Genomic DNA, 56,291 nt, shown 5'->3' with positions numbered 1-56,291 from the left:
CGGGGTCGGAGCAGCCTTTTCACGGCTCCACTCCATCCACAGCAGCACGGCCACCATCAGCCAGGCAAAAATGAGGAATACGCGGGTCTGGTTCATCAGCGGACAGGCTCGGCGGGGCCGGGACGCGATGCCGGCTCGGTCAAAGAAGGAGTTGCGATGCCATCAGGCGGCGGCATTGTGCCGTCCACGCCCGGCGCGGGCAATGCACGCAGGCGACGCAGCAGGCGCAGGAAGGCCTGGCGGATCTCGTCGTTGCTGGCGGAACGCGCAGCACTACGCGCCACGACGACGAAGTCGCCTGGCTGGATTTCGGTACGTGTCTGACGCAGGATGTCGCGCAGGACGCGCTTGATCCGGTTACGCCCCACGGCGTTCGGATCAACCTTGCGGGAAACCGCCAGACCCAGCCTGGCCGGCCGGTCAGCCGGCAGCCAGTGCAGGGTCATCAGCGGATCGGACACACGGCGGGCGCCGTTGAAGACCGTTGAATATTCGGCACGCGTGCGAACCCGCGCAGAGCGAGGGAATCGCTTGCGCGGGTCTGCAGTATTCACTGTCGAAGGGATTGCGTCTGCCGCGGGGTGCGGCATGGCAATCAGGCGCTCAGGACTTTGCGGCCCTTGGCGCGGCGACGCGACAGGATCTTGCGGCCGTCAGCGGTCTTCATACGGGCACGGAAGCCGTGGTCGCGCTTACGCTTGAGGTTGCTGGGCTGGTAGGTGCGCTTCGTGGCCATTGGGGGCCTCTCGTATGAATGGGACGGAAAGAACCGGAAATTCTAGAGAGGTACCCTACCCCGCGTCAACCCCTGGCAGCTACGCGAATTCACCGGGCTGTGCAATAGCTGTGGATGTTTTTGTGAATAAGTAGGGGACAAGCATTCCGAAGGCGGGCGCTCGGTGGTAGTCTGAGCCATCCATTTCCCCCCTTTCCGGCCTGTGTTTGGGCGCCTTGTCGCGTCCATGCCCCGGCCACCGGACGATTATTGCTGATGGATGCCTGGTCCCGTAGTCTCGAGCGCCTCGAAGCGGAGTTCCCGCCGGAAGACGTTCATACCTGGTTGAAGCCGCTGCAGGCCGATCTGCGCGTGGACAGCCTGGTGCTGTATGCACCGAATGCCTTCATCGTCGACCAGGTCCGCGAGCTGTACCTGGCCCGGATCCGCGAGCTGCTGGCGCATTTCGCCGGTTTCAGCGACGTTTTTCTTGAAATCGGCTCGCGCCCGCGCCCTGTGGAGGCGCAGAACGCGCCGGTTTCCACGCCGTCGGCGCATGTGTCCAGCGAACCGCAGGTGCCCTTCGCCGGCAATCTGGACAGCCACTACACGTTCGCCAACTTCGTCGAAGGCCGCAGCAACCAGCTGGGCCTGGCCGCCGCCTTCCAGGCAGCGCAGAAACCGGGCGACCGGGCGCACAACCCGCTGCTGCTGTACGGAGGCACGGGCCTGGGCAAGACCCACCTGATGTTCGCCGCCGGCAACGCCATGCGCCAGGCCAATCCAGGTGCAAAGGTGTTGTACCTGCGTTCGGAACAGTTCTTCAGCGCGATGATCCGGGCCCTGCAGGAAAAGACCATGGATCAGTTCAAGCGCCAGTTTCAGCAGGTGGATGCGCTGCTGATCGATGACATCCAGTTCTTCGCCGGCAAGGACCGCACCCAGGAAGAGTTCTTCCACACCTTCAACGCGTTGTTCGATGGCAAGCAGCAGATCATCCTGACCTGCGACCGCTATCCGCGCGAAGTCGAGGGCCTGGAAGCGCGCCTGAAGTCGCGGCTTGCCTGGGGCCTGTCGGTCGCGATCGAACCGCCGGACTTCGAGACCCGCGCCGCGATCGTGCTGGCCAAGGCGCGCGAACGCGGTGCCGAGATTCCCGATGATGTTGCGTTCCTGATCGCCAAGAAGATGCGCTCCAACGTGCGCGACCTCGAGGGCGCGCTGAATACCCTGACCGCCCGCGCCAACTTCACCGGCCGCGCGATCACCACCGAATTCGCCCAGGAAACCCTGCGCGACCTGCTGCGCGCCCAGCAGCAGGCGATCAGCATTCCCAACATCCAGAAAACCGTTGCCGACTACTACGGCCTGCAGATCAAGGATCTGCTGTCGAAGCGTCGGACCCGCTCGCTGGCCCGTCCCCGCCAGGTCGCCATGGCCCTGACCAAGGAACTGACCGAGCACAGCCTGCCCGAGATCGGCGACGCCTTTGCCGGTCGCGATCACACCACGGTGCTGCATGCCTGCCGCCAGATCCGGACCCTGATGGAGACCGACGGCAAGCTCCGCGAAGACTGGGACAAGCTGATCCGGAAGCTGAGCGAATGATGCACGGATGCCGATGAGGCGTCATCGCACAAAACGGTGCAGAATCCGGTAGCAAGCGCGGGACACGTTGTGGATAAAAATGCCGTTTGAAATCGCGCCAGATTTATCCACAGCTTTCCCCACCCCTTGGGGGTCGGTAATACAGAGGGTTTCGAGGTCTAAAATACCTTTAATTACAAAGACTTAGCATTGTTTTCCAGCGATTCTGTCTCTACCAGCACCACCAAGCTTTTGATTTATTCCACATTTTTTAAAGCATAGGGGCACGGAACCACATGCGTTTCACACTGCAGCGCGAAGCCTTTCTCAAGCCGTTGGCACAGGTCGTCAACGTGGTCGAACGCCGCCAGACCCTTCCGGTTCTGGCCAATTTCCTGGTCCAGGTGCAGAACGGCCAGCTGTCGCTGACCGGTACCGACCTGGAAGTGGAGATGGTGTCGCGGATCGCGGTTGAAGATGCCCAGGACGGCGAAACCACCATTCCCGCCCGCAAGCTGTTCGAGATCATCCGCGCCCTGCCCGACGGCAGCCGGATCACCGTCTCGCAGACCGGAGACAAGATCACCGTGCAGGCCGGTCGCAGCCGTTTCACCCTGGCCACGCTGCCTTCGAACGACTTCCCGTCGGTGGATGAAGTCGAAGCCACCGAGCGCGTGGCCATCGGTGAGGCGACCCTGAAGGAGCTGATCGAGCGCACCGCGTTCGCGATGGCCCAGCAGGACGTGCGCTACTACCTCAACGGCCTGCTGTTCGACCTGCGCGGCGATGCCCTGCGTACCGTTGCCACCGACGGCCACCGCCTGGCGCTGTGTGAAACCGATCTGGCCAAGCCCAGCGGGTCCAAGCGCCAGATCATCGTGCCGCGCAAGGGTGTGACCGAACTGCAGCGACTGCTGGAAAGCGGCGATCGCGAGATCGAGCTGGAAGTCGGCCGCAGCCACGTGCGCGTCAAGCGCGACGATGTCACCTTTACCTCCAAGCTGATCGACGGCCGCTTCCCGGACTACGAAGCGGTGATTCCGATCGGTGCCGACCGTGAAGTGAAGGTTGATCGCGAAGCGCTGCGCGCCTCGCTTCAGCGCGCCGCGATCCTGTCCAACGAGAAGTACCGCGGCATCCGCGTGGAAGTCTCGCCGGGCAACCTGAAGATCAGCGCGCACAACCCGGAACAGGAAGAAGCCCAGGAAGAGATCGAAGCCGATACCACGGTCAGCGATCTGGCCATTGGCTTCAACGTGAACTACCTGCTGGATGCCCTCTCCGCCCTGCGCGATGAGGAAGTCATCATCCAGCTGCGCGATTCCAACTCCTCGGCACTGGTGCGTGAATCCAGCAGCGAGAAGTCGCGCCACGTGGTGATGCCGCTGCGTCTCTGACAGCTGCTGTTCCACGTGGAACCGAACGACGCCCGGGATCTTCCCGGGCGTTTTTTTTGCAGGTTCCACGTGGAGCATCGAGAAGACGCAGTTCTCCGGACGACGTCACTTCCGTCGATGGGCTCGGTTGAAATCCGTTGCCTTTCCGGGATGTTCGTCTCGATCGTTGAAAACAGGATCGCTGGATCGTAGCAATGACGAGTCGCGATTGATCGAAAGTCCAGGTGCAGGATCCGATACTCGTCGCCTGTCCCCAGATCCGGCCAGACAGGGACCGATGATCCTGCATCGCGGCGCGATGGACTTCCCTCTGCAAACGCCGCTGTCCACAGGGAAGATTCGATGCAGATTGGGGCAAGCCTAGCTTCTAAATCTGGGTATAAATCTAAAGCATGGTGGTGATGGTAGAGCCAGATCTCGTGGAAAAACACCTTATCTGACTGATTTAAAAGAAATTTATGCACCTGAAACCCCCTGTATATCGGCCTCCCAGCCTGGGGGGGAACCTGTGGATAGTTTCGAAGGCATGGCAAAAGGGCTTTTTTATCCACAGATTGCCCATACCTTGTGTATAAGTCATACAGGGCAGCTGTGGACAGCGTGGAACGATCGGTCTGATTTCTTTGAAATCTGTGGAACCGCCCAGGGCATGGGACCGTAGATTTCAAGGAATCTGCAGGTTCATCCGCTGGTACTCGTCGGCGACGAGGCAAGCGCTGTCCACGGCATCGCCTGAAATCGGCGAAATCCAAGGCTCACACCCCCGCTACCCTTCGCAGAATCGAAGGATTTCCGGGCTTGCCGAGACCCGCATCTGCTGGGATGAGGAAACAGCGCCACGTGGAACCAGCGGTCAGGGCGCAGGCAGACCTGCGGTAACTGCTCCATAGCTGGCCGGATAGCTGGCCGGGCACGTCCGGCTTGACCGATGCAGTAAGCTGATGGATTCCCTGCCCCTCTGCCGCCCCGTGCGGATGGTCTTTCGCGCCCCATGCTTATCCGCCGCCTCGCCCTGCACCAACTGCGTCGCTTCAATGCGGTGGAGCTGTCGCCCCAGCCGGGATTGAACCTGCTGACCGGCGACAACGGTGCCGGCAAGACCAGCGTGCTCGAGGCCCTGCACCTGATGGCCTATGGGCGCAGCTTCCGTGGTCGTGTCCGCGATGGATTGGTGCGCCAGGGCCAGGAAGCGCTGGAAATCTTCGTGGAATGGGACGAACAACGTGCCAATCACCCGCCGCACCGCCGAAAGGCCGGCCTGCGGCACAGTGGCCAGGATTGGAAGGGGCGCCTGGACGGCGAAGACGTGGCCCAGCTCGGCAATCTGTGCGCAGCGCTTGCGGTAGTCACATTCGAGCCAGGCAGCCATGCGTTGGTCAGCGGTGGTGGTGAACCCCGCCGCCGATTCCTCGATTGGGGCTTGTTCCACGTGGAACCTGATTTCCTGTCCCTGTGGCGCCGGTATTCGCGGGCACTGAAACAGCGCAATGCCCTGCTCAAGCAAGGTGGCCCGTCGCGGATGCTGGATACCTGGGATCACGAACTGGCTGAAGCCGGCGAACCGTTGACCAGCCGTCGGCAGCACTACCTGGAGCGTCTGCAGCAGCGCACCGTGGCGCTGGCTTCCAGCCTGGCCCCGCAGCTCGGCATCCAGGCACTGGAACTCAGCCCGGGCTGGCGTCGGCACGAGCTCCCTCTGGCCGATGCGCTGCTTCTGGCCCGGGAACGTGACCGCCAGGCCGGATACACCTCGGTCGGTCCGCACCGGGCAGACTGGAGCGTGGATTTCCACAGCATTCCGGGTCGCGATGCGCTGTCCCGCGGCCAGGCCAAGCTGACGGCATTGGCCTGCCTGCTGGCGCAGGCCGAGGACTACGCGGAACAGCGCGGCGAATGGCCGGTGATCGCATTGGACGATCTGGCCTCGGAGCTGGATCGCACCCACCAGGCGCGGGTTCTGCAGCGTCTGCTCGGTGGGCCGGCGCAGATCTTCATCACCGCCACCGAAACGCCGGCGGCGCTGCAGGAACTGACCCACATCGCCCGGTTCCACGTGGAACATGCACAGATCGTGGCTGTGCCATAGTGGGCACACCAGGGCCGCTCGACCCCGGCTGGTATAATTCGGGTTGGAATCCTTTCATTCTCGGCACATCGCTCCAAGCGGTGGCCGACCTGCGGAGCCTACGGCAAGCGCAATGAGCGACGAACAGAACACCCCGGCAAACAACGGCAATTACGACGCCAACAGCATTACCGCCCTGGAAGGCCTGGAGGCTGTCCGCAAGCGTCCCGGCATGTACATCGGCGACGTGCATGACGGCACCGGTCTGCACCACATGGTGTTCGAGGTCGTCGACAACTCGATCGACGAAGCGCTGGCCGGCCACGCCGACCATGTCGCGGTGACGATCCACGCCGACGGCTCCGTCTCGGTGTCCGACAACGGTCGCGGCATTCCGACCGGCAAGCACGAGCAGATGAGCGCCAAGCTCGGTCGCGAAGTGTCGGCCGCCGAAGTGGTGATGACCGTCCTGCACGCAGGCGGCAAGTTCGACGACAACAGCTACAAGGTGTCCGGCGGCCTGCACGGCGTCGGCGTCAGCGTGGTCAACGCGCTGTCGCAGAAGCTGCTGGTGGACGTGTTCCAGAACGGCTTCCACTACCAGCAGGAATTCAGCAACGGCGCCGCCGTGACCGCGCTGGCCAAGCTGGAAACCACCACCAAGCGCGGCACCACCGTGCGCTTCTGGCCGTCGACGGTCGCCTTCCACGACAACGTGGAATTCCACTACGACATCCTGGCTCGCCGCCTGCGCGAGCTGTCGTTCCTGAACTCCGGCGTCAAGATCGTCCTTGCCGACGAACGTGGCGATGGCCGCCGTGATGACTTCCACTACGAAGGCGGCATCCGCAGCTTCGTGGAGCATCTGGCCCAGCTGAAGACCCCGCTGCACCCGAACGTCATCTCGGTCACCGGCGAGCACAACGGCATCGTCGTGGATGTGGCGTTGCAGTGGACCGACTCCTACCAGGAGACGATGTACTGCTTCACCAACAACATTCCGCAGAAGGACGGCGGCACCCACCTTGCCGGCTTCCGCGGTGCGCTGACCCGCGTGCTCAACAACTACATCGAGCAGAACGGCATCGCCAAGCAGGCCAAGATCAACCTGACCGGCGATGACATGCGCGAAGGCATGATCGCGGTGCTGTCGGTGAAGGTGCCGGACCCGAGCTTCTCCAGCCAGACCAAGGAAAAACTGGTCAGCTCCGACGTGCGCCCGGCGGTGGAAAACGCCTTCGGCGCGCGCCTGGAAGAGTTCCTGCAGGAAAACCCGAACGAAGCCAAGGCGATCGCCGGCAAGATCGTCGACGCTGCGCGTGCACGCGAAGCGGCGCGCAAGGCCCGCGACCTGACGCGCCGCAAGGGCGCGCTGGATATCGCCGGCCTGCCGGGCAAGCTGGCCGACTGCCAGGAAAAGGACCCGGCGCTGTCCGAACTGTTCATCGTCGAGGGTGACTCGGCAGGTGGCTCGGCCAAGCAGGGCCGCAACCGCAAGAACCAGGCGGTGCTGCCGCTGCGCGGCAAGATCCTCAACGTGGAACGCGCACGCTTCGACCGCATGCTGTCCTCCGACCAGGTGGGTACGCTGATCACGGCCTTGGGCACCGGCATCGGCCGTGACGAGTACAACCCGGACAAGCTGCGGTACCACAAGATCATCATCATGACCGACGCCGACGTCGACGGCGCCCACATCCGCACCCTGCTGCTGACCTTCTTCTACCGTCAGATGCCGGAGCTGATCGAGCGCGGTTACGTCTACATCGGCCTGCCGCCGCTGTACAAGATCAAGCAGGGCAAGCAGGAGCTGTACCTGAAGGACGACCCGGCGCTGGACAGTTACCTGGCCAGCAGTGCGGTGGAAAACGCCGCGCTGGTGCCGGCCACCGGCGAACCGGGCATCGAAGGCCTGGCGCTGGAAAAGCTGCTGCTGGCCTATGCCGCCGCGCTCGATTCCATCGAACGCAATGCCCACCGCTATGACCGCAACCTGCTCGAAGCGCTGGTCGATTTCGTGCCGATGGACATGGACAGCCTGCGCAATGCGGGCGAAGGCGAAGGCCTGGATGCGCTGGCCAAGCGCCTCAACCAGGGCAGCCTGGGCAGCCCGCGTTTCAGCCTGGAACTGCAGGAGGCCAACGAGGAGCGCCCCGCCGCCGTGCTGGTGACCCGTCGCCACATGGGCGAGGAGCACATCCAGGTGCTGCCGCTGTCGGCGTTCGAAAGTGGCGAACTGCGCGCGATCCACCAGGCCTCCAAGCTGCTGCACGGGCTGGTGCGCGAAGGTGCAACGATTTCCCGCGGCGCCAAGTCGATCGAAGTCGACAGCTTCGCGAAGGCGCAGAACTGGCTGCTCGAGGAGGCCAAGCGCGGCCGCCAGATCCAGCGATTCAAGGGTCTGGGTGAAATGAATCCGGAGCAGTTGTGGGATACCACGGTGAACCCGGAGACCCGTCGCCTGCTGCAGGTGCGCATCGAGGATGCGGTCGCTGCCGACCAGATCTTCAGCACCCTGATGGGCGATGTGGTCGAACCGCGTCGTGACTTCATCGAAGACAATGCGCTGAAGGTCGCCAACCTGGATATCTGACACAATCGGGACCTGGCCGGTGCGCGGGGAGCTGCACCGGCCTTCGTCCCTTGAACGCAGGTACCTGATGTCCGCATCCGCCCCGGTCTCCGCCGCTCCGCCTCCGGTTCCGCCGCCGTCTACCCCGCCGCGCGCCGTGGCACCGTTGGCAGGTTTCTTCATCGACCTGGGCATCGCCGCCGTCACCCTGGTCGGCCTGAGCATGGTCACCGGACTGTTCTGGGGCTTCTACCGTGCGATCGTGGTCAGCCGCGCCAACGTCGCGGCCAATGGCGGTGCACTCACACCTGACAGCGCCGGCGCGGCAGTGGGCCAGCCCGGGGCCCTGGCCCAGATCCTGATGGCCCTGATCGCCACCGGTGGTGCCGCGCTGCTGCTGTACTTCTGGCGGCGCCCGGCGAACGCCGGCGAACGCCTGGCCTCGCGACAGGCGCTGCAGCGTCCTTCCACCTGGGGCTGGACCCTGCTGGTGGCCACGCTGATCGTGGTTGGCAGCAACGGCGTCGCCTTCCTTTCCAAGCAGTTCGGCATCGAGCCGGTGCCGACCAACGTGGAACTGATGCAGAGCGCGATCGCGCGCTTCCCGTTGTTCCTGGTGCTGTTTGCGGTCGTCCTCGCCCCCGCCTACGAAGAGCTGCTGTTCCGTCGTGTCCTGTTCGGGCGCCTGTGGCAGGCCGGCCGCCCCTGGCTGGGCCTCATCCTCAGCAGCCTGGCGTTCGCCCTGGTCCATGAAGTGCCCGGTGTCAGCAAGAACTCGCTGCTGGGCATGGCGCAGCTGTGGCTGGTCTACGGCGGCATGGGTGCCGCCTTCTGCTGGCTGTACCGCCGCACCGGCACCCTGTGGGCGGCGATCACGGCGCATGCGCTGAACAACGCGGTGGCGCTCGCCGCAATGGTGTTCCTGGGGTCAACGTAACGCCGTGCCCGCTTGACGAAAGATTAAGCAGGTACGCTACACACTGCGCACATGAACACGGGGGCGGACCCATGAAACAACTGCTGCTGGCTCTAGTCATCACCACCGTGGTCAGTGCCTGTGCGACCACCACCTCGCCAACCGGAAGACGGCAGATGGTGGGCGGCGTATCGCAGGCACAGCTTGACCAGCTCGGCGCGCAGGCGTTTGCCGAGACCAAGCAGAAAGAGAAGATCAGCACCGATGGCCGCCAGAACGGCTACGTGCAGTGCGTGGTCAACGCGTTGGTCGCGCAGTTGCCGCCTCAGTACCGTGGCGTACGGTGGGAGACCGCCGTGTTCGTCGACAAGGAACCGAACGCCTTTGCCCTGCCCGGCGGAAAAGTGGGCGTGAACACCGGCATTTTCACCGTCGCCAAGAACCAGGACCAGTTGGCTGCCGTGATCGGCCATGAGATCGGCCATGTCATCGCGCGTCACCACGAAGAACGCATCACCCGGCAGATGGGCGCGCAGACCGGCCTGGCCGTGCTGGGCGCGCTGGCCGGTGCCGCCTATGGCGATGGCGCCGCCAGCACGGTCAACCAGCTGGGTGGGATGGGCGCGCAGGCGGCCTTCCTGCTGCCGGGTTCGCGCACGCAGGAAAGCGAGGCAGACGTGATTGGCCAGCGGCTGATGGCGCAGGCTGGATTCAACCCGGCCCAGGCCGTGGACCTGTGGCAGAACATGATGGCCGCCAGCGGCGGTCGCAGCCCGCAATGGCTGTCCACCCACCCCGATCCGGCCAACCGGATCCAGGAGCTGCGACGTGATGCACCGGGCCTGACGCCGGTCTACCAGCAGGCGCAGGCGGCCGGGCTGCGGCCAAAGTGCGGATGAGTGCGCAGTTCTATGCTGTATTGCAGCACATAAAACGATTTCTCACGCCATCTGTTTCTGATACGTTTGGCGGCTCAGATTTTTCTGACAGTCCGACTTTGCCGCTATCCGGCGGTTCGATCGAGGTGAACGATGATTTTCCGTAACCACAAAGCTGTGCTTTCCGTCCTCGTCGCGACCGCCCTGACCGGCGCCGTGGTCACCGATGCCTTTGCGCAGTCCTCGCGTTCCTCCGACCGTGGCAGCCGCGGCGGTAGCAGCAAGCAGGCCAAGGCCGAACCGCTGTACCCGAATGCGACCCGCCAGGAGCCGACCGCCAAGGCCTCGGCCAAGATGGGCAGCAAGCTGCAGAAAATGATCGACAGCTACAACAAGGAAAAGTTCCCGGAGACGCGCGAACAGGCTGACGCGATCCTGGCCGACAGCGCTTCCAACGAGTACGACAAGTCGCTGGCCGCGCAGCTGGCCTCGCAGGCCGCCTACCAGACCGACGACGTGCCGGGCGCCATCGCGTACCTGAAGCAGGTGATCCAGTTCAACGGCCTGGACAACAACGGCCACTTCCAGTCGATGCTGATGCTGGGCCAGCTGCAGCTGCAGGAAGACAAGACCGCCGAAGGCCTGGCCACCCTGGACAAGTACTTCGCAGAGAGCAAGTCGACCAAGCCGGAAGAGCTGATCGCCAAGGGCCAGGCGCTGTACCAGCTGGAGCGCTACCAGGAAGCGATCCCGGTGCTGAAGCAGGCCATCGCCGGCGCCGCCGAACCGAAGGACAACTGGAACCAGCTGCTGATGGCGGCCCTGTCCGAAGCCGGCCAGACCGGTGAGGCCGTGCAGGCCGCAGAAGCGCTGGCGGCCAAGAACCCGACGGACAAGAAGGCCCAGCTGAATCTGGCCAACATGTACATGCAGGCTGACCAGATGCCGAAGGCCGCCGCGGTGATGGACAAGCTGCGCAGCAGCGGCCAGCTCACCGAAGAGCGCGAGTACAAGCAGCTGTACTCGATCTATGCCAACACCGAGAACAAGGAAAAGGACGTCATCGCGGTCATCAACGAAGGGTTGCAGAAGGGCATCCTGAAGCCGGACTACCAGGTCTACCTGGCGCTGGCCCAGTCCTACTACTACTCCGACCAGGTGCCGCAGGCGATCGATGCGTGGCAGAAGGCTGCCCCGCTCTCCAAGGACGGTGAGACCTACCTGAACCTGGCACGCGTCCTGCATGCCGAAGGTCGCGTCCCCGAGGCCAAGCAGGCCGCCCAGCAGGCGCTGGCGAAGGGCGTGAAGAACCAGGCGGATGCCAAAAAAATCATCAACCTGAAGTAAGTAGGAATAACGCCTGAATGCCTGCTCAGTTGATGCGCAGGCGCTCAGGATTGGTATAAGCTTGGAGGTTCCTGCGGTGTCATGCACCGCTGATCAGGGATCCCGCCCCCGGGATTCCGGCCCCACTATTGAGCTCTTGGCGCATGACGGAACAACTAGTCGTTCACCGGTACGAACAACCCGATGACAAGGGGCTGAGCTGGCCTCGCATCGTCGGCATCGCGTTTGTAATTGCCCTGCATCTGGCCGCCTTCATGATGCTCCTCATTCCCGCCGTGGCTCCCAAGGCCGTCGCGGAGAAGGAGCGCAACGTCATGGTGACCATCGTCGACGCGCCGCCGCCGCCCCCACCGCCGCCGCCGCCGCCGCCGCCGCAGGATACTCCGCCACCGCCGGTGAAGAATCTGTCGCCGCCGAAGCCGTCGCCCGTACCGCCGCCGCCGCAGGCGCCGGTCGTGGACGTGCCGGAGCCGCGCCCGAACGATATCGTCACCCCGCCGTCGCCCCCGTCGCCGCCGGCTCCGCCGACCTCGATCGAGGCCAGCGTGGACATCTCGTCGAAGGCCATGAATCCGCCGCGCTATCCGCCGGCCGCCTTCCGCGCGGGTATCCAGGGCGAAGTGATCCTGATCATTGATGTCGATGCCAACGGCAACGTCACCAATGTCACGGTGGAAAAGTCCAGCCGTAACCGCGACCTGGACCGTGCTGCGATGGAAGCAGCTCGCAAGTGGCGCTTCAACGCCGCTGAATCTGTCGGTAAGAAGGCGGCAGGTCGCGTTCGCGTCCCGGTCAACTTTGCGCTGAACTGATGCGACCGGGTGGCCCTCCGGCCACCCCCGCTCCCGGTTCGATTGTTTAGCTTAGCTACACCCTTTATCACCACACACAACAAAGGTAAGCGTCATGCTGCAGGAAATTTTCATCGCCGCTGCTGCCGGGGGCAATCCGTCCAACGCCCTGTCGCAGATGGGCTTCGAGCACCTGATCCACGAAATGACCACCAAGCCGGGTGATTTCGCGGTTTCCTGGGTCGTGCTGCTGACCCTGATCGCCATGTCGGCCATGTCCTGGTACTGGACCGTCATCAACATCTTCCGTGCCACCCGCCTGAAGAGCGCCGCTGACCGCGTCGTCAGCCTGTTCTGGGACACCCCGAACGCGCAGGACGCCATCCGTGCGATGGAAGAGCAGCCGGCTTCGGAGCCGTTCTCGAAGATCGCCCTGGACGCTGCCCAGGCCGCTGCTCACCACCAGCGCGCTGAAGGCGGTGCTACCGGCGGCGTCGGTGAGAACCTGAGCCGTTCGGAGTTCGTCGACCGCGCTCTGCGCCAGGCCGTCACCCGCGAAAGCAACAAGCTGCAGTCGGGCATGACGCTGCTGGCCACCGTCGGCGCGACCGCTCCGTTCGTCGGTCTGCTGGGTACCGTGTGGGGCATCTACGGCGCGCTGATCAAGATCGGTGCCACCGGCTCCGCTTCGATCGACGCCGTTGCCGGCCCGGTGGGTGAAGCGCTGATCATGACCGCGATCGGTCTGTTCGTCGCAATCCCGGCCGTGTTCGCCTTCAACTTCTTCAGCAAGATCAACAGCGCGACCATCAGCAAGTTCGATACCTTCGCGCACGACCTGCACGACTTCTTCGCCACCGGTTCGCGCGTCCGCTAATTGCGGCGCGCGTCACCCAGCGACGAAGTAAGTAGTCACCAAGATCTAGACGGAGCCCGTTATGGCTTTCAGTAGTGGTAACAGCGGCGGCCCCATGGCCGACATCAACGTTACGCCCCTCGTGGACGTGATGCTGGTGCTGCTGATCATCTTCATCATCACGGCGCCCCTGATGTCCCACAAGGTCAAGGTGGATCTGCCGGAAGCCAACCTGATCCAGAAGCCGGAAGATGCTGAAAAGCGTCCGAACCCGATCACGCTGGCAGTCAAGGAAGACGGCTCGATCTACTGGAACGACGAAGAAATCAACAAGCAGACTCTCGAGTCCCGCTTGGCGACCGCCGCACAGCAGACCCCGCAGCCGCCGCTGAACCTGCGTGGTGACCGCACCACCAAGATGCGCGTCATCAACGACCTGACCAAGGTCGCGCAGGAACAGGGCATGCTGGACGTCGGCTTCGTTGCGACCAAAGAAAAGGGGCAATAAGCCATGGCATTCAGTAGTGGTGGTGGCAAGGGCCCCATGGCAGACATCAACGTCACGCCCCTCGTGGACGTGATGCTGGTTCTGCTGATCATCTTCATCGTGACCGCGCCGATCATGACGTACCCGATCGCCGTGGACCTGCCGCAGCGCGTGCTCAACCCACCGCCGCAGCTGGTCGAACCGCCGCCGCCGATCGAACTGAAGATCGACGCCAGCAACCAGGTCTCGTGGAACAACAGCCCGATCAATACCAGCGAGCTGCAGCAGCGGATGGAGCAGGAGGTCCAGCGTGACCCGACCAACCAGCCGGAACTGCGCATCGACGCCAGCCCGGATTCCGAGTACGACGTGATGGCCAAGGTTCTGGCCGCCGCGAAGAATGCTCAGATGAAGAAGATCGGATTTGTGCAGCAGTAAACGCTACACCGCAATACAACAGTCATGACGCGACTGCAGACGCCCCTGGAAACAGGGGCGTTTTTTTGTGTTCTCGTCGTGGCGCACGGGTTGGGGTCAGATCCCTTTTCCTGAGGAAAGGGATCTGAGCCCATCCGACCCCATCCGGCAGCAGGCGCCGCTATGATCGGCGGATGCTCGCCCTCTTCGACTCCCTGCGCCATTGGCTCGACGGCATCGCCCACCTCGGCACGATCCTGGCGGTGGCCTACCTGCTCTACCTGTTCGCGCTGGCGGGCTGGATCATGCTGCAGAAGCGCGAGCCGGTGGCCACGCTGAGCTGGATCCTTTCGCTGGCACTGCTGCCCTACCTCGGGCTCTTCATCTACTACCTGCTGGGGCCGCAGAAGGTGAAGCGGCAACGGCTGCGTCGTGGCCGTGCACGCTCGGGCATGGAGCACTACAGCGATGTCTGCCCGCCCGATTCGGACTGCACCGAGCTGGCCAAGGTTGCCCAGGCCACCACCGGACTGGCGCCCAGCAGTGCCACCGAGGTGACCTGGCTGGTCGACGGCGCAGCCACCTATGCCGCGCTGCACGACGCGATCGCGCAGGCGCGCGACCACGTGCACCTGGAGTACTACATCTTCAACCCCGACCATGCCGGCACCGCACTGCGCGATGCCCTGGTCGAACGTGCGCAGGCCGGTGTGCAGGTGCGCCTGCTGCTGGATGCGGTGGGCTCTTCCGCCCTGCCCCGGCGCTTCCTGCAGCCACTGCTGGACGCCGGCGGCGAAGCGATCTGGTTCCATCCGCGACAGCTGCTGAAGCCGTTCAAGCGCCCGTGGCTGAACCTGCGCACCCACCGCAAGCTGGTGATCGTCGACGGTCGCCTCGCCTTCACCGGCGGCATCAACATCACTGACGAGGAAGACGAGAGCCGCAGGCCCGACGCTTACCGCGACCTGCACATGCGTATCCGCGGCCACGTGGTGCGCAGCCTGCAGCTGGTGTTCGCCGAGGACTGGCTCTATGCCAGTGGCCAGGACCACTCGCGTTTCGACATCGCCCGCCTGTGGCCGGCCGACATGCCGCTGCGTGCGGATGGATCGATCAGCGCCCAAGTGCTGGTGTCCGGGCCCGACTCGGGCTGGGAGACCATCCACCGCCTGCACGTGGCGGCGATCCAGGAAGCACACGAGCGCGTGTGGCTGGTGACGCCCTACTTCGTGCCCGGTGAAGCAGCGAGGATGGCGCTGACCTCGGCCGCGCTGGGCGGCCTGGACGTGCGCCTGCTGGTGCCGAAGATGAGCGACTCCTGGTTCGTCACCCAGGCCGCACGGTCCTACTTCGACGAACTGCTGCACGCGGGCGTGAAGATCTACGAGTACGGCCCGCGCATGCTGCATACCAAGGCGTTCATCGCCGACGACGATGTCTGCATCGTCGGCAGCGCCAACTTCGACCACCGCAGCTTCCGGCTGAACTTCGAACTGTCGATGATGATCAGCGACCGTGACCGCGTCGCTGCACTGGCCGAACTGCTGCAGGGCGAATTCGACCGTTCCACGCGGGTGCACGACCAGGCCGGCCGCTCGCTGTGGCTGCACCGCCTGCCCGAGGCCTTCGCCCGGCTGGCCTCGCCGCTGCTCTGACGCAGCGCTACACTGCGGCGATCATCCGGGGAGCCCGACTATGTACTGGTTGTACCTGCTGCTGGCGCTGAGCTGCTTTGCCTTCGCCCTGAAGACCCCGAGCGCGGGGTTGATGACCCTGTGCCTGCTGGCGGCGCTCGGCTTCCTGCTGGCCTGGGTGCGCGGCCGCTACGTGGCCCGCTTCGGTGACCTGCAGCGCGACCCGGCCACGCTGATCGATGCCGAGGAGCTGCGCCGCCTGCGCGAACAGGCCCAGGTCCGCCGCACTGACGACCACAACGACCACGACCCGTCCCCTCTTTCCAAGTAGTCCCGTTCCATGACCCAGCTCAGCGTCAACGTCAACAAGATCGCCGTCCTGCGCAATTCGCGCGGCGGCGCCGAACCGGACGTGGTGCGCGCCGCCCAGGCCTGCCTGGATGCCGGCGCGCATGGCATCACCGTGCATCCGCGGCCGGACCGCCGGCATATCACCGCCGAGGACGTGCTGGCCCTGTCCACGCTGACCCGCGCGCGTGGCGTTGAATTCAACATCGAAGGCAATCCGTTCGCGCCGCCGCGCGAGGGCTACCCGGGGCTGCTGCCGCTGTGCGAACAGACCCGTCCGGCGCAGGCCACCCTGGTCCCCGATGATGATGGCCAGATCACCTCCGACCACGGTTTCGACTTCGAACGCGATGCCGAGCGCCTGCGTCCGCTGGTGGCTGCGCTGAAGGCCATGGGGTGTCGGGTCAGCCTGTTTGTTGACGCGGGCAACCCATTGCTGGAGCAGGCAGCCGAGGTGGGGGCGGACCGCATCGAGCTGTATACCGGGCCCTATGCAGAGGCGCATGCGGCGGGCGATGCCGATGCGATGCTGGCGCTGTTCGCCACTGCTGCCCGACGAGCGCAGGCCGTCGGCCTGGGTGTCAATGCTGGCCACGACCTGTCGCAGGACAACCTGCGCGACTTCCTGGCCCACGTGCCGGAGGTGCTGGAGGTGTCGATCGGTCATGCGCTGATCGGCGAGGCACTGTATGACGGGCTGGATGCCACCGTGCGCGGGTACCTGGCGCTGCTCTGATGCATTGCAGCCGAGCGTAGGCTCGGCTCCACAAGGTCTCTGCATCAACTGTAGAGCCGAGTCCATGCTCGGCTCAGCCTCGCCCTGAACCCTTCAGGCGGCCGTCGCAGCCATTGAGACGGCCACGACGTACCCTGCCGCAATGGGTATTGCGATCAAGGGCCGAGGTTCCACGTCCCACCTTGCCGGGCGCTTTGAAAGCACCGTCAGCGAGACGGTGGACGACGGCTGGGCGGTCGACGAAAGCGAAGAGTTCCTCGCCCCGCGCCTGCGCACCGAAGTACGCGCCGAAACCGCGCGCAGCATCATCACCCGCAACAACTCGCCCGACGTCGGCTTCAGTCAATCGGTGAATCCCTACCGCGGTTGCGAGCACGGCTGCTCGTACTGCTTCGCCCGCCCTTCGCATGCCTATCTGAACCTGTCGCCGGGGCTGGACTTCGAGACCAAGCTGTTCGCCAAGACCAATGCGCCGCAGCTGCTGCGCAAGGAACTGTCGAAACCGGGCTATGTGCCGCAGCCGATCGCACTGGGCATCAACACCGATGCGTACCAGCCGATCGAACGCAAGTTCAAGCTGACCCGCCAGCTGATTGAAGTGATGCTGGAGACCCGGCATCCGTTCTCGCTGATCACCAAGAACGCACTGGTCGAGCGCGACATCGATCTGCTCGCGCCGCTGGCCGCGGAGAACCTGGTCAGCGTGCACTTCTCGGTGACCTCGCTGGACCCGCATCTTTCCGCGAAGCTGGAACCGCGTGCATCAGCGCCACATGCACGGCTGCGCGCGATGAAGCGCCTGCATGACGCCGGCATTCCGGTCGGTGTGATGGTGGCGCCGGTGATTCCCTGGATCAACGACAGCGAGCTGGAAGCCGTGCTGGAGGCTGCGCACGGCGCAGGTGCGAGCACCGCCGGTTACGTGCTGCTGCGCCTGCCGCTGGAAGTGGCACCGCTGTTCCGCGACTGGCTGGATACGCACCATCCCGATCGCGCTGCGCACGTGATGAGCACCATCCAGCAGCTGCGCGGTGGCAAGGACTACGACAGCCAGTTCGGCACGCGTATGCGTGGCCAGGGCGTGTATGCCGATCTGTTGAACAACCGCTTCAAGCTGGCACGCAAGCGTCTGGGCTTCAATGCACAGAACAGCCATTGGCCGAAGCTGGATTGCAGCCGTTTCCAGAAGCCGCTGCCGCCGAAGAAGGAGTCGCCGCAGGGCTCGTTGTTCTGAGTCCATCAGTCGAGCATGGCTCGACTCTACATACGCGGCCGACGAGCAGCTCGGCATTACCCCCCAAACAACTTCTGCGCACTCTGGAACAGGATCCAACTCGTCGCGATGAACTTGTCGCCACCCTGCGGCCGGTTGCCACGATGGGTGTGGGTGAACGCCGTCGGGGCGATCAGCAGGCTGCCGGTACGCGGCGCGATCTTGCGGCCCTGGAACAGGAACTCGGTTTCACCTTCGTCAAAGTCGTCGTTGAGGTACAGCGTCCACAGCACATGCCGGTGCAGTGTCTCGGCCTGCGCATCCTTCGGGTACAGCTCGCAGTGCCAGTACGGGTAGCCGCCCTCGCCCGCCGCATACCACTGCAGGTTGATCGCACCCGGGCGCAGGCAGGTGCGGGCCAGGTCGGCCAGCTGCTGCTGCGGCATGTCGGGGAAGTCCTCGGCAGACAGGCGTCGCAGTTGGCCGTTGCTGTCCTGGATCTGCAACATCAGTGGGGCGATCAACGCCTGTGGATAACGGCGTAGATAAGTCAGCAGGCCGTTGAACACCGCAATCTGCAGCTGCTGATCAACATCCTGCCAGCCGTCCAGGCCGCTGATGCGCAGATCCTTGCTGTGCTTGAGTTCCGGGAACACGCCACTGCCCACCGCACCGGGCAGCAGGCCACGCGTGGCACGCATGCGCTCGACGATCGCCGCGCAGACCTCGCTGGGGACGGCGTTGTGGATGACTTCGATGAAATCGACCGGGCCCTGCTCGTGCATGCGTGCGTTCCTTAGGCGGCAACGGCTTGATGGTGCCGTTTGCCGCCCTCGGTGTCACCCCACGGTCATGTCATCGATCTGCCATGACCGCTGTCAGGCGATCGGTTGTCAGCCCTGTGCGTCGTCGTGTGCGTGGTGGTAGCGCACGGCCTCGGCCACTTCCTCGCGCGAACCGAGGAACACCGGCACGCGCTGGTGCAGCTGGTCGGGCTGGATGTCGAGGATGCGCTCGCGGCCGGTCCAGGCGGCACCGCCGGCCTGCTCGACCAGCAGGCCCATCGGGTTGGCTTCGTACATCAGGCGCAGCTTGCCGGCCTTGGACGGGTCCTTCTTGTCCCACGGGTAGATGAAGATGCCGCCGCGGGTAAGGATGCGATGCACGTCGGCCACCATGCTGGCGATCCAGCGCATGTTGAAGTTCTTGCCGCGTACGCCTTCCTTGCCCGCCAGCAGGTCGCCGACGTAGGCCTGCATCGGCGCTTCCCAGTGGCGCTGGTTGGACATGTTGATCGCGAATTCCTGGGTGGCCGCCGGGATCTGCATGTTCTCGGTGGTCAGCACGAACTCGCCCTTCTCGCGGTCCAGGGTGAAGGCGTGGGTGCCATGGCCGACGGTCAGCACCAGCTGGGTGCTGGGCCCGTAGATGCAGTAGCCGGCGGCGATCTGCTTGCTGCCCGGCTGCAGGAAGGCGTCGTCGCCCGGCAGCTCGACATTGGTCGGGCAGCGCAGCACGGAGAAGATGGTGCCGACGGAGACGTTGACGTCGATGTTGGAGCTGCCATCGAGGGGATCGAACAGCAGCAGGAAATCACCGCGGGGATAGATGTCCGGCACCGGCTGGCTGTGGTCCATTTCCTCCGAGGCGCAGGCGGCGAGGTGGCCACCCCAGGCGTTGGCTTCGAGCAGGATCTCGTTGCTGATGACGTCGAGCTTCTTCTGCGCTTCACCCTGCACGTTGCCGGTACCGGCGTCGCCGAGCACGCCACCGAGGGCGCCCTTGCTGACGGCGATGGAGATGCTGGTGCAGGCGCGGGCGACGACCGCGATCAGCTGGCGCAGGTCGGCATTGATGCGGCCGGCGTGCTGTTCCTGGATCAGGAAGCGGGTCAACGAAGTACGGGACATGAGCGGGCAGGTCTCGGCAGCGGGAAAACACCTATTGTCGCCCGTCTGGCGGGGGCGTGCGTGAGCGCGGGAAGCCGTAATCGTTTCCAGATGCGTTGCGCTTGTGGCGCCTTCCTTTTGTCGAGGCGCGTGGAAGGGGGAGGCGATGCAGGACACGCTGCAAGTACGTCCATGTAAGCTCGATGGCGCCATCCATGGCGCCAACGGTCCTGCATCACCTCCCCCTCCCACGCGCTTCAGGGTTCGCCGCGAGCGCGGTGGGGATGGCAAAGGCAAGAGCAAAAGCAAAAAACAAAGGCGCCTTTCGGCGCCTTTGTCCTCAAGCTACTGGAGCGTTGCTTCAGCCCTTGGCGACGGTGGCCACGGCCTTGGCGACGTATTCCAGGTTGTTCTGGTTCAGCGCGGCCACGCAGATACGGCCGGTGCCGACGGCGTAGATGCCGAACTCGTCGCGCAGGCGCTCGACCTGCTCACGGCTCAGGCCGGAGTAGGAGAACATGCCGGCCTGCTCGTTGATGAAACCGAACTGCGGTGCACCGGCAGCGGCCAGCTTCTCGACCAGGCCGTGGCGCAGGGCGTGGATGCGCTCGCGCATCTCGGTCAGCTCCTGCTCCCACATCGCACGCAGTTCCGGGTTGGTCAGCACGCCGGCCACCAGTGCAGCGCCGTGGGTGGATGGGCTGGAGTAGATGGTGCGGATCACGCGCTTGACCTGCGATTGCACGGCCTTGGCGTCAGCGGCGGTCGGCGCCACCATCGACAGCGCACCCACGCGCTCGCCATACAGCGAGAACGACTTGGAGTACGAGTTGGCGACGATGAAGCTGTCGATGCCGGCTTCGGCGATGATGCGCACCGCTGCGCCGTCCTGCTCGATGCCCTTGTCGAAGCCCTGGTAGGCCATGTCGATGAAGGGGAACAGCTGCTTGTCCTTCAGCAGTTGCGCGACCTGCTTCCACTGGGTGACCGTGAGGTCAGCGCCGGTGGGGTTGTGGCAGCAGGCGTGCAGCAGCACCACGGTGCCGGCTTCCAGCTTGCCCAGGTCGGCCAGCATGCCGTCGAAATCGACGCCATGGGTGCCCGGGTCGAAGTAGGTGTAATCCAGCACCTCGAAACCGGCGGCGCTGAACACCGCACGGTGGTTTTCCCAGCTCGGGTTGCTCAGCGCAACGGTGGCGTGCGGCAGCAGCTTCTTCAGCACGTCGGCGCCGACGCGCAGCGCACCGCTGCCACCAACGGTCTGCGCGGTGGTCACGCGGCCGGCGGCCAGCAGCGGCGAATCCTTGCCGAACACCAGCTCACGCGTCGCCTGCGTGTACGCCGGCAGGCCATCGATCGGCAGGTAGCCGCGCGGTTTGGCTTCAGCGGCGAGCTGCTGCTCGATCTGCTTGACGGCGCGCAGCAGCGGAATGCGGCCGCTCTCGTCGTAGTAGATGCCCACACCCAGGTTGACCTTGGTCGGGCGGCTGTCGGCGTTGTACGCCTCGGTCAGGCCCAGGATCGGGTCGACTGGGACCAGTTCCACGTTTGCAAAGAAGGACACGGCGGTACTCGTTCGGTAGACGGAAAGGGGGAGGAAGTGCGCTACGCGGTCCGCGGCTTTTCGGCCGGAAACATCCCATCGTAACAAAGCCTGCCGGGGCTGGCCGCCGCCATCGTCATCCGCGGCCCCGTACCATGGCGTGCGTTGCCGCCCGATCCATCAACCTGAATCATGAATCCCGCCGCACGACGCCGTTGCCTGCCGCTGTCCGCCCTGCTGCTGTCGCCTTGGACGGCGGTGGCCGAGCCTGCGCCCACCGCCCTGCCTGCGGTGCAGGTACAGGCCGCCCGGGTGCCGGGCATCGATCCGTTCGCGCTGCCGGCCAGCCAGGACACGGTCTGGATCGACGCCAGCCGCGCGGGCACCGGTGCGCAGCTGTCTGAGGCCTTGGCCGGGGTCCCCGGACTGCTGGCACGTGACCGGCAGAACTTCGCCCAGGACACGCAGCTGTCGATTCGTGGCTTCGGCGCACGCTCGACCTTCGGCGTGCGCGGGGTGCGGGTGCTGATCGACGGCGTGCCGGCCACCATGCCTGACGGCCAGGGCCAGCTGTCGCATGCCAGCCTGTTGGGCGCCGAGCGCATCGAGGTGCTGCGCGGGCCGTTCTCGGCGCTGTACGGCAATTCCTCCGGCGGCGTGCTGCAGGTCTGGAGCGCGCAGGGCCAGGCCGGTGACCCGTGGCGGTTGCGCGTGAATGCCGGCGCCGACAACACGCTCAGTGTCGGCGCACAGCTCAAGGGTGCCGGCCCAGCGCTGGACTACAACATCGCGGCCAACCACTTCCGCACCGATGGCTGGCGGGACCACAGCCGTGCGCGCCGCGAATCGCTCAACGCACGCATTGGTGGTGATCTAAGCGGTGGGCGGCTGGAGCTGCTGCTCAATGCGCTGGATGCCCCCGATGCGCAGGATCCGCTGGGCCTGAGCCGTGCCCAGGTGGCGGCTGATCCGCGCCAGGCCACGGCAGTCGCGCACCAGTACAACACCCGCAAATCGGTGCGCCAGCAGCAGGCTGGCCTGCGCTGGACCCGGGAGACCGGGGCAGAGCGCTGGCAATTGATGGGCTATGCCGGCCAACGCACGGTGACCCAATACCTGCCGATTCCGCCGGCACCCCAGACCAACAGCCCGCTGCATGCCGGCGGCGTGATCGATCTGCAGGGCGGGTATGGCGGGCTGGACGCGCGCTGGGGCTGGCACGGCGACCTCGCCGGCCGGCCGCTGGACCTGGTGGCCGGGCTCAGCGCCGACCGCCAGCGCCAGCACCGCACCGGCTACGAGAACTTCGTGGGCAGCGCCCTCGGGGTGCGCGGGCGCCTGCGCCGTGACCAGATCGATACCGTGCAGAACGTGGACCAGTTCGCCCAGGCCTGGTGGCAATGGAGTCCGCGCTGGTCGCTGCTGGCCGGGGTGCGCCACAGCGCGGTGCGTTTCGACTCGGACGATCGCTACTTCACCCCCCGCAACCCGGATGACAGTGGCCACCGGCGCTACCAGGCGACCACGCCGGTGGCAGGCGTCAGCTTCGAGGCCAGCCCGCAGTGGCGCCTGCATGCCGCCGTGGGGCGTGGATTCGAGACCCCCACCGTCAACGAGCTGGGGTATCGCGCCGATGGTCAGGCGGGTCTGGCGCTGGATCTGGCGGCCGCCCGCAGCCGCAGCCTGGAGCTAGGCAGCAAGTGGCACGCACAGGATGGAACTCGGCTCGATGTCAGCCTGTTCCGTGCAGATACCGACGATGAGCTGGCAGTTGCAAGCAACATCGGCGGTCGCAGCACGTATCGCAACATCGGCCGCACCCGCCGCCAGGGTGTGGAACTGCAGTATCGCCAGCCGCTGGCCGAGCAGCTGGAGCTGCAGCTGGCGTGGACCTGGCTGCAGGCGCAGGCGCGTTCGCCGTACCTCACCTCCAACACCCTGGTTGCCGCCGGCAGCCGCCTGCCCGGGGTACCGCGCCAGCAGGCCTTTGCCCGGCTGCAATGGTCGCCCGGCCAGTGGCAGTGGGCGCTGGAGGCCTCCGCCGGCAGTGATACCGTAGTCAACGACGTGGCGACCGAACGCGCGCCCGGCTTCGCCCTGCTGCATCTGGAAGGCGGCCGTCGCTGGGCCCTGCCGGGTGGCGAGCTGCGCGCCTTCGCCCGGATGGAGAACGTGCTGGACCAGGCCTACATAGGCTCGGTGATCGTCAACGATGGCAACGGGCGCTTCTACGAACCGGGACCGGGACGGCGGGCCAACGTCGGCCTGCAATGGTCGTGGCGTTGAAGGGGTAGTGCCGGCCGCTGGCCGGCATCGCGCCGTGCAGGAGGTCAGGAGGTTGCCGGCCAGCGGCCGGCACTACCCGTCAGTCGGGGGCCTTGGCTGGCACGAACGGCGATGTCGGGTCGCTGGCCGGGAAGGTCTCCTCCAGCGCTTCGTCCTGGTTGTCGCTGGCGCGCTGCTTGCGTTCGCGGCGCTTGAGCGGGCTTTCCTGGCCACCGCGATGGCGGTCACCGCCATCCTTGCGGTCCTGCGCTGCCTGTTCAGCCTCGTGCTTCACCGGCAGATGGTCGCTCCCGTGCTCGGCATCGAAGAACGGTGCGCCGGTGCCACGGTAGTCGGCGTTGTCGGCATCGCGTTTGCCGCGCTGCTCGCCCGGAATGGGCGGGTGGTTTGCGCGCAGCGGGTCGCGGGAGGTCTCTCGGCTCATGGTCTGGCTACCTGCGCTTGGGGTTCCCACTACACCGCGACGCAGGTAAAGCCGCCGCGAACCTGGCGTCATGAACATCTCGCTCACCCGCTGGTAACGGCACCGCGCGTATTCCTGCCCACCCGCCCCCGCTGCAGGAGCCGGCCATGCCCCGTCTTGAACGACCCGCACCGTCCGTGTTCAACGCCCTGCTCGATCCGCTCGGCCAACGTACCGCGCAGCGCCGCACGCGCCGCCATGAGGATCCGCAGGCGGTGGCCCAGGACTATCTGCAGTACATGCTCAGTGACTACGAGGAACGTCGCGGGCAAAGTCATCGCAACTGGCGTGACCTGTGCCCGGTCTATGCCTTCGCGTTGACAACCCATGCTGCCGACTGGCCGCGCGGCGACGCTGCCGATACCTGCGAGGAATTGGCCGAGCACTGGGAACAGATGCGCGGGCAGTCGCGGCTGGGCTGGTCGCAGGCGCGGCCGGTGGTGGAGGACGCCTGGCGCGCGCTGGACCATATTCCGGCGGCGGCGGTGAGGCCGTTGCTGCAGTAGTGCCGGCCGCTGGCCGGCAACCCCAGGACACTTCAGGCCGCGAGCTCTGCTGGCCGGCCGACACTACCGCACCTGCGTGGAACCCACGTGCACGGTATCGACACGGGTGGTTTACACCGCCCATCCGAAGCTGGGTGCCCTGCCCCATCAAAGGTGCGTCCATGGCCCGCCCGATCTGGACCGGTACGCTGTCCTTCGGACTGCTCAATGTGCCGGTGTCGCTGATGTCCGGCGAACGCAAGGTTGACCTGCAGTTCCGCATGCTCGACTCGCGCGATCGCAAGCCGATCCGTTTCGAAAGGGTCAACGCCGACACCGGCGAGGAAGTGCCCTGGAAGGACATCGTGAAAGCCTATGAGTACGACAAGGGCAGTTATGTCGTGCTGGAGGAAGGCGACATCCGCTCGGCGGCGCCGGAAAGCCACGAAGCGGTGGAGGTGGAATCCTTCGTGGACGCAGCGCAGATCGACCCGCGCTACTACGAGAAGCCGTACCTGCTGGTGCCCGGCAAGAAGGCCGAAAAGGGCTACGTGCTCCTGCGCGAAACGCTGCGCAGTACCGGCAAGGTAGGCATTGCCCGGGTGGTGGTGCGCACGCGCGAGTACCTGTGTGCGGTGATGCCGCATGCGGACGCGCTGGTGCTGATGATCCTGCGCTATCCGCAGGAACTGGTGGATCCCGAGGACTACAAGCTGCCTGCCGGCAAGCTGTCCGACTACCGCATCACCAGCAAGGAAACGGCGATGGCCGAGCAGTTGATCGAGTCGATGTCCGGCGATTGGGACCCATCGCACTACCACGATGAATTCCGCGAGCGCCTGCAGCAGGTGCTGAACAAGCGCATCAAGTCCAAGGGCGGTACCACGCGGGTGGAAGATGAGCCCGCACCACACGAGGATGCGACAACGAACGTTGTCGACTTCATGGCGTTGCTGCAGAAGAGCCTGGATGCGAACAAACGCACGCCGGCGAAGAAGGCCGCAACGCGCAAGGCAGCTACAAAGTCGACGGTGAAGAAGGCCGCAAAGAAGACAACGAAGAAGGCTGCAAAGAAGGCCGCACCACGGCGCAAGGCAGGTTGAACCATGTCGCTGCACCAGTACCGGCGCAAGCGCCGGCTTGGCGGAGGCACAGGGCAGACGCCGGAGCCTGACGACACACCCGCACGCGGTGATCCGCAGCGGCGGCCAACCTTCGTCATCCAGCTGCACCATGCCAGTTCGCGCCACTATGACTTCCGCCTTGAGATGGACGGCGTGCTGAAGAGCTGGGCAGTGCCGAAAGGTCCTTCGCTTCGCGTCGGCGAGAAGCGGCTGGCCGTGGAAGTGGAAGATCACCCGTTGTCCTACGCTGGCTTCGAGGGCGACATTCCCGAAGGCCACTACGGCGCGGGGCACGTGGAGGTGTTCGATCAGGGCACCTGGGCCTGCGAAGGCGATCCACTGCAGGCGCTGGCAGCTGGAAAGATCGACTTCGTACTGCATGGACAACGCCTGGCCGGTGGCTGGAAGCTGGTGCGCACGGCAATGAAGGGACGCCAGGTGCAGTGGCTGCTGATCAAGCGCGACGACGAGCAGGCGCGCGATGCCGAAGCAGACGATCTGCTGGATGCGCACGTGCCCAAGCGCGCATCCACCGTGATGAAGCGCACTGAGGGGAAGGCAGGGCGTGTTGTGCCCGCCGCACGCACGGCTACCCGCAAGGCCGATGCACGCTGGCATGCGCGCGCGCTGAAACTGGACGGTGCACGTGACGCGCCCTACCCGCATGGGTTCAAGCCGCAATTGACCGATCATCGCGACAGCGCGCCGGACGGCGCGCGTTGGCTGCACGAGATCAAGTGGGACGGCTATCGCCTGCTGGCCGATCTGCACGACGGCGAGGTGAAGCTCCGCTCCCGCAATGGCCTGGATTGGACCGATGACTTCCCCGAGGTCGTGCAGGCTGTGCAGGCGCTGCCGGTGCGCGATGCGCGCCTGGACGGTGAGCTGGTGGTGCTGGACAAGGAAGGGCGCAGCGATTTCGCAGCGTTGCAGCGCGTGATCGATGGAAGCTCGAAGCAACCGCTGCGCTACATCGTGTTCGATCTTCCGGGTGTGGCCAACGCGGACATCAGTCGTGCGCCATTGCTGGAACGCAAAGCGCTGCTGAAGGATCTCATCGGACCCGTGCCCGGCATCCTGGCCTTCAGCGAACACGTGATCGACCAGGGTCCACAGGTGTTCGATGCCAGTGGCCAGGCGGGATTCGAAGGCATCGTCAGCAAGCAGGTGGACGCGCCGTACGTGAACGCCCGCGCACGCAGCTGGGTGAAGGTGAAGCACGAAGACACCGACGAGTTCGTGATTGTCGGCTACACGGCCCCCAGGGGCTCGCGGGTGGGTTTCGGATCATTGTTGCTGGCAACGCCGGACAAGGAGGGTCTGCGCTATGTGGGCCGCGTCGGTACCGGCTTCGACGACGAGAACCTGCGCGCGCTGCTCAAGGCATTGCAGCCACTGGCAGTAAAGACGCCCGTGCTGCAGCTTCCGGCGCATGTGCCGTTCCGCGCCGCCAGCGTGCGCTGGGTGAAGCCGGTGACGGTGGCGGAAGTGGCGTTCCGTGGCTGGGGCAAGGAAGGCCTGCTGCGCCAGGCCAGTTTCAAGCGGCTGCGCAGCGACAAGCAGAAGGAGGACCTGGGAATGAGCAACGCAACAGCAGTTGCTGAAGCCGGGGGTGAGGTCCAGATCACGCATCCGGAGCGGGTGGTGTTTCCCAGGCAGGGACTGGGCAAAGGCGACGTGGCCGACTATTACCGGCGCATGGCGCGCTGGATCCTGCCCGAAATTGCCGGACGGCCGCTGTCATTGCTGCGCTGCCCCGATGGGGTGGGCAAGGCCTGTTTCTTCCAGAAGCATCATGGCCCCGGCCTGGGCGACGCGGTGCACGCGGTGCCCCTGCAGCAGAAGAGCGGCCGCGAGGACTATGTCTATATCGACGACGCACGGGGCCTGCTGCAGCTGGTGCAGATGAACACGCTGGAGCTGCATCCGTGGGGTGCGACCGTAGCAGACACCGAGCATCCGGATCGACTGGTATTCGATCTCGATCCTGGCAACGGCGTCAGCTGGGCACAGGTGAAATCGGGTGCACGTGATGTGCGTGATCGTCTGCAGCAGGTGGGCCTGGAGAGCTTCGTGCGGCTGTCTGGCGGCAAGGGGCTGCATGTGGTGGTACCACTGCAGCCCAAGGCTGGCTGGGACGAGGCGAAGGCGTTCTGCGAGGCCTTTGCGCAGGCAATGGCAAAGGAGCAACCTGATCGCTATGTGGCGACGATGAGCAAGGCCAAGCGCAGTGGCGTCATCTTCATCGACTGGTTGCGCAACACCCGAGGAGCCACCAGCGTGTGCTCGTGGTCGCTGCGCGCGCGCGATTCCGCCGGTGTGGCAGTGCCGCTGCGCTGGGAGGAACTGGCGCGTATCAGTGCTGCCGACGCCTTTCCCATGGGCAAGGCGCTGGCGAGGGCGCAACGCCTGAAGAGTGACCCATGGCAGGGCATCACGCAGTTGAAGCAGACGCTGCCGTCGCTGAAGCGGTAGTGCCGGCCGTCCACATCGCGTAGCCACAGCCCAGCGCGATCAGCGACCAGATCGAGAAGCCATGCGAACGCGGCCAGCAGGGGGCGTAATAGGTGGCAAAGGAAACGCCCGCGATGCCACCAAGAACGCTGAAGGTGAGGTCCCAGCCCAGCTGCACGCTGTTGTTGTCCGGCGACAGGCCCAGCAACGGGGGCAGCCAGCTGGCGACGCTGCTGACCAGCGCAAGCGACAGGACGCCGCCGATCAGGGCGACGATGGACAGGAACAGGGTCTTGAGCAGGCCGGGCATGCGCGCATTGTACGGCGGCCACAGAGTGCCCGCGTTGCCGGCCAGCGGCCGGCACTACCGAACCGCCTGGGGTTTGTCGGCCAGCGGCCGGCACTACCGATGAATCGGCATGGCCGCCGCGTCCGTGGGAGAGGGGGACGGAGCGACGGCGGCCATGCACGGGCGGTCAGGCAGCGAAGTCGAGTACCACGCGGCCCTCAATGGTGCCCGCGTGCATGCGCGCGAACACGTCGTTGATGTTCTCCAGGCGGTCGGTGCTGACCGTGGCCGCGACCTTGCCTTCGGCGGCGAACTGCAGCGACTCCTGCAGGTCCAGCCGGGTGCCGACGATCGAGCCGCGCACGGTGATGCCGTTGAGCACCATGCCGAAGATGTCCAGCGGGAAATTACCGGGCGGCAGGCCGTTGAGCGAGACGGTGCCGCCACGGCGGACCATGCCCAGCGCCTGCTCGAACGCCTTCGGTGAGACCGCCGTGACCAGGGCGCCGTGCGCGCCGCCGATCTCCTTCCTGAGGAAGGCGGCCGGATCGGTGGTACGCGCGTTCACGGTGATCTGCGCGCCGAGCTGCCGGGCCAATGCCAGCTTGTTGTCGTCCACGTCCACCGCAGCCACGTTCAGGCCCATCGCACGGGCGTACTGCACCGCCATGTGGCCCAGGCCACCGATGCCGGAAATCGCCACCCAGTCGCCGGGCTTGGTGTCGGTGACCTTCAGGCCCTTGTAGACGGTCACGCCGGCGCACAGCACCGGTGCGATCTCGACGAAGCCCACGTCCTTCGGAAGCAGGCCGACATAGTTGGCATCGGCCAGTGCGTACTCGGCGAAGCCGCCGTTGACCGAGTAACCGGTATTGCGCTGTGTCTCGCACAGCGTTTCCCAGCCACCCAGGCAGTGTTCGCAATGGCCACACGCCGAGTACAACCAGGGGATGCCGACCCTGTCGCCTTCCTTGACGTGCCCTACCCCGCCTCCCACGGCCACGACGTGCCCCACGCCCTCGTGGCCGGGGATGAACGGCGGGTTCGGTTTCACCGGCCAGTCGCCCTCGGCGGCGTGCAGGTCGGTGTGGCAGACGCCACAGGCCTCGATCCTGACCAGTACCTCGCCCGCCCCCGGGCGTGGTACCGAGACTTCCTCGATCACCAGTGGCTTGCCGAACTCACGCACGACAGCGGCCTTCATGGTCGAATTCATGTTCGGATCTCCGTAGTGCGCTTGCCCACAGAATGACGCCGGCACGAGGCCGGCGCTTTGATCACGATCAAACCTTTGAAGATTCGCCGAGCAGGTTCAGCTGGCCAGCACGGACGCCTCGCGGGCCAGGCGTTCGATCGCCTCCCAGTCGCGGGTCTGCAGCAGTGCCGGGGTGGTCAGCCACGAACCGCCCACGCACAGCACGTTGGGCAGGTGCAGGAACTGCGGTGCGGTCTGCGCACTGATGCCGCCGGTCGGGCAGAAGCGCACATCGGCGAACGGACCGTGCCAGGCGGCCAGTAGCGCGGCGCCGCCGGTCTGTACCGCCGGGAAGAACTTGAAGGTGTCCTGGCCATGCTCCAGGCCCAGGATCAGGTCCGAGGCGGTGGCGGCACCGGGCAGGTACGGCAGGTCGGCATCACGCGCGGCCGCATACAACGCCGGCGTGGCACCGGGGGACACCGCGAAGCGCGCGCCGGCCTGCTTTGCTGCCTGCATCTGCGCGGCGTCGAGTACGGTGCCGGCACCGATCACCGCGTCCGGCACGGCCTCCACCATCGCCTTGATCGCATCCAGCGCTTGCGGCGTGCGCAGCGTCACCTCGATTACCGGCAGGCCGCCGCGGAACAGTGCCTGGGCGACGTCGACCGCTTCATTCACATCTTCGGGGGTGTACACCGGGATCACCGGTGCCAGCTTCAACAGCGCGCGCAGGCGCGGATCAGCGCTGGACATGGTCTTGCTCCTTGCCCGACGGGGCATCGCGGATCGCCGCCGGGTACGGCAGCGCAGCGGCGCATGATGCCACGTGGCTCACGAAGGTGCTGGCAGCGTCGCCCCGCCCTGCCCCGGTCAGGCCGGGTCGGCCTGCAGCGCCTGGATGCGGCGCTGGTACCAGTCGCCACCGAGCGGGTCGAACACCGCCGAGCGCTCCATCTGCGACTCGTACACGTGCACAGAAATCGCCAATGCGTCGTCGCTGGCGTTGCGCAGGGTGTGGTACTCGTGCGGCGGGATCAGGCTGCCGGCACTGCCGCAGCCTCCGCGCAGCGTGGCGTGGCGGTGGAAACGCCAGCGCTCGCCGGCGCGCTCCAGCAGCTCGTAACGGGTGATCTCCAGTTCGCCCAACCACACTCCCTCCACACACCACATGGCATCGTGGTCGTGCAGCGGCGTGCCCTGCCCTGGGCCCCAGCTCATGGCGATCACGCTGTAGCCGTGTTCGCGGCTGTGGTACAGCGGACGTCGCGCGTAATGATCACTGACCGGCCGATGCACGCATTCGGGCAATTCGATGCGGCTGTCGGTTATGGCTTCCTGCAGCGCCAGCTGCAGGTCGGCGGTGATGCGCCCGGCATCACCGGCGGTCACCGCCGCGTCGACTGCAGCGATCAACCGGTCGCGGCCACGGAACGGCGGAAACGGAGAGGTCTGCAGGTCCATGCACCTGACTGTAGCGGAGCATGGTTAAGGGAATGTTGGCGTTCGCGCGCGTCGCGTCCGCATTCAGGGTGAACACGCGCAGAAGAACGGTTCAGATGCAGAGGCACTAGAGCGATCACAAGGGAACCTCGCGAAGCAAAACGTGTCGAACACGACGCGATTCAGATCCGCTGCGACGTTCCGCAACTTCGCATCCGACGGGTGCAAGGCTAGAATTCTCCGACTTACCTGGTTCTATACATGTCAGTGCGAAATATGAGCGATGCCGCGTTGCCGGCATCGAAAGGCAAGGCTGCCACGATCAACGACATCGCACGACTGTCGGGAGTTTCCAAGAAAACGGTTTCAAGAATCATCAACAACTCGCCGCTGGTGCGCAAAGACACCCGCGACAAGGTCGAGGCGTTGATGCGCGAGGTCGGTTACGTGCCCGACCCGCTGGCGCGCGGACTCGCGTTCCGCCGCTCCTTCCTGATCGGCCTGGTGTATGACGACCCCGGCGCCCAATGCATTGTCGACCTGCAGCACGGCGCGCTGGAAGCGCTGCGCGGCACCGGCTATGAGCTGGTGGTGCACCCGTGCAACAGCCAGGATCCGGACTGTGCGGACGGCGTGCGCCGTTTCGTGCAGCAGCAGAAACTGCATGGCGTGATCCTCGGCCCGCGCGCCTCCGAATCGATGGCGCTGGCGCAGATGCTCGACGCGATCGACTGCCGCTACATCCGCATCAACGCGCATGCGTCGGAAGAAGACGTGCAGGCGGTGGTCACCCACGATCGCGATGGTGCGGCGGCGGCTGCGGGCTACCTGCTCTCGCTCGGCCACCGCGACATCGCGGTGATTGCCGGTCCCGGTGACCGGCGCGCTGCCCGCGAGCGGACCCACGGCTTCCTTGATCGGCTGGCCCAGGTCGGCGTGACCCTGCCGGGCGAGCGCGTGCTGGAAGCGGGCGACACCTTCGAGTCCGGCGTGCATGCCGCCGAACGCCTGCTGATGGGCGGACAACGCCCCAGTGCGATCTTCACCGGCAACGACGAAATCGCCGCGGGCGTCTACCAGGTGGCATTGCGTGCGGGCATCGCGGTGCCGCAGCAGTTGTCGATCGTCAGCTACGACGACAGCCCGCTGGCGTCGCGGCTGTGGCCGCCGCTGACGTCGGTACGCCGCCACGTCTCCGACATCGGCCGCATGGCTGCCGCGATGCTGGTGCAGACCGACGTACCGGAGGCGCCGGCTGCGGCCAGCGTGCATCCGCAACTGATGGTGCGCGGTTCCTGCCGGGCCGTGGACGGCTGAGTGTCCTGCCCTCGCCTGCGCCGTCGCGACAGAACGGTGCAGGCAACAACGAAAACGGCGCACCAGGGTGCGCCGTTTCCACTGCGAAGCGGTGTGCGTTACGCGCTTACACGTCGCCGCCGTCGGCCCAGCCTTCACCCGTGCCCTTCTGGAACACGCGGTCATCGCCCTGCACCTCGCCGGCCGGCAGATGCGCCTGGTCGGCCAGTGCCGCGTAGATCGGGGTGAAATCCGGCGACGTCGCCTGCATCAGCTGTTCGAAGCTGTCGATGACGAAGTAGGTCTTCTGGAAGGTGTCGATGCGGTACTTGGTGCGCATGATCCGCTGCAGGTCGAAACCGATGCGGTTGGGCGCGGGCGACTCCAGCGAGTACAGCGACTCGCCCTTCGACGACACGATGCCGGCGCCGTAGATGCGCAGGCCGTCGGGCGTATCGATCAGGCCGAATTCCACCGTGTACCAGTACAGGCGGGTCAGGTTCTGCAGTGCATCCGGGCCGATCGCGTGGGCCTTGACGCCGCCACGGCCGTACGCCTCCATGTAGTCGGCGAACACCGGGTTCATCAGCAGCGGCACGTGGCCAAACAGGTCGTGGAACAGGTCCGGTTCGGCGATGTAGTCGATCTGGTCCGGGCGACGGATCCACCAGGTCACCGGGAAACGGCGGTTGGCCAGGTGGTCGAAGAAATCCAGTTCCGGCAGCAGGCCTTCAACGCCGACCAGGGCCCAGCCGGTGGCGGCGCCCAGTACTTCGTTGAGCTGGTCGAAGCGCGGAATCATGTGTGCGCTCATGCCCATCTCGTCCTGCGCGTCCAGGAACTCCTGGCAGGCGCGGCCGACCAGCAGTTCGCGCTGGCGCTGGTACAGCGTGCTCCAGGTGGCGTGGTCATCGGCGCTGTAGGTGTCCCACGGCTGCTCGACGAGCGCGGTGGTATACACCGGCACGTAGCCCTTGTCGGTCTGCTGGTGTTCGACGCGGCGGGGCTGGGCGAGGTCCATGGGGCACTCCTTGACGGGATACCCACGATGCTAGGGCAGGGCGCGCGCAACAGGGTTGCAAAAGTTGCGTCGATTGGCCTTGTTGGCGCAATATCCTTGCGTACTCACCATGTTGCGGGGCAACAATGGCCGGAGAAGTCCAGTTCGATCGCACGGATATACGTCTACTGGCTGAAATCCAGCGGGATGGGCGCGCCACCAACGCCGAGCTGGCGACACGGGTGAACCTCTCGCCCTCGGCCTGCCTGCGCCGCCTGCAGCGGCTGGAAAGCGAGGGCGTGATCGTCGGCTATGGCGCGCGGCTGGAACCACGCCAGCTGCGCCTGGGCCTGCAGGCCTTCGTGCGCGTGCAGCTGGAAAAGCATGACCAGGCCGCCATCGGCCACTTCGTGGACAGCGTGCAAGCGTGGGACGAGGTGGTGGCCTGCCATGCGCTGACCGGCGACATGGACTACCTGCTGCACGTCTACGTGCGCGACCTGGAGCACTTCTCGCACTTCCTGCTGGACCGGCTGCTCAACGCCGGCGGCGTGGCCGATGCCAATTCCAGCTTCGTGCTGCGAACGGTGAAGGGTTTCCAGGCGTTGCCGTTGTCGCAGCTGGAGCCCTGAGCAGCCACCAGGCGTGCCCGGTGGCCTGGCATCAATGGATCAGCACTTGTCCTTGCGGCCCATCAGCTTGCCCAGGCGCGAGGCTTCCTCGCACTTTGGTGCGGCCACCGGCGCGGGTGCCGCTGCGGCGGCGCGCGCGCGCTGCAACTGCTGGATCTTCGCGCGGATCTGCGGCATGGCCGCCATTGCGGCCTTCTCGCCTTCCAGGATCGCGGTGCCGCGCTGGCTGAAATCGGCGGCGCCGATGTCCAGTACCTTCGGACGGATGACGATGTCGGCGCGCGCCAGCTCCTGCTCGCCCAGGCGCTGGCCCATGATCGAGATGGACTGGTTGACGATGCCCAGCATGTCCGTCGGTGCCTTGCCGCTGGCCTTGCTGGAGATGTCCACGGCGATCACGAAGTCGGCGCCGAGCTGGCGCGCGGCATCCACCGGCACCGGGCTGACCACGCCGCCGTCGATGTAATTGCGGCCGCCGATCTTCACCGGCTCGAACACACCGGGGATGCTGCTCGACGCGCGCACCGCCTGGCCGACGTTGCCGCGCACGAAGATCGCGCGCTCGCCCGTTTCCAGCTGGGTGGCAACGGCGGCGAACGGTTTCTTCAGGCGCTCGGCGGGACGGTTGGCGACCTGCTCGTTGACGTAGTCCTGCAGCTTCTGGCCCTGCACCAGGCCACCGGAGAACAGGCGTACGTCGCGGATGCTGGCTTCGTCCAGCGCGACTGCCTTGCTCTGCATCTGGAAGGCGTCCATGCCGCTGGCATACAGCGCACCGACCACGCTGCCGGCGCTGGTGCCGGAGACCACGGCCGGCTCGAAGCCGTTGGCTTCCAGCATCTTGATCACGCCGATGTGCGCGAAGCCCTTGGCCGCGCCGCCACCGAGGGCGATGCCGATCCTGATCGGCTTGGCCTGCGGCACCACGGTCGGCGCCGGCGGCGGCGTGGGGCGGACCGGGTCGCCACCGCAGCCGGCCAGCAGGCCGATCAGGGCGACGGACAGCAGCATGCGGGGGCGGAACAGGCTCATCGGCAGTGCGCTCGCGGCGCTGGATTCAGGAAAGGGCGCCAGCATACCGAAGCCGTGGCGGGGCGGGCAGGGTGGGGGGAACTCCCTATTCAGCAAAAAAACGTGAATCGCTTCTGGTGGGTGCGGACCTTGGTCCGCACAAATGCCTGGTCGCGCGCTGAAGGAATGTGCCAACCAAGGTTGGCACCTAGCAAATGAGTGGGTCAGAACCGGTTGTCACCATCCAGCATCCGGCCCAGGCCGCCCAGCACCGAGCCTTCGCCGCGGCTCTGGCCGCCGCCCTGCGGTGCGGCCATCCACATGCGGCCGGCCAGGCGCGAGAACGGCAGCGACTGCAGCCAGACCTTGCCGGGGCCGGTCAGCGTGGCCAGGAACACGCCTTCGCCGCCGAACAGCATGCTCTTGATGCCGGCCACCCGGCGCACGTCCATGTCCACGCTGGAGTGATAGGCCACCACGCAGCCGGTATCCACGTCCAGGCGCTCGCCGGCGGCCAGCTCGCGCTCGATCACGCAGCCGCCGGCGTGGATGAACACCCAGCCGTCGCCTTCCAGCTTCTGCATGATGAAGCCCTCGCCGCCGAACAGGCCGGTCATGATCCTGCGCTGGAACTGCACGCCGATCTGCACGCCGCGCGCGCCGGCCAGGAAGCTGTCCTTCTGGCAGATCAGGCGGCCGCCGTGCTGGTCCAGTTTCATCGCCAGCACCGTGCCGGGGTAGGGCGCGGCGAAGGCGACCTCGCCCTTGCCATGCCCGCTCTGGGTGTAGACGGTGGCGAACAGGCTCTCGCCGGTCAGCACACGGCGGCCGGCGGCCATCACCTTGCCCATGAAGCCGCCCTGGTCACCGTTGGCAGCGCCAAACACCGTGTCCATCTGCACCGTGGCGTCCTTGAACATCAAGGCGCCGGCCTCGGCGATGGCGCTCTCGCCGGGGTCGAGCTCGATCTCCACGAACTGCATTTCATGGCCGACGATGCGGAACTCGATGTCGTCGGCGCGGCCGCCGGCGCCGGCGGGGACCGGGACCGGCGGCGGTGTGTTGGGCATGCCCGGGGCTGGAGCCTGCAGCTCGGCCACCTCGGCGATCGGCGTCCACCCACTCATGCCCTGGCACCATGCCAGGGCGCGTGGATTGGCCTGCGCGTAGCGGCGTGCGGCCCCGTCATCAAGCGGGCCGATGCGCTCGGCCTGGGCGGAGGCATGGAAGTACCACTGGGTCATGGCGGCGGGTCCGTCGCGTGGAAACCCCGAGTCTAGCGAGCGCCCGGGGGTGCCGGCGACGGGGCCATGAACGGCGGGCATTTGCGGCGTAGGTGCTGTATTGCAACAATTATCTGGTAGCGCCGTTTTACCACCCCTCCAAACACAGCCTACCGCCATGTCCCCGACCCGCACTTCCCGTGGCCGATTTCCGGTCGCGCGCCCCCTCGTTGCCGCTCTTTCCGCCCTGCTGCCGCTGGTAGCAGCCGCCCAGGAAACCCCCGCTGCCAAGGATCCGGTTGCCCTCGACGCCCTGCAGGTGACCGCGCAGCGCCGTGTCGAGAACGCCAAGGACGTGCCGGTCGCGCTCTCCGCGATCCAGGGCGAGAAGCTGGATGTGCTCGGTTCGGCCGGCGATGACATCCGTTTCCTGGCCGCACGCGTGCCCAGCCTCAACATCGAGTCGTCCTACGGTCGTGCCTTCCCGCGCTTCTACATCCGCGGCCTGGGCAACACCGACTTCGACCTCAATGCGTCGCAGCCGGTTTCGCTGGTGTACGACGACGTGGTGCAGGAAAGCCCGCTGCTGAAGGGCTTCCCGCTGTTCGACCTGGCCAACGTGGAAGTGCTGCGTGGTCCGCAGGGCACGCTGTTCGGCCGCAACACCCCGGCCGGCGTGGTCAAGTTCGATTCGGCGCGTCCGTCGCAGGATGCCGATGGCTACATCCGCGTCGGCTACGGCAGCTACAACAGCTGGAACGTACAGGGCGCCTACGGCGGCCCGCTGACCGATCGCTGGTCGGCACGCGTCTCGGCGATCTACCAGCGCCGCGATGACTGGGTCGACAACACCCGCGTCGGCGCTCCCAACAGTGGCTTCGAAGGCTATGACGAAGCCGCCGGCCGCGTGCAGTTCCTGTACGAAGGCGATGACTTCGAAGCGCTGTTCAACCTGCACAAGCGCAAGCTCAATGGCACCGCCCGCCTGTTCCGCGCCAACATCATCGAGAAGGGTGGCAACTCGCTGGTCGAGAACTTCGACCGCGACAAGGTGGCCAACGACGGCGTCAACTTCTCCGACCTGAAGACCTGGGGTGGCAGCGCGCGCCTGCAGTGGAACCTCGGCTCGGTGACGCTGCACTCGATCACCGGCTACGAAACCGCCGAATCGCTCAACCGGGGTGACATCGACGGTGGCTACGGCGCGGCGTTCCTTGGCGCCGGCAACTACGGCCCCGGCCTGATTCCGTTCTCGTCGGAGTCGGCTGACGGCCTGCCGCATCACCGCCAGTGGACGCAGGAAGTCCGCATCGAGTCCAACGAGTGGGGCCGCTTCGACTGGCAGGCCGGCGTCTTCTACTTCGATGAAGACGTGACCATCAACAACTTCAACTACGACTCGCTGGCCCCGGGCAATCCGCAGACCGGCCACGTGGTGCAGAACCAGCGCAACAAGGCCTGGGCGGTGTTCGCCTCGGGTGACTTCGATGTCACCGACCGCTTCAAGCTGCGTGCCGGCGTGCGCTACACCCAGGACAAGAAGGACTTCAGCGCCAGCGTGCTGCAGGCCGTTCCGTTCGGCACCCCGGTCAGTGGCCCGTACCTGGCCAACACCGACGTCAACGACGTCAGCTGGGACCTCAGCGGCGTCTACAAGCTGACCGACGACATCAACGCCTATGCCCGCGTGGCCAAGGGCTTCCGCGCGCCGTCGATCCAGGGCCGCCTGGCCTTCGCGCCAGGCCTGTCGCAGGCCGATTCGGAGAAGGTGATCTCGTACGAGGCCGGCATCAAGGCCGACCTGTTCGAGCGCCGCGCGCGCCTGGGCCTGAGCGTGTTCCGCTACAACGTCGATGGCCAGCAGCTGATCGCGGTGGGCGGCAGCAACAACACCGCCACCCTGCTCAACGCCGACAAGACCATCGGCCAGGGCGTCGAGCTGGACCTGGAGGCCTACCTGGCCGACAACGTCCTGCTGACCTTCGGCAGCAGCTACAATGACACCGAGATCAAGGACAAGAACCTGGCGGTGGCGATCTGCGGCGGTGGCTGCACCATCACCGACCCGACCACGGTGATCAACGGCCAGACCTATGCGCTGGTGAACGGCAACCCGCTGCCGCAGGCGCCGAAGTGGATCCACAACGCGACCCTGCGCGTGGGCTTCCCGCTCAGCGATGGCAGCGAGCTGTACGCCTACACCGACTGGGCCTACCGCAGTGCGGTGAACTTCTTCATCTACGAGTCGCCGGAATTCCGCGGCCGCAGTTCGCTGGAAGGCGGCCTGCGCCTGGGCTACAACTGGGATTACGGCCAGTACGACGTGGCGGTGTTCGGTCGCAACCTGACCAACCAGACCCGCGTGGTCGGCGCGATCGACTTCAACAACCTGACCGGCTTCCTCAACGAGCCGCGTACCTGGGGCGTGGAGTTCACCGCGAAGTTCTGATGCGGTGGTTGCGTTGATGCAATGCAGAAGGGCCGGCGCAATGCCGGCCCTTCTGCTGTGCGGGGTCAGAGCCCTTCCCTGCGGAAAGGGATCCGACCCCGATGGGGTCGGCATTCCGCGCCGGGGTCAGATCCCTTTCCGCAGGGAAGGGCTCTGACCCCGGACCATCACTTACAGCGCGCTCTGCGGGCGGATCTTCAACACCGCATTCTCGGTGGCGCAGTCGCGGCTGGAGTGCCGACCGGCCTTGCGCGCCGCCTCGATCTCCTTGCGTGCGGCCAGCAGGTCCTTGTTGAAGGCAGCGTTGTCATGCAGGCGGGCCACGGCGGCCGCGCCCATGAAGCGGCCTTCGAGGATGTCGCTCTGCCAGTGCACGTTGCACACCAGGCGGCTCTCGCCGTAGTTGCGGCCGCGGGCCTGGATGGCATCGGCGCGGTCCGGCGCGATCTCCGACAGGATCAGGGCCCAGGCCCAGCCGATCGAGGTGTGGCCGGACGGATAGGAACCGTTCTTGCGCAGGCCGTCCTCGTCCTTCGGCGAGCAGGTCGGCTCACCGTTGACCATGAACGGGCGCGGGCGCTGGTAGTGGTTCTTGGCCGCCTTGGTGGCGGCGCTGGCGTCGATCCGGCTGCGCTCCAGCAGTCGGTACAGCGCCGGGGTCTTCACTGCATCGACGTCGATGTCGGCGGCGCAGGAGAAGTGGTTGGCGCCTTCGGGGAAGCCGAGTTCCGCATCGACGCCGGCCTGGGCGAAGCGCGGGCTGCCACGCAGCGCGCGGGCTTCACGGCTGACCTGTTCGTCCAGGGCGAGGGCGGCCGAACCGGCCGCCGGTGGTGCCGGCACCAGGTCCAGGCTGGCCGGAACCGCGCTCGTGTCCAGATAGCCCACCGCCTTGGTGGTGATGTTGGCTTCGACGGCGGTCGGCTTGCTGGCGGTGGCTGCGCAGCCAGCCAGGACCGCGACAACGGTGAGACCGAGCAGTGGGCGGGCGGTGTGGGAAATCAGCGACATGGACGGCTCCAGAGGAAAAACATCGCGTCATGATCGCAGCCCGTATGCGACACCGCAGTGGCCATCGGTCATACGGCCAGACCCGGCATGGTCATCGGGACAGTATGAAAAACGTCATCGAGTGTCGTCAGTCTCCTGAATCCGGGCGCAGCGCACGGACTTTCACGCGCCTGCGCCGCGAGCATCGACACAACGGTGGTCGAGAGGCCGTCCAGTTCCAGCCGGGTCGGGGGGATCCACTGACAGAGGGAGAGAAGCGATGCGCAGCACCGCAACAGGAAGTACCGTCCTGGCCCTGCTCCTCGGGCTGGCAACCGCCCCGGCGCAGGCCGCCGACGTGGTCGGCGTGGCCTTCGTGCATGGCACCGGCGCGCAGACCAATGCCACCCAGGACTACTGGCAGCCGGCGATCATCGACACCGTGCGCCAGGGCCTGCCGAACAGCAGCAACTACGTCGTCATCAACTGTGACTTCACCCAGTACATGTGGAAACCGGAAGCGGCCGGTTGCCTGGCCAACCAGCTGACCGGCTTCATCGACAGCCGTGGCATCACCCAGCTGGTGGTGATCACCCACTCCAACGGCGGCAATGTGATGCGCTGGATCCTGTCCAACCCGACCTACGACAGCCGCTATCCGAAGATCATCCGCACGGTGCGCAAGGTCAATGCGCTGGCTCCGTCCTCGGCCGGTACACCGCTGGCCGATGCAGTGCTCAACGGCAATACCTTCGAAACGTCGCTGGGCTGGCTGCTGGGCTACAAGAACGACGCGGTACGCCAGCAGCAGGTGGCAAGCATGGCCACCTACAACGCGCAGAACCTGTACGGCACGGCCGGTCGCCCGGCGCTGCCCAAACCGTTCCGTGCGGTGGTCGGCAGCGATGTGGAATCGGCGGTGTGGGACAGCAACAGTTACTGCGGTGGCTACGCCGCCAATGTCGGCCTGGAGTTCACCCAGAACTGGCTGTCGTCCTGCTCCGATGGCTTCCTGGAGTGCAGCAGCCAGAAGGCTGCCGGCACCACCTGGTTCACCGACAAGGCACGCACCCAGGGCGCCGAACCACTCAGCCACAACCAGAGCCGGCGCGAGTGCTTCGGCCTCGGCACCCTGCTGCGCAACGACCTGAACCAGTGAGGGAGATGACCATGACGAACCATTCCACCCTGCTGGCCAGTGCTTTGCTGGCCGTGCTGTCCCTTTCCGCAGCGCAGGCCGCGCAGCCGCTGCAGGCCGCCCGCGCGGGCGATCAGGTGCCTGCCGCACTGGTGGCCGCGCCGCTGCCCGCCGATGAAAGCGAGCACGCGCCGCTGTCCTTTGCCTGGGCGCTGGACCCGGCACAACCGCTGCAGGCGGCCACGCCGTATGCCTCGGTCAGCCGCAGCTACTGGCAGCAGGTCGATGGCACGCAGCTGCAACGCGGCCTGGACCTGCCGCTGACGGCGCCCGATGCGGTGATCCAGCTGAGCCCGGCCGCAGGTGCCCGCGCGCTGCCTGCCAACACCCTGCAGGTGCGCGACCCGGCCGGCCGCAGCAGCGTGGCCCGCAGTGTCGATGCGCGCGCGCTGCAGGATGCCGGCATGCCGGTGAGTGATGGCAGCAGCATGCTGCGCACCGGCGCGACCAGTTCGGCCGGTGCGTACACGCTGCAGAGCACGCAGGCGCAGGGCCGCTATGTGGTGCAGGTGCTTGAGCCGAACAGCCCGCTGCGGCTGGAAGTGCAGGCCAACCAGGCGCAGGTGCTGGCTGGTGGCAACGTGCAGCTGCAGGCACGCCTGCTGGAAGACGGCGCCACCACCGCGCAGCTGGCATCGCGCCGTGGCGGCCTGGGCGGTGAAGCCCTGCTGGTCGCACCGGATGGCCGCAGCTGGCCGCAGCGCCTGCTGCGCACCACCGACGGCAGCCTGCGCGCGCAGGTGCGCATCCCCGCCGATCTCGGCAGCGTGCAGGGGCTGTGGGAACTGCAGGTGTTCGCCCAGGCCGATGGCGTGCTGCGCGACGGCAAGGTGGCTTTCGCGGTGGCACGGCCGACCGCGCGCTTCAGTGGCCAGGCGGCACCGGACCCGTCCAGCCGCCAGGTGGCACTGCCGCTGCAGGTGGCCGCCGCTGGCCGCTACGAAGCACGCGGCACGCTGTACGCCACGGCCCGCGATGGCCAGTTGAAGCCGGTCGCGCAGGCACATGCGGCGGCGTGGTTCGATGGCCCCGGTGCAGGCCAGCTGGTGCTGCCGTTCGACCAGGCCGCATTGCCGGCCGGTTTCGGTGCGCCGTACGAACTGCGCGACCTGCAGCTGCAGGACCAGAGCCGGATGGCACCGATCGAGTCGCGCGCGCTGGCGTTGCGGTTCTGAGCACGGCGGTGGCGGGCCGGGATATCCGGCCCGCTGCATTGCATCCTGTAGAGCCGAGCCGATGCCCGGCTGCTGTTTGCCGTGATCAGGAGCAGCCGAGCATCGGCTCGGCTCTGCAGTGGCATGTCGATCACCCCGCGTACGCGGTCAGCCGGCCTTCCTGCTCGCATACGGTGATCGCGCCGCCGAACACCGACGACAGCGGTTCGTTGCGCAGCAGCTCGGCGCGGGTGCCGTCGGCCAGTACGCGACCATCGCGCAGCAGCACCACGCGCTCGATCTCCGGAATGATCTCTTCGATGTGGTGGGTCACCAGCACCAGGGTGATGCCCTGCTGCGCCAGCACCCGCATGGTCGCCACCAGCTGCTCGCGGGCGACCAGGTCCAGCCCGGTGGAGGGTTCGTCCAGCAGCAGTGCCTGCGGTCGATTGACCAGCGCGCGGGCGATCAGCACGCGGCGGGTCTCGCCGGCCGACAGCTCGGCATAGGCGCGCTCGCGCAGCGTCAGGGCGCCGGTCATCGCCAGCGTTTCACCGACGCGTGCACGCATGTCGGCGGTCACTTCGCGGAAGGCCGGCACCACGTAGCTGGCGAAGAAGCCGGACAGCACCGCCTGTTCCACGGTCAGGCCGGGCATGTCGGCCAAGTTGCTGCTGAGGTCGCCGGTGACGATGCCCAGCTGCGAGCGCAGCCGGTCCACCTGCCAGCGGTTCTGGCCCAGCACCTTCACCGCCACCGTGCCGTCGCCCTGCGCCAGTGGATACAGTTCGCGGGTGATCAGCTTGATGAAGGTGGATTTGCCGCAGCCGTTGGGGCCGAGCAGGGCGGTGTGCTGGCCCTGCGCGATGCGCAGGCTGAGCCCGTGCAGCACCTTCACCTGGCCGCGCACCACGGTGGCGCGGTCCAGTTCGATCAAGGGGGGCAGCTCCGCGACGGGCGGGGCGGCGGTCATGGCGCTGGCGCGTGGATCAAGGCTCGACAACTCAGGTCCCCAACTGTGAACGGTGCCACGGATGGCGATGCGATACATCGCCGCAGGGATGCAGTTTGCAACGCAAGCGGCCATCATGTCTGCCATCCCCGCGTCGATCCGGAGAGCCGTCATGCCTGATGCCCTGATGTCCCTGTTGACCGGTGGTGTGCTCGGCCTGGGGTGGTGGGCCATGCTGGCAGTGCTCCTGGTCTTCACCCAGATCACCATCTTCTCGGTGACCCTGTACCTGCACCGCAGCCAGGCCCATCGCGGGGTCGATTTCCACCCGGCGCTGGCTCACGTGTTCCGTTTCTGGCTGTGGCTGACCACCTCGATGATCACCCGCGAGTGGGTGGCCATCCATCGCAAGCACCACGCCAAGGTGGAGACCGAGGACGACCCGCACAGCCCGGTCACCCGCGGCATCGGCAGGGTGTTCTGGCACGGCGTGGAGCTGTACCGGGAGGCACGCGGCATGCGCGCGGACATCGAACAGTACGGGCGCGGTACCCCGGACGATGCGATCGAGCGCCACCTGTATACCCCGCACGCCACGCTGGGCCCGGTGCTGCTGCTGGTGATCAACAGCGTGCTGTTCGGCCTGCCCGGCGTGGCCCTGTGGGCGATCCAGATGGCATGGATCCCGTTCTGGGCGGCCGGCGTGGTCAACGGCCTGGGCCACTGGTGGGGCTACCGCAACTACGAGTCTGCCGATACCTCCACCAATCTCACGCCGTGGGGGTTCTGGATCGGTGGCGAGGAGCTGCACAACAATCATCATGCCTTCCCCAGCTCGGCGCGCTTCGCGATGCGGCGCTGGGAATTCGACATCGGCTGGAGTGCGATCCGCCTGCTGCAGGCGCTGCGCCTGGCCAAGGTGCTGCGGGTGGCACCGGCCATGGACGTACGCCCGAACATCGCCGTGCCCGATGCCGAGACCCTTAAGGCGCTGCTGTCGCACCGCTTCCAGGCGATGACCGACTACCAGCGCAATGTGTTCATGCCGGCCCTGCGCGAGGAAGCCGCCCAGGCCGGAGCCAAGCTGCGCCGCCTGCTGCCGCGCCGGCTGCGCCGTGGACTGGTCAACGATGGTCGCTGGCTGAAGCCGGACAGCCGTGCCCAGCTCAGCGCATGGGTGGCACAGCGCCCGCGCATCCGCACCCTGGTCGAGTACCGCGCGCGGCTGGCGGCGTTGCTGGAAGCCCGAGGCCACGACGCCGCCGAGCGCCTGCACCAGTTGCAGGCGTGGTGCCGCGAGGCCGAGGAAAGCGGTATCGCGGCGTTGCAGGCCTACGCCGCACGCTTGAAGGGCTACAGCCTGGTGGGCGCGTGAGGGCAGGGTACGGGCTTCTGCTGGTGGCGCTGCTGCCGGGCGCGGCGCTGGCCCAGGTCACCGACACCGCCAGCTATCTGCAGCGGATGGACAGCGATGGCGACGGCAGGGTCAGCGAGGCCGAGTACGTGCAGTGGATGCTGTATGCCTTCGACCGCATGGACCGCAACGGTGATGGTGTGCTGACGGCCGAGGAGCTGCCCGGTGGCAAGGGCAGGGCGATCAGCCGCGAGCAGCAGCGGCAGGTGATCGTGCAGCGCTTCCACAAGCAGGATGCCAACGGTGATGGTTTCCTGGATGCGCGCGAACTGGCGGCGCCTCCGCGCTAAAGATTCCCGGCGTGCTGCCGATGGTGGGTTCGACGCGATCCCGGGTACCGGTCGATCCGCACGGGTAAGGCGATCTGGCATGTCGACCGCGATGGATCGCGGTAGGGGGAAGGACATGGAAGGGAGTGCGGTGCCATTGCGATGATCGATGCCGAACGGAATCGCCTGCACTGGCCCGACACGACCCAAGGATCCCCCATGAAATCGAACCCACCCCTGCTGGCAGCCGCGCTGCTCGGCAGCCTCGTCATCGCCTCGCCTGTGCTGGCCAATGAGCCACCCCCGACCGCCCCGTCCGACACGGCGACGGCTGCAGACGTTCCCGCCGCTGATGCCGGCGTTGCCGCCGCCGTGGCGGAGCTGCCTGCCTGGGAAAGCCGGGTGCCGGTGAGCGTAAAGCTGCAGATGGGCGCGGATGGCCAGCCAGTCGGCGACAAGACGCTGCGCCTGGTGCAGCGTTCCACCACCGGCAAGCTGGTGGCCGCGCAGGTTGCCGTGTCATTGTTTTCCGGCACGCTCGGCGGCAGCTCGTTCAAGAAGGACCAGCTGAAGGGAACCCGGGTGGAGACCGTTCCGAACCCGGCCTTCGGTTACCTGCAGGACCAGGTGCGCATGCGCCTGGCCGAGTACTTCACCGCGCATCCGGGCGCTGTGCCGGCAGAGGTACGGCCGGTGCAGATCACCGCCGATGGCTTCACCCTGATCTACAAGGAACTGGGCGATGCCGATACCCAGTACGAGCTGCGCCAGACCCAGCACGTCGGCTTCCCGTATACCCGCAAGCTGTTGCGCCTGGTCGGTGGCGAAGGCGTGCAGTGCCAGGTCGACGCACCGGTGGCCGCACCCCTGGAAGCCTGGCAGGCCGACGACTATGCGTTGGTCAAGCAGACGGCCGAGCGCTACAGCGACCAGTGCCTGGCCCGGTTCGTGGAAACGCTGCCGTCGCTGTTCCCGGACCGTCCCGCCGCTGCGGCACCGGTTCCGGCGGAGCCTGTGCGCGCCGGCCAGGGCGCCTGACACCGGTCGATGCCGGGCATCATTCCCCGGCATCGACGGCCAGGCGCCGGCCGCAGAGCGGGGATAGAATCCCTGCATGCCTGAACTGCCCGAAGTCGAAACCACCCGCCGCGGCCTGGCGCCGCACCTGCAGGGCCGCCGCGTGCATGGCGTGATCCTGCGCCGCGCCGACCTGCGCTGGCCGATTCCACCGGAAGTGGCCGAGCTGCTGCCGGGGCAGCGCATCGAGGACATCCGCCGCCGCGCCAAGTACCTGCTGCTGGATACCGCCATCGGCAGCGCGGTGCTGCACCTGGGCATGTCCGGCAGCCTGCGCGTGCTGCCCGGTGACACACCGCTGCGCGCCCACGACCATGTGGATATCAGTCTGGACAACGGCCGCCTGCTGCGCTTCAACGACCCGCGCCGATTCGGCAGCCTGCTCTGGCAGCCCGCCGGTGAGATCCACCCGCTGCTGCAGGGGCTGGGCCCGGAGCCACTGGACGAGGGATTCGACGGCGACTACCTGTTTGCGCGCAGCCGTGGCCGTAGTGCGCCGGTGAAGACCTTCCTGATGGACCAGGCGGTGGTGGTGGGCGTGGGCAACATCTACGCCGCCGAGAGCCTGTTCAAGGCCGGCATCAGTCCGCTGCGCGAGGCTGGGAAGATCTCGCGCGAACGCTACCAGCGGCTGGCCGACGCGGTGAAGGAGATCCTGGGCTATGCCATCACCCGTGGCGGCACCACCCTGCGCGATTTCATCAGCCCCGATGGCGCGCCGGGCTACTTCGAACAGGAACTGCTGGTGTACGGCCGTGACGGGCTGCCCTGCCCGAACTGTGGCCGCGCGCTGAAGCACGCCACCATCGGCCAGCGCGCCAGCGTCTGGTGCAGCCACTGCCAGCGCTGAGCCGGCAGCCAGCGGCAGCTGAACGGGCAGGGCGCGTCTCCGCTGCCCGTTAACGTTTGTCTGCCTATGATGGCCGACCTTCCTCCCTGTGCCTGACGCGCCTGCATGCAACGACGCGACTTCATCCGCAATGCCTCCCTCGCCCTGGCTGCATTCGGCCTGCCGTCCCTGCCCGCGTGCGCGGCCAGCAGGAGCGGCCAGATGGGCCTGCGCCGCCTCGGCCAGCCGCAACCGTTCGACTTCGCTACCCTGAAGGGCCAGGCGCGCGCGCTGGCGCAGGCGCCCTACAAGAGCCACAAGCGGGTGCTGCCGGGCCGTCTGGAAGGACTGGACTGGGACCAGTACCAGTCGATCGGCTACCGCCAGGACCATGCGCTGTGGGCCGACCAGCCCGGCAAGTTCCAGGCCAAGTTCTTCCACCTGGGCCTGTACTTCCATTCGCCGGTGCGCATGTTCGACGTGGTCGACGGCAAGGCGCAGGAGCTGGCCTATGACGGCGCGGCGTTCAACTACGGCAAGAGCGGCATCAAGGATGGCGAGCTGCCGGCCGACCTCGGCTTCGCCGGCTTCCGCCTGAACACCCGCAAGGACACTGACCGCGACTTCGCCGCCTTCCTCGGCGCCAGCTACTTCCGCGCGGTCGGCAAGGAAGGCCAGTACGGCCAGTCCGCGCGCGGCCTGGCGATCGACACCGGGATGGGCAAGCCGGAGGAATTCCCGGATTTCATCGCCTACTACCTGGAACAGCCATCGGCTGATTCGGACACGATCGTGGTCTACGGCCTGCTGGATTCACCCAGCGTGGCTGGCGCCTATCGCTTCGCGATCACCAATGGCGACGTGCTGCTGATGGACATCGACAGCGCGCTGTACCCGCGCAAGCCGATCGAGCGGCTCGGCATCGCACCGTGCACCAGCATGTACCAGGTGGGCGAGAACGACCGCCGCATGGCATGGGACTGGCGCCCGGAGATCCACGATACCGATGGCCTGTCGCTGTGGACCGGCGCTGGCGAATGGATCTGGCGGCCGCTGCTGAACCCGCGCAACCTGCGCTTCAACATGTTCGTGGACCGCAACCCGCGCGGCTTCGGCCTGCTGCAGCGCGACCGCAACTTCGACCATTACCAGGACGACGGCGTGTTCTACGAGAAGCGCCCGTGCCTGTGGGTGGAGCCGAAGGGCGAATGGGGCGAGGGCTCGGTGCAGCTGGTGGAGATTCCCACCGTGGACGAGACGTTCGACAACATCGTGGCGTTCTGGAACCCGAAGGATAAGCCGCAGCCGGGCCAGGAGCTGCTGGTCGGCTACCGCCTGTACTGGGGCGCCGAACCGCCGGCGCGCCCGCCGCTGGCGCACTGCGTGGCCAGCCGCACCGGCCTGGGCGGTGTGGTCGGCAAGAAGCGCGAGTACTTCAGCTGGCGCTTCGCGGTGGACTTCGAAGGGGGCGAGCTGGCCAGCCTGATCGACAAGGGTGAGGTCGAGGCGGTGGTGGAAGCCAGCCGTGGCCGGGTCGAGATCGTGTCGGCGCGCCCGCTGCGCGAGATCAACGGCTATCGCGCGATGTTCGACCTGGTGCCGCCGGAAGGCAGTACCGAGCAGATCGACATCCGCCTGTTCCTGCGCAGTGGCGGCAAGACGCTTACGGAAACCTGGCTGTACCAGTACACCCCGCCGCCGGCGGGTGCGCCGGAGCGCACGCTGTACTAAGAGGGGGTTGGGTTTGCAGGGCTTGCAGCCCTGCACCTGCAGAGGCCAGAGCAACAGCAACAGCCGAAGCAGAAGCTGGTTTCCTGAGGGTAGGCGGGGTGGGTCCGGTGGCGGGAGACGCCGTAAACCCGTCCATGGGGGCTTGGCCGCGGCATCCTTGCCGCGGACACTCCCGCCACCGGACCCACCCCGCCTTCGACAGACCTCCGCGATCTGTCGGAATTGCTCATGGGGTCAGATCCGTTTTACGAAGGAAAACGGATCTGACCCCGGAATTTCATTCGATATCTGACAGATGTGTCGACCAAGGTCGACACCTACCAACAGCCGCGGCCAACTGTCAGAGGTGGGGCGGTGTCGGAGTGCGGGGTGTCAGCCGCATGGATGCGGCTGCCAAGCTTACAGGGACGTACTTGCAGCGCCCCCGCACTCCGACACCGCCCCGCCATCCCACGGAATGCCCGCTGTTGCCGTTGCTGTTGTCTCTGCAGGTGCAGGGCTGCAAACCCTGCAAAAGAACACCCCTTACAGCGGCAGGGGTGCCTGCGCCGGATCGATCCGCCCTTCGCCGCGGGTGATCTTCTTGAACTCCGCACGGCTGACCGACACGTAGCGCTCGTTGCCACCGATCTCCACCTGCGGGCCATCCTGCACGGCGTGGCCATGCTCGTCCACGCGCACGGTCATGGTCGCCTTCTTGCCGCTGTGGCAGATGGTCTTGATCTCCTGCATCTCGTCGGCCCAGGCCAGCAGGTACTGGCTGCCTTCGAACAGCTCCCCGCGGAAGTCGGTACGCAGGCCGTAGCACAGCACCGGAATGCGCAGCTGGTCGACTACCTCGCTGAGCTGCCAGACCTGGGCCCGGGTCAGGAACTGCGCCTCGTCCACCAGCACGCAGCCCATCGGGCCGTTGGCCGCCAGATCCTGCTCCACCCAGCGCTGCAGGTCGGTGTCACGGTCGAAGGCCATGCCATCGGCGCGCAGGCCGATCCGCGAGGCGACCACACCGGCGCCGGCGCGGTCGTCCAGGCGTGGGGTCAGGATCGCCACCCGCATGCCGCGCTCGCGGTAGTTGTGTGCGCTCTGCAGCAGGGTAGTGGTCTTGCCGGCGTTCATCGCCGAGTAGTAGAAGTAGAGCTTGGCCATCGGCCAATTCTAGTCGCCCCCCGGCCCGCCGTCGCGGATCTGCTGCGGCGCACCGATCTCGATGCTGGGCGCAAGCGCTGGCCGCCAGTAGTTGTCCTGCAGGCACCAGTAGTCGGCGGCCTTCCAGTAGTCGTTGTCGTAGACGATGTTGCCTGGCGTTGCGATGCCCTGCTCGTCGCCGCGGCGCTGCACGACGACCAGGGCCGAGCTCACGTAGCCGACGCGGCTGCCGGTGATCTGCCGGCGCCCGTCGCTGAGCGCCCGTTCCATGCGGGGCTTGGCTACGCGGTCGCCATAGTCGGCGTATACCTGTTGGCCGCGCTCGATCGCCTGTGCCTGCTGCAGCGGATCAAGGCGTGCCCAGTAGTGTTCCCGCAGGACCAGGAAGTCGTGGTACATGCGCTCGGCGGCCAGGTCCATCCAGATGTAGGCCATCACCGGGTCCGGCGCAGTGCCGATACCCTCCTGGTACAGCCTTGCCACCATTGCCTGGGAGAACTTGTCGGCGTAGCGTGCCGAGCGTTTGTAGTAGACCAGGGCCCTGGCGGGCTGTTTATCCTGTTCGGCCCGTTGGGCCATGCTTCGCCAGAAGAGGTCCGGGTGCGAATCGAAAAACCCTCCGGTCAGGACGGTGGGCGGAATCCGTCGCGGGGCCTCAACCGGGCATTCCTTTGCGGCGACGGCAGTGGCCGTCGACAGAAGCAGCAACAGGCAGAGTGGAGCGTGTTTCGCCTTCATGATGGCCCTCCTGGCCATGGCCATGGAAAAAAACCAACGTCATCGCCCCGACTTCGCCAACGCCTCGTCCTGCCATTGCCGGTAGGCCACCGGATCCCAGTAACGGGCCAGCTGGTGCTTCTCCGGTTGCAGCACGCGCGGCCCGGCATCGCCGCGGCCCTGGCTGCGCATGGCGCCGCTCCAGCCGGCGCGGCTGCCGGTCTGCTGCATGCTGCCGGCGCGCAGTTCGCGTTCCAGCCGCGGTGTGGCGGCGGGGTCACCGAACTCGGCGTACAGCGCGCGGCCCTCGCGCACCGCGCGCTCGCGTTCGTCGGCGGACAGCGCCTCCCAGAAGCGTTCGCGCTGCACCACCAGCCACTCGGTGCCGCGCTCGGCCGCCAGGTCCATCCACGCGTAGCCCAGGGCGCGGTCAGCCGGGCCGCCTTGCCCGTTCCAGAGCATGTCGGCCAGCGCTGCCTGTGACAGCTTGTCGCCGTAGCGCGCGGCATTGCGGAAGTCGATGCGGGCTTCTTCGTGGCGGCCCCGTTCGCGGGCCTGCATGCCGAGCCCACGGAAGCGCAGGTCCGGATGGTAGATGAGGAACTCGTGCGACTGCAGCACGATCGCTTCATAGGCATCCGTGCGCGGCGGCGGGCCGGACCCGGCCGCAGGCTGGGCCAGCAGGCCGAGCAGGGCGGCCGCAAGCGGACGGGCGATGACAGTCGGGGACATGGACCACGCTCCTGTGTTCCGGTGCCGATTCAATACCTTACGGGCGGGCGCCATGCAAGTCAGGTGGGGCTGCCGGCACCCCGCTACAATCCTGTCCCCATGCACGGTCTGAATCCTCCCCAAGCTGCCGCGGTCCTGCACGTCGAAGGCCCGTTGCTGGTGCTCGCCGGCGCCGGCAGCGGCAAGACGCGCGTGATCGTGGAGAAGATTGCCCACCTGATCGGCTGTGGCCGCTACCCGGCCCGCCGCATCGCTGCGATCACCTTCACCAACAAGTCGGCCAAGGAAATGCGCGAGCGCGTGGCCAAGCGCCTGCGCGAGCAGGACGCCGACGAGGTGACCATCTGTACCTTCCATGCGCTGGGCCTGAAGTTCCTGCAGATCGAACATGCCGCCGTGGGCCTGAAGCGCGGTTTCTCGATCTTCGATGCCGATGATGCCGCCGCGCAGATCAAGGACCTGATGTACGGCGCCAAGCCCGATGACATCGAGGACATGAAGAACCTGGTGTCGCGCGCGAAGAACGCTGGCCTGTCGCCCGAACAGGCGATGGCCGCCGCGCGCAGCAACCGCGAGAAGGAAGCGGCCAGCGTCTACGAGCGCTACCAGCTGCGGCTGACCGCGTTCAATGCGGTCGACTTCGACGACCTGATCCGCCTGCCGGTGCAGATCCTGGAAGAGAACCCGGAGATCGCGCTGGCCTGGCGCGAGCGCATCGGCTACCTGCTGGTGGACGAATGCCAGGACACCAACGACGCGCAGTACCGGCTGCTCAAGCAGCTGGCCGGCGAGAAGGGCAACTTCACCTGCGTCGGCGACGATGACCAGTCGATCTACGCCTGGCGCGGCGCCAACCCGGAAAACCTGCAGCAGATGGGGCGTGATTACCCCGCGCTGGAAATCATCAAGCTGGAGCAGAACTACCGCTGCTCCAACCGCGTGCTGCGTGCGGCCAATGCGCTGATCGCCAACAACCCGCACGAGCACCTGAAGAAGCTGTGGAGCGACCAGGCTGACGGCGAGCGCATCCGCGTGTGGGAATGCCGCAACAGCGAACACGAAGCAGAGAAGGTCGCTGCGGAGATTGCCTTCGTGGCGCAGTCGCGCAACGTGCCGTGGAGCGACTTCTGCATCCTGTTCCGCGGCAACTTCCAGTCGCGCCCGCTGGAAAAAGCGCTGCAGCTGCTGCGCATTCCCTATCACCTGACCGGCGGCACGATGTTCCTGGAGCGCCAGGAAGTGAAGGACACGCTGGCCTGGCTGCGCCTGCTGGTGAACCCGGACGACGACACCGCGTTCATGCGTGCGGTGCAGTCACCCAAGCGCGATGTCGGTGCCGGCACGCTGGCCAGGCTGGCCGAACTGGCGCAGGAGAAAGACATGCCGATGGCGCAGGCCGCCGAGGCGATCGGCGCCCTGCAGCAGTTGCCGCCGCGTGCGGCCAACAGCCTGGCGCGTTTCACCGACATCCTGCGCGACCTGCGTGCGCAGATGCGCCAGGTCAGTTCCGGCGACATGATCCGCAAGGTGGCCAAGGAGTCCGGCCTGCTCAGCGAACTTCGCCAGCAGGCCAAGGAAGAAGCCAGTTACCAGCGCCGTGCCAACAACATCGAGGAACTGGCGCAGTGGTTCGAGGGCGGCCCGCGCGGTGCCACTGCGGCTGACCTGGCCGGACAGCTGGCACTGCTGTCGCGCAGCGACAAGGACGAGGGCGGCAACCAGGTGCGCATGATGACCATGCATGCCTCCAAGGGCCTGGAGTTCCCGTACGTGTTCATCGTCGGCTGCGAGGACGGCGTGCTGCCGCACCAGGTCAGCCTGGACGAGGGCAACCTGCAGGAAGAACGTCGCCTGCTGTACGTGGGCATCACCCGCGCCAAGATCCAGCTGTGGATGAGTTACAGCAAGCTCACGCGCAAGTTTGGCGAGCACGTGCGGCTGAAGCCGAGCCGGTTCTTTGATGAGATCCCGGCCGAGGAGATCCAGCGCGATGGTGCGGACCCGGTGGCCGATGCGGCGCGGAAGAAGGAGCGGGCGAGTGCCGGGTTGGCGGCGATCGAGGCGTTGTTCGACTGATCGGCGAACGGCGCAGCCCCTCGTGGTTGGCGCCGTTCGCAATGCACTCGTGGGGGCCGGGCGGGTGGGCCGGTCGGGACACGCCGTAAACCCATCCATGGGGGCTCGGCCGCGGCATCCATGCCGCAGACGGTCCCGCCCAGCCCACCCACCCGGCCTCTGACAGTTTCCGTGCGCGCCAGCCACGGAAAAGAAAAAGAAAATCAAAAGCAGCAGCCGGGGTTGAGGCAGAATCGGGGTTTCGGCTGGAGGTCCACCTGTGCAACCGATCGAGAGTGAACGCCTGCGCCTGCGTGCGATCGAACCTGATCGCGATGCGGAGCCGATGCTGGCGCTGTTGAACGATCCGGGTTTCCTGCGCTTCATCGGCGACCGTGATGTGCGCAGTGAGGCGCAGGCGCGGGAGTACATCGCGCTGCGGGTGCTGCACAGCTATGCGTTGAACGGGTTCGGCATGTATGCCATCGAGCGCTTGTCCGATGGTGCCTGGCTGGGCAACGCCGGGCTGGTGCGGCGTGACGGCCTGCCGGGGCCGGATATCGGCTATGCGGTGCTTTCGGAATTTGCCGGGCAGGGCTATGCCGGCGAGGCGGCGCGGGCAGTGTTCGCGCATGCACGCGGAGCGCTGGGCCTGCACGATCTGTATGGCATCACCGACCTGGACAATGTGGTGTCCGGAAAGATCCTGCTGGGCCTGGGCATGCAGGAACGCGGGGTGATCCAGCTGCCGGGCGTGGACAGCCCGAGCCGGCTGTATGCCACGCCGGGCGCGGCCGAGGTTTGATTATGGTGGGTGCCGACCGTTGGTCTGCACTGCATCGGCAGGACATCCGGTAGTGCCGGCCGCTGGCCGGCAACCCGGGATAGCACTGGGGTCAGAGCCCGCCTTGCGGGATCCGACCCCAGTAGATTGCCTCAACCGCGCAGTTCGGCCAGCTGTGCCTGCAGCTCGGCCACGGCCGCTTCCAGCTGGGCCACGCGCTCGGCCAGGCCCGGGTCGGCCGCATCGCTGCTGCCGCTGCTGCTGGCGTACTTCGCCGCCAGCGCCGCGCCATCCACCTCGCCGCACAGCAGGTGCATGTAGCGGTCTTCGCGCTGGCCACTGGCACGCGGCAGCACCACCAGCAGGGCACGCTGCTGCAGGCGCTCGATGGCATGGCGGGCTTCGTCGGTGTCGGCGAAGCGGTGCAGGCGCTCGCTGCGCGTGACCAGCTCGCCCAGCGTCTGCGGCCCACGCAGCAGCAGCAGCGCCAGCAGCACGGTCTGCTGCCGGGTCAGGTCCAGCGCGGCCTGCAGGCGGTGTTCGTAGCGATCGGCGCGCGAGGAGAAGTGCTGGCGGGCCAGGCCCAACGCCTCCAGCTGGCGCAGCGCGTGCTGCACGCTGCCAGCGTCCACGTTCATCACCGGCTCGCGCGCGGTCTTCTGGTTGGCCGCCGATTGGGCCGCGTTGACCGTCAGCGGGTAGGTGTCCGGGGTGGTCGCCTCCTTCTCCACCAGGCAGCCCAGCAGGCGGGCCTGCACGGCGTCGAGCAGGGGGACGTCAGGGGTCTGGGCGGAATCGGTCATGGCGGCCTCCGGAAGGGCAACGGGTCAACCGCCAAGCATAGCCGTCCCGGGGCCGGCTTTGCCGGTAAAATGCGCCGGTATATCTGATTGCCGGTGAATCCATGCGTCGTCCCGTTTCCCTGTCCCTGACCCTGCTCGCCACTGCGGCGCTGGGCCTGTCCGCCTGCAAGCGCGTGGAGGCGCCCGCCGCCGAAGCCGCGGCCCCGCAGGCGCCCGCTGCCGCCGCCAAGGCCGACGGCGCGCTCGATGCCACGGCCAACGACAACCTCAACGCCGTGCTGTGGATGCAGCGCGCGCAGGAGTACAGGGCGATCACCGAGCAGACCTACCGCGCCGCCGCCGACCACCTGGATGCGGCGTTGAAGGAAGCCCACTGGGATGCGCTGGTGCCGGAAGAGCGCGGCAACGACGCCAAGGGCCTGAAGCCGGCCGTGGTGCTGGACGTGGACGAGACCGTGCTGGACAACTCGCCCTACCAGGCGCGCCTGGTGCGCGACGGCAAGGAATACGACGAACTGACCTGGGACCAGTGGGTAGCCGAAAAGAAGGCCAAGGCGATCCCGGGCGTGGTCGACTTCGCCAAGGCCGCCAATGCCAAGGGCGTGACCCTGCTCTACATCTCCAACCGCGCCGTGCACCTGAAGGACGCGACCCTGGCCAACCTGCGCGAACAGGGCCTGCCGGTGGCCGACGACAGCGTGTTCCTTGGCCTGGGCACAGTGGTGCCGGGCTGCGAGCAGGCCGGCAGCGAGAAGAACTGCCGCCGCCGCCTGGCAGGGCAGAAGTACCGCGTGCTGATGCAGTTCGGCGACCAGCTGGGTGACTTCGTTGAAGTGACCGCCAACACCAACGACGGCCGTGACGCGCTGCTGCAGCAGTACCACGACTGGTTCGGCGAGCGCTGGTGGATGCTGCCGAACCCGACCTACGGCGGCTTCGAGCCGGCGCAGTTCAACAACGACTACAGCCAGTCGCGCCAGGCCCGCCACGACGCCAAGCGCGCCGCCCTGGACTACGCCCCGTGAGCCGCGCACCGCTGCCGTTGCGCGCCGATGAGCGCCTGATCTTCGCGCTGGACGTGCCTGATCGCGTGCAGGCACTGGACTGGGTCGATCGCCTTGGTGACAGCGTGGCGTTCTACAAGATCGGCATGGAACTGCTCGCCTCCGGCGAGTACTTCCAGGTGCTGGACGAGCTGGCCCGCCGCGACAAGCGCGTGTTCGTCGACCTGAAGTTCTTCGACATCCCGGCGACCGCCGCAGCGGTGATCAAGGGCCTGTCGCAGTGGCCGGTCAGCTACGCCACCATCCATGGCTGGCACCCGGCGATGATGGAGGCCTGCGCGGCCGCCAACAGCAGCGACATGCGCCTGCTGGCGGTGACCGTGCTGACCTCGATGGGGCGCGCCGATCTGGCGCAGATGGGCGTCGACCGCGAGCCGGTGGACGTGGTGGTCGAACGCGCGTTGGCCGCCCAGGCAGCGGGCGTCGATGGCGTGATCGCCTCGGGCCAGGAGGCTGCACCGATCCGTGCCGCGACCGGTAGCGGGTTCTCGATCGTCTGTCCGGGCATCCGTCCCGGTGGTCCGGTCGGCGATGACCAGAAGCGCACCGTTGGCGTGGCCCAGGCCTTCGCCGATGGCGCCGACGCCATCGTGGTCGGACGCCCGATCCGCCTGGCGGCTGATCCGCAGGCCGCT

53 protein-coding genes (2 of these 53 only partly in view) are annotated in these 56,291 nt (G+C 66.5%); 33 read left to right on the top strand and 20 right to left on the bottom strand.

The annotated features are described in order from the left end of the window. The 3 genes in view from yidC to rpmH are tightly spaced (at most 5 nt apart) and all read right to left on the bottom strand, a layout consistent with a single transcriptional unit that may run on beyond the window. Positions 1–96, bottom strand: partial view of a membrane protein insertase YidC gene (yidC, locus tag VG556_RS14710; protein ID WP_014648955.1) — the 5' portion only. It extends 1,620 nt beyond the left edge of the window; 96 of the gene's 1,716 nt are visible here — the first part of the coding sequence; its start codon is at positions 94–96; its stop codon lies beyond the left edge, outside the window. Then, positions 96–590 carry a ribonuclease P protein component gene (rnpA, locus tag VG556_RS14705; RefSeq protein ID WP_080053031.1) on the bottom strand — a complete coding sequence of 165 codons (495 nt, stop codon included), beginning with the start codon at positions 588–590 and terminating at the stop codon, positions 96–98. The genes yidC and rnpA overlap by 1 nt, the downstream gene beginning before the upstream one ends. A 5-nt stretch (positions 591–595) precedes the next feature. Then, entirely contained in the window at positions 596–736 is a 141-nt protein-coding gene (gene rpmH / locus VG556_RS14700) for a 50S ribosomal protein L34 (protein ID WP_005411729.1), read from the bottom strand. A gap of 255 nt (positions 737–991) precedes the next feature. Here rpmH and dnaA point away from each other — a divergent pair, with 255 nt between their 5' ends. The 15 genes from dnaA (at position 992) to VG556_RS14625 (ending at position 17,980) form a co-directional block, all read left to right on the top strand. Further along, positions 992–2,323 carry a chromosomal replication initiator protein DnaA gene (gene dnaA, locus VG556_RS14695; RefSeq protein ID WP_014645405.1) on the top strand — a complete coding sequence of 444 codons (1,332 nt, stop codon included), beginning with the start codon at positions 992–994 and terminating at the stop codon, positions 2,321–2,323. Between the two features lie 275 nt (positions 2,324–2,598). After that, complete coding sequence (gene dnaN / locus VG556_RS14690) at positions 2,599–3,699, top strand: DNA polymerase III subunit beta (RefSeq protein WP_005411731.1); 1,101 nt, start codon at positions 2,599–2,601, stop codon at positions 3,697–3,699. Positions 3,700–4,690: 991 nt separating this feature from the next. Continuing rightward, positions 4,691–5,785, top strand: a complete 1,095-nt coding sequence (gene recF, locus VG556_RS14685) for a DNA replication/repair protein RecF (RefSeq protein WP_100450835.1) — start codon at positions 4,691–4,693, stop codon at positions 5,783–5,785. A 112-nt stretch (positions 5,786–5,897) separates the two neighbouring features. Then, positions 5,898–8,357 (top strand): DNA topoisomerase (ATP-hydrolyzing) subunit B, encoded by a 2,460-nt coding sequence (gene gyrB / locus VG556_RS14680; protein WP_014645407.1) that lies wholly within the window; start codon positions 5,898–5,900, stop codon positions 8,355–8,357. A 67-nt stretch (positions 8,358–8,424) separates the two neighbouring features. Then, positions 8,425–9,273, top strand: coding sequence for a CPBP family intramembrane glutamic endopeptidase (locus tag VG556_RS14675; protein ID WP_046433405.1), 849 nt, complete (start codon positions 8,425–8,427; stop codon positions 9,271–9,273). Between the two features lie 71 nt (positions 9,274–9,344). Beyond that, positions 9,345–10,151: a M48 family metallopeptidase gene (locus VG556_RS14670; RefSeq protein ID WP_014645409.1), complete on the top strand. Its 807-nt coding sequence runs from the start codon at positions 9,345–9,347 to the stop codon at positions 10,149–10,151. Between the two features lie 132 nt (positions 10,152–10,283). Continuing rightward, a complete protein-coding gene (locus tag VG556_RS14665) occupies positions 10,284–11,477 on the top strand; it encodes a tetratricopeptide repeat protein (protein WP_014035419.1) in 1,194 nt (397 codons plus the stop codon). 143 nt (positions 11,478–11,620) lie between these two features. Continuing rightward, positions 11,621–12,289 (top strand): energy transducer TonB, encoded by a 669-nt coding sequence (locus VG556_RS14660; RefSeq protein WP_423180023.1) that lies wholly within the window; start codon positions 11,621–11,623, stop codon positions 12,287–12,289. A gap of 94 nt (positions 12,290–12,383) precedes the next feature. Continuing rightward, on the top strand, positions 12,384–13,145 hold the full coding sequence (gene exbB, locus VG556_RS14655) for a TonB-system energizer ExbB (RefSeq protein WP_005411738.1): 762 nt from the start codon (positions 12,384–12,386) through the stop codon (positions 13,143–13,145). 61 nt (positions 13,146–13,206) lie between these two features. Beyond that, positions 13,207–13,632, top strand: coding sequence for an ExbD/TolR family protein (locus VG556_RS14650; RefSeq protein ID WP_005421196.1), 426 nt, complete (start codon positions 13,207–13,209; stop codon positions 13,630–13,632). 3 nt (positions 13,633–13,635) lie between these two features. Further along, positions 13,636–14,049, top strand: coding sequence for an ExbD/TolR family protein (locus VG556_RS14645; RefSeq protein WP_005411740.1), 414 nt, complete (start codon positions 13,636–13,638; stop codon positions 14,047–14,049). Positions 14,050–14,222: 173 nt separating this feature from the next. Beyond that, positions 14,223–15,683: a cardiolipin synthase gene (gene cls, locus VG556_RS14640; RefSeq protein WP_100450836.1), complete on the top strand. Its 1,461-nt coding sequence runs from the start codon at positions 14,223–14,225 to the stop codon at positions 15,681–15,683. A gap of 40 nt (positions 15,684–15,723) precedes the next feature. Beyond that, positions 15,724–15,993: a hypothetical protein gene (locus VG556_RS14635; RefSeq protein WP_100450837.1), complete on the top strand. Its 270-nt coding sequence runs from the start codon at positions 15,724–15,726 to the stop codon at positions 15,991–15,993. 9 nt (positions 15,994–16,002) lie between these two features. Further along, positions 16,003–16,746 carry a pyridoxine 5'-phosphate synthase gene (locus VG556_RS14630; RefSeq protein WP_014645413.1) on the top strand — a complete coding sequence of 248 codons (744 nt, stop codon included), beginning with the start codon at positions 16,003–16,005 and terminating at the stop codon, positions 16,744–16,746. Between the two features lie 142 nt (positions 16,747–16,888). Then, positions 16,889–17,980, top strand: coding sequence for a PA0069 family radical SAM protein (locus VG556_RS14625; RefSeq protein WP_111144234.1), 1,092 nt, complete (start codon positions 16,889–16,891; stop codon positions 17,978–17,980). A 56-nt stretch (positions 17,981–18,036) separates the two neighbouring features. Here the strand turns inward: VG556_RS14625 and VG556_RS14620 are convergent, their stop codons facing one another. The 3 genes from VG556_RS14620 to VG556_RS14610 form a co-directional block, all read right to left on the bottom strand. Further along, a complete protein-coding gene (locus VG556_RS14620; RefSeq protein WP_100450839.1) occupies positions 18,037–18,744 on the bottom strand; it encodes a 2OG-Fe(II) oxygenase in 708 nt (235 codons plus the stop codon). Positions 18,745–18,852: 108 nt separating this feature from the next. Continuing rightward, the gene (locus VG556_RS14615; RefSeq protein ID WP_032957939.1) at positions 18,853–19,869 is read right to left on the bottom strand and encodes a class 1 fructose-bisphosphatase; all 1,017 of its coding nucleotides are present in this window, start codon (positions 19,867–19,869) and stop codon (positions 18,853–18,855) included. Positions 19,870–20,209: 340 nt separating this feature from the next. Continuing rightward, positions 20,210–21,412 carry an aromatic amino acid transaminase gene (locus tag VG556_RS14610; protein ID WP_100450840.1) on the bottom strand — a complete coding sequence of 401 codons (1,203 nt, stop codon included), beginning with the start codon at positions 21,410–21,412 and terminating at the stop codon, positions 20,210–20,212. Positions 21,413–21,583: 171 nt separating this feature from the next. Here VG556_RS14610 and VG556_RS14605 point away from each other — a divergent pair, with 171 nt between their 5' ends. Then, positions 21,584–23,677, top strand: coding sequence for a TonB-dependent receptor family protein (locus tag VG556_RS14605; RefSeq protein ID WP_100450841.1), 2,094 nt, complete (start codon positions 21,584–21,586; stop codon positions 23,675–23,677). Between the two features lie 79 nt (positions 23,678–23,756). Here the strand turns inward: VG556_RS14605 and VG556_RS14600 are convergent, their stop codons facing one another. Next, positions 23,757–24,101: a hypothetical protein gene (locus VG556_RS14600; protein ID WP_014645419.1), complete on the bottom strand. Its 345-nt coding sequence runs from the start codon at positions 24,099–24,101 to the stop codon at positions 23,757–23,759. 146 nt (positions 24,102–24,247) lie between these two features. Here VG556_RS14600 and VG556_RS14595 point away from each other — a divergent pair, with 146 nt between their 5' ends. The 3 genes from VG556_RS14595 (at position 24,248) to ligD (ending at position 28,224) form a co-directional block, all read left to right on the top strand. Further along, positions 24,248–24,646 (top strand): hypothetical protein, encoded by a 399-nt coding sequence (locus VG556_RS14595; protein ID WP_014035432.1) that lies wholly within the window; start codon positions 24,248–24,250, stop codon positions 24,644–24,646. A gap of 161 nt (positions 24,647–24,807) precedes the next feature. Then, entirely contained in the window at positions 24,808–25,728 is a 921-nt protein-coding gene (locus tag VG556_RS14590) for a Ku protein (protein WP_100450842.1), read from the top strand. Between the two features lie 3 nt (positions 25,729–25,731). Further along, a complete protein-coding gene (ligD, locus tag VG556_RS14585) occupies positions 25,732–28,224 on the top strand; it encodes a DNA ligase D (RefSeq protein ID WP_100450843.1) in 2,493 nt (830 codons plus the stop codon). On the opposite strand, the gene VG556_RS14580 is transcribed toward ligD, so the two are convergent. The 4 genes from VG556_RS14580 to VG556_RS14565 all read right to left on the bottom strand — a co-directional run bounded on the left by VG556_RS14580 (position 28,184) and on the right by VG556_RS14565 (position 31,151). Further along, positions 28,184–28,513 carry a hypothetical protein gene (locus VG556_RS14580; RefSeq protein WP_423180022.1) on the bottom strand — a complete coding sequence of 110 codons (330 nt, stop codon included), beginning with the start codon at positions 28,511–28,513 and terminating at the stop codon, positions 28,184–28,186. The genes ligD and VG556_RS14580 overlap by 41 nt on opposite strands. A gap of 166 nt (positions 28,514–28,679) precedes the next feature. Next, positions 28,680–29,708, bottom strand: a complete 1,029-nt coding sequence (gene adhP / locus VG556_RS14575) for an alcohol dehydrogenase AdhP (RefSeq protein ID WP_014645423.1) — start codon at positions 29,706–29,708, stop codon at positions 28,680–28,682. A 96-nt stretch (positions 29,709–29,804) separates the two neighbouring features. Then, entirely contained in the window at positions 29,805–30,443 is a 639-nt protein-coding gene (gene eda, locus VG556_RS14570; protein WP_049408883.1) for a bifunctional 4-hydroxy-2-oxoglutarate aldolase/2-dehydro-3-deoxy-phosphogluconate aldolase, read from the bottom strand. Positions 30,444–30,560: 117 nt separating this feature from the next. Then, positions 30,561–31,151, bottom strand: a complete 591-nt coding sequence (locus VG556_RS14565; protein WP_014645425.1) for a cysteine dioxygenase family protein — start codon at positions 31,149–31,151, stop codon at positions 30,561–30,563. A 240-nt stretch (positions 31,152–31,391) separates the two neighbouring features. Here VG556_RS14565 and VG556_RS14560 point away from each other — a divergent pair, with 240 nt between their 5' ends. Continuing rightward, positions 31,392–32,447 (top strand): LacI family DNA-binding transcriptional regulator, encoded by a 1,056-nt coding sequence (locus VG556_RS14560; RefSeq protein WP_100450844.1) that lies wholly within the window; start codon positions 31,392–31,394, stop codon positions 32,445–32,447. 106 nt (positions 32,448–32,553) lie between these two features. Here VG556_RS14560 and phhA read toward each other — a convergent pair whose 3' ends face one another. Beyond that, positions 32,554–33,447: a phenylalanine 4-monooxygenase gene (gene phhA, locus VG556_RS14555; RefSeq protein WP_100450845.1), complete on the bottom strand. Its 894-nt coding sequence runs from the start codon at positions 33,445–33,447 to the stop codon at positions 32,554–32,556. Positions 33,448–33,572: 125 nt separating this feature from the next. On the opposite strand from phhA, the gene VG556_RS14550 reads away from it, so the two are divergent. Continuing rightward, positions 33,573–34,058 carry an Lrp/AsnC family transcriptional regulator gene (locus VG556_RS14550; RefSeq protein WP_014645428.1) on the top strand — a complete coding sequence of 162 codons (486 nt, stop codon included), beginning with the start codon at positions 33,573–33,575 and terminating at the stop codon, positions 34,056–34,058. Positions 34,059–34,097: 39 nt separating this feature from the next. Here VG556_RS14550 and VG556_RS14545 read toward each other — a convergent pair whose 3' ends face one another. Beyond that, complete coding sequence (locus tag VG556_RS14545) at positions 34,098–35,090, bottom strand: patatin-like phospholipase family protein (protein ID WP_032958418.1); 993 nt, start codon at positions 35,088–35,090, stop codon at positions 34,098–34,100. A gap of 203 nt (positions 35,091–35,293) precedes the next feature. Next, entirely contained in the window at positions 35,294–36,313 is a 1,020-nt protein-coding gene (locus VG556_RS14540; protein ID WP_423180021.1) for a TIGR00266 family protein, read from the bottom strand. A gap of 157 nt (positions 36,314–36,470) precedes the next feature. Here VG556_RS14540 and VG556_RS14535 point away from each other — a divergent pair, with 157 nt between their 5' ends. Next, positions 36,471–38,741, top strand: coding sequence for a TonB-dependent receptor (locus tag VG556_RS14535; protein WP_049408885.1), 2,271 nt, complete (start codon positions 36,471–36,473; stop codon positions 38,739–38,741). Between the two features lie 171 nt (positions 38,742–38,912). Here the strand turns inward: VG556_RS14535 and VG556_RS14530 are convergent, their stop codons facing one another. Next, positions 38,913–39,752: an acid phosphatase gene (locus VG556_RS14530; RefSeq protein ID WP_100450846.1), complete on the bottom strand. Its 840-nt coding sequence runs from the start codon at positions 39,750–39,752 to the stop codon at positions 38,913–38,915. Positions 39,753–40,011: 259 nt separating this feature from the next. On the opposite strand from VG556_RS14530, the gene VG556_RS14525 reads away from it, so the two are divergent. Both VG556_RS14525 and VG556_RS14520 read left to right on the top strand, forming a co-directional pair. Beyond that, positions 40,012–40,890, top strand: a complete 879-nt coding sequence (locus VG556_RS14525; RefSeq protein ID WP_032962353.1) for a hypothetical protein — start codon at positions 40,012–40,014, stop codon at positions 40,888–40,890. A gap of 11 nt (positions 40,891–40,901) precedes the next feature. Further along, positions 40,902–42,104, top strand: coding sequence for a DUF4785 domain-containing protein (locus tag VG556_RS14520; RefSeq protein ID WP_046427650.1), 1,203 nt, complete (start codon positions 40,902–40,904; stop codon positions 42,102–42,104). Between the two features lie 130 nt (positions 42,105–42,234). On the opposite strand, the gene VG556_RS14515 is transcribed toward VG556_RS14520, so the two are convergent. Beyond that, positions 42,235–43,056 carry an ABC transporter ATP-binding protein gene (locus VG556_RS14515; RefSeq protein ID WP_100450847.1) on the bottom strand — a complete coding sequence of 274 codons (822 nt, stop codon included), beginning with the start codon at positions 43,054–43,056 and terminating at the stop codon, positions 42,235–42,237. Positions 43,057–43,207: 151 nt separating this feature from the next. On the opposite strand from VG556_RS14515, the gene VG556_RS14510 reads away from it, so the two are divergent. The 5 genes from VG556_RS14510 to VG556_RS14490 all read left to right on the top strand — a co-directional run bounded on the left by VG556_RS14510 (position 43,208) and on the right by VG556_RS14490 (position 48,355). Beyond that, complete coding sequence (locus VG556_RS14510; protein ID WP_014645436.1) at positions 43,208–44,410, top strand: DesA family fatty acid desaturase; 1,203 nt, start codon at positions 43,208–43,210, stop codon at positions 44,408–44,410. Next, entirely contained in the window at positions 44,407–44,739 is a 333-nt protein-coding gene (locus VG556_RS14505) for an EF-hand domain-containing protein (RefSeq protein WP_100450848.1), read from the top strand. Before VG556_RS14510 ends, VG556_RS14505 begins: the two co-directional genes overlap by 4 nt. Before the next feature lie 198 nt (positions 44,740–44,937). Then, the gene (locus tag VG556_RS14500) at positions 44,938–45,756 is read left to right on the top strand and encodes a hypothetical protein (RefSeq protein ID WP_100450929.1); all 819 of its coding nucleotides are present in this window, start codon (positions 44,938–44,940) and stop codon (positions 45,754–45,756) included. A 76-nt stretch (positions 45,757–45,832) separates the two neighbouring features. After that, the gene (mutM, locus tag VG556_RS14495) at positions 45,833–46,645 is read left to right on the top strand and encodes a bifunctional DNA-formamidopyrimidine glycosylase/DNA-(apurinic or apyrimidinic site) lyase (RefSeq protein ID WP_014645439.1); all 813 of its coding nucleotides are present in this window, start codon (positions 45,833–45,835) and stop codon (positions 46,643–46,645) included. Positions 46,646–46,750: 105 nt separating this feature from the next. Further along, on the top strand, positions 46,751–48,355 hold the full coding sequence (locus VG556_RS14490) for a glucan biosynthesis protein (RefSeq protein ID WP_046427647.1): 1,605 nt from the start codon (positions 46,751–46,753) through the stop codon (positions 48,353–48,355). A 525-nt stretch (positions 48,356–48,880) separates the two neighbouring features. Here the strand turns inward: VG556_RS14490 and VG556_RS14485 are convergent. From VG556_RS14485 to VG556_RS14475, 3 genes are all read right to left on the bottom strand, one after another. Beyond that, positions 48,881–49,501, bottom strand: a complete 621-nt coding sequence (locus tag VG556_RS14485; protein ID WP_005421101.1) for a thymidine kinase — start codon at positions 49,499–49,501, stop codon at positions 48,881–48,883. Positions 49,502–49,510: 9 nt separating this feature from the next. After that, positions 49,511–50,080, bottom strand: coding sequence for a hypothetical protein (locus VG556_RS14480; protein ID WP_014645442.1), 570 nt, complete (start codon positions 50,078–50,080; stop codon positions 49,511–49,513). Positions 50,081–50,278: 198 nt separating this feature from the next. Next, positions 50,279–50,950 carry an SEL1-like repeat protein gene (locus tag VG556_RS14475; RefSeq protein ID WP_100450850.1) on the bottom strand — a complete coding sequence of 224 codons (672 nt, stop codon included), beginning with the start codon at positions 50,948–50,950 and terminating at the stop codon, positions 50,279–50,281. Between the two features lie 99 nt (positions 50,951–51,049). Here VG556_RS14475 and VG556_RS14470 point away from each other — a divergent pair, with 99 nt between their 5' ends. Beyond that, positions 51,050–53,026 (top strand): UvrD-helicase domain-containing protein, encoded by a 1,977-nt coding sequence (locus tag VG556_RS14470; RefSeq protein WP_049404935.1) that lies wholly within the window; start codon positions 51,050–51,052, stop codon positions 53,024–53,026. A gap of 259 nt (positions 53,027–53,285) precedes the next feature. Continuing rightward, the gene (locus tag VG556_RS14465) at positions 53,286–53,810 is read left to right on the top strand and encodes a GNAT family N-acetyltransferase (RefSeq protein WP_100450851.1); all 525 of its coding nucleotides are present in this window, start codon (positions 53,286–53,288) and stop codon (positions 53,808–53,810) included. Between the two features lie 131 nt (positions 53,811–53,941). Here VG556_RS14465 and VG556_RS14460 read toward each other — a convergent pair whose 3' ends face one another. Continuing rightward, the gene (locus VG556_RS14460; protein WP_014645449.1) at positions 53,942–54,592 is read right to left on the bottom strand and encodes a YceH family protein; all 651 of its coding nucleotides are present in this window, start codon (positions 54,590–54,592) and stop codon (positions 53,942–53,944) included. 101 nt (positions 54,593–54,693) lie between these two features. Between VG556_RS14460 and VG556_RS14455 the strand changes: the two genes are divergently transcribed. Further along, a complete protein-coding gene (locus VG556_RS14455; RefSeq protein ID WP_032962372.1) occupies positions 54,694–55,617 on the top strand; it encodes a 5'-nucleotidase, lipoprotein e(P4) family in 924 nt (307 codons plus the stop codon). After that, positions 55,614–56,291, top strand: partial view of an orotidine-5'-phosphate decarboxylase gene (gene pyrF, locus VG556_RS14450; RefSeq protein WP_049442530.1) — the 5' portion only. 48 nt of this gene lie beyond the right edge of the window; the window shows 678 of its 726 coding nt (coding positions 1–678); the start codon lies at positions 55,614–55,616; the stop codon falls past the right edge of the window. Before VG556_RS14455 ends, pyrF begins: the two co-directional genes overlap by 4 nt.

It is taken from the genome of Stenotrophomonas sp. CASM106, from assembly GCF_049384825.1.
GTDB lineage: Bacteria > Pseudomonadota > Gammaproteobacteria > Xanthomonadales > Xanthomonadaceae > Stenotrophomonas > Stenotrophomonas muris.
This window is presented reverse-complemented; position numbering and strand designations above follow the sequence as displayed.

Excerpts from the sequence above, each read along its gene's own strand:
- rnpA (WP_080053031.1), bottom strand. The coding sequence starts at position 590 with ATGCCGCACCCCGCGGCAGACGCAATCCCTTCGACAGTGAATACTGCA.
- rpmH (WP_005411729.1), bottom strand. The coding sequence starts at position 736 with ATGGCCACGAAGCGCACCTACCAGCCCAGCAACCTCAAGCGTAAGCGC.
- dnaA (WP_014645405.1), top strand. The coding sequence starts at position 992 with ATGGATGCCTGGTCCCGTAGTCTCGAGCGCCTCGAAGCGGAGTTCCCG.
- dnaN (WP_005411731.1), top strand. The coding sequence starts at position 2,599 with ATGCGTTTCACACTGCAGCGCGAAGCCTTTCTCAAGCCGTTGGCACAG.
- recF (WP_100450835.1), top strand. The coding sequence starts at position 4,691 with ATGCTTATCCGCCGCCTCGCCCTGCACCAACTGCGTCGCTTCAATGCG.
- gyrB (WP_014645407.1), top strand. The coding sequence starts at position 5,898 with ATGAGCGACGAACAGAACACCCCGGCAAACAACGGCAATTACGACGCC.
- VG556_RS14675 (WP_046433405.1), top strand. The coding sequence starts at position 8,425 with ATGTCCGCATCCGCCCCGGTCTCCGCCGCTCCGCCTCCGGTTCCGCCG.
- VG556_RS14670 (WP_014645409.1), top strand. The coding sequence starts at position 9,345 with ATGAAACAACTGCTGCTGGCTCTAGTCATCACCACCGTGGTCAGTGCC.
- VG556_RS14665 (WP_014035419.1), top strand. The coding sequence starts at position 10,284 with ATGATTTTCCGTAACCACAAAGCTGTGCTTTCCGTCCTCGTCGCGACC.
- VG556_RS14660 (WP_423180023.1), top strand. The coding sequence starts at position 11,621 with ATGACGGAACAACTAGTCGTTCACCGGTACGAACAACCCGATGACAAG.
- exbB (WP_005411738.1), top strand. The coding sequence starts at position 12,384 with ATGCTGCAGGAAATTTTCATCGCCGCTGCTGCCGGGGGCAATCCGTCC.
- VG556_RS14650 (WP_005421196.1), top strand. The coding sequence starts at position 13,207 with ATGGCTTTCAGTAGTGGTAACAGCGGCGGCCCCATGGCCGACATCAAC.
- VG556_RS14645 (WP_005411740.1), top strand. The coding sequence starts at position 13,636 with ATGGCATTCAGTAGTGGTGGTGGCAAGGGCCCCATGGCAGACATCAAC.
- cls (WP_100450836.1), top strand. The coding sequence starts at position 14,223 with ATGCTCGCCCTCTTCGACTCCCTGCGCCATTGGCTCGACGGCATCGCC.
- VG556_RS14635 (WP_100450837.1), top strand. The coding sequence starts at position 15,724 with ATGTACTGGTTGTACCTGCTGCTGGCGCTGAGCTGCTTTGCCTTCGCC.
- VG556_RS14630 (WP_014645413.1), top strand. The coding sequence starts at position 16,003 with ATGACCCAGCTCAGCGTCAACGTCAACAAGATCGCCGTCCTGCGCAAT.
- VG556_RS14625 (WP_111144234.1), top strand. The coding sequence starts at position 16,889 with ATGGGTATTGCGATCAAGGGCCGAGGTTCCACGTCCCACCTTGCCGGG.
- VG556_RS14620 (WP_100450839.1), bottom strand. The coding sequence starts at position 18,744 with ATGCACGAGCAGGGCCCGGTCGATTTCATCGAAGTCATCCACAACGCC.
- VG556_RS14615 (WP_032957939.1), bottom strand. The coding sequence starts at position 19,869 with ATGTCCCGTACTTCGTTGACCCGCTTCCTGATCCAGGAACAGCACGCC.
- VG556_RS14605 (WP_100450841.1), top strand. The coding sequence starts at position 21,584 with ATGAATCCCGCCGCACGACGCCGTTGCCTGCCGCTGTCCGCCCTGCTG.
- VG556_RS14600 (WP_014645419.1), bottom strand. The coding sequence starts at position 24,101 with ATGAGCCGAGAGACCTCCCGCGACCCGCTGCGCGCAAACCACCCGCCC.
- VG556_RS14595 (WP_014035432.1), top strand. The coding sequence starts at position 24,248 with ATGCCCCGTCTTGAACGACCCGCACCGTCCGTGTTCAACGCCCTGCTC.
- VG556_RS14590 (WP_100450842.1), top strand. The coding sequence starts at position 24,808 with ATGGCCCGCCCGATCTGGACCGGTACGCTGTCCTTCGGACTGCTCAAT.
- ligD (WP_100450843.1), top strand. The coding sequence starts at position 25,732 with ATGTCGCTGCACCAGTACCGGCGCAAGCGCCGGCTTGGCGGAGGCACA.
- VG556_RS14580 (WP_423180022.1), bottom strand. The coding sequence starts at position 28,513 with ATGCCCGGCCTGCTCAAGACCCTGTTCCTGTCCATCGTCGCCCTGATC.
- adhP (WP_014645423.1), bottom strand. The coding sequence starts at position 29,708 with ATGAATTCGACCATGAAGGCCGCTGTCGTGCGTGAGTTCGGCAAGCCA.
- eda (WP_049408883.1), bottom strand. The coding sequence starts at position 30,443 with ATGTCCAGCGCTGATCCGCGCCTGCGCGCGCTGTTGAAGCTGGCACCG.
- VG556_RS14565 (WP_014645425.1), bottom strand. The coding sequence starts at position 31,151 with ATGGACCTGCAGACCTCTCCGTTTCCGCCGTTCCGTGGCCGCGACCGG.
- VG556_RS14560 (WP_100450844.1), top strand. The coding sequence starts at position 31,392 with ATGTCAGTGCGAAATATGAGCGATGCCGCGTTGCCGGCATCGAAAGGC.
- phhA (WP_100450845.1), bottom strand. The coding sequence starts at position 33,447 with ATGGACCTCGCCCAGCCCCGCCGCGTCGAACACCAGCAGACCGACAAG.
- VG556_RS14550 (WP_014645428.1), top strand. The coding sequence starts at position 33,573 with ATGGCCGGAGAAGTCCAGTTCGATCGCACGGATATACGTCTACTGGCT.
- VG556_RS14545 (WP_032958418.1), bottom strand. The coding sequence starts at position 35,090 with ATGAGCCTGTTCCGCCCCCGCATGCTGCTGTCCGTCGCCCTGATCGGC.
- VG556_RS14540 (WP_423180021.1), bottom strand. The coding sequence starts at position 36,313 with ATGACCCAGTGGTACTTCCATGCCTCCGCCCAGGCCGAGCGCATCGGC.
- VG556_RS14535 (WP_049408885.1), top strand. The coding sequence starts at position 36,471 with ATGTCCCCGACCCGCACTTCCCGTGGCCGATTTCCGGTCGCGCGCCCC.
- VG556_RS14530 (WP_100450846.1), bottom strand. The coding sequence starts at position 39,752 with ATGTCGCTGATTTCCCACACCGCCCGCCCACTGCTCGGTCTCACCGTT.
- VG556_RS14525 (WP_032962353.1), top strand. The coding sequence starts at position 40,012 with ATGCGCAGCACCGCAACAGGAAGTACCGTCCTGGCCCTGCTCCTCGGG.
- VG556_RS14520 (WP_046427650.1), top strand. The coding sequence starts at position 40,902 with ATGACGAACCATTCCACCCTGCTGGCCAGTGCTTTGCTGGCCGTGCTG.
- VG556_RS14515 (WP_100450847.1), bottom strand. The coding sequence starts at position 43,056 with ATGACCGCCGCCCCGCCCGTCGCGGAGCTGCCCCCCTTGATCGAACTG.
- VG556_RS14510 (WP_014645436.1), top strand. The coding sequence starts at position 43,208 with ATGCCTGATGCCCTGATGTCCCTGTTGACCGGTGGTGTGCTCGGCCTG.
- VG556_RS14500 (WP_100450929.1), top strand. The coding sequence starts at position 44,938 with ATGAAATCGAACCCACCCCTGCTGGCAGCCGCGCTGCTCGGCAGCCTC.
- mutM (WP_014645439.1), top strand. The coding sequence starts at position 45,833 with ATGCCTGAACTGCCCGAAGTCGAAACCACCCGCCGCGGCCTGGCGCCG.
- VG556_RS14490 (WP_046427647.1), top strand. The coding sequence starts at position 46,751 with ATGCAACGACGCGACTTCATCCGCAATGCCTCCCTCGCCCTGGCTGCA.
- VG556_RS14485 (WP_005421101.1), bottom strand. The coding sequence starts at position 49,501 with ATGGCCAAGCTCTACTTCTACTACTCGGCGATGAACGCCGGCAAGACC.
- VG556_RS14480 (WP_014645442.1), bottom strand. The coding sequence starts at position 50,080 with ATGGCCCAACGGGCCGAACAGGATAAACAGCCCGCCAGGGCCCTGGTC.
- VG556_RS14475 (WP_100450850.1), bottom strand. The coding sequence starts at position 50,950 with ATGTCCCCGACTGTCATCGCCCGTCCGCTTGCGGCCGCCCTGCTCGGC.
- VG556_RS14470 (WP_049404935.1), top strand. The coding sequence starts at position 51,050 with ATGCACGGTCTGAATCCTCCCCAAGCTGCCGCGGTCCTGCACGTCGAA.
- VG556_RS14460 (WP_014645449.1), bottom strand. The coding sequence starts at position 54,592 with ATGACCGATTCCGCCCAGACCCCTGACGTCCCCCTGCTCGACGCCGTG.
- VG556_RS14455 (WP_032962372.1), top strand. The coding sequence starts at position 54,694 with ATGCGTCGTCCCGTTTCCCTGTCCCTGACCCTGCTCGCCACTGCGGCG.